Origin of the sequence: Enterococcus sp. LX10, from assembly GCF_023539285.1 — a bacterium.
Lineage (GTDB): Bacteria > Bacillota > Bacilli > Lactobacillales > Enterococcaceae > Enterococcus > Enterococcus faecalis.
The window spans coordinates 57,672-115,342 of the sequence record NZ_CP092784.1 but is presented as its reverse complement, the minus strand read 5'-3'; the positions used below and the strand labels follow the sequence as shown (position 1 = coordinate 115,342).

The window sequence follows — 57,671 nt, the reverse complement described above, 5'->3', positions numbered from 1 at the left end:
AAATCCTTGTAGCGCCCAGAAGATTGCAGTTTCGCCCAACCGCCTGTGTCGACATCATTTGCATACTCATCGCCACCAAAATTGAAAATTTCACTATGCGCGGAAAAATAAGCCACGTACTTACTGATAATCGCCTTTGTGAAATTCACTGCCTTTTGGTTTCCTAAATCTACTGTGCGTTTTGAGCCATCAAAAGTGGGATTTTTAATCGCTAGTTTTTCCATAGCCACTAACAACGCATCCATATGTCCTGGACTGTTAATCACGGGAATGATGTTGATGTTGCGCGCTTTCGCAAAAGCCAACAACCGATCCATTTCTTTTTGTGTTAACGCGTTGCCATTAGGATCATTGTAATACGCGTTGTTGCCTCGTTGGATTGCTTTTGAAACCCGGTTGTGGTTGTATTTTTTACCATTCACATTGACCGACATATCATCCAAGATAAACCGTAAGCCATCATTTCCTAAAATTAATTGGACATCTGTGTACCCATTTTGACTGGCTTTGGCCACTAATTCTTCCAGTTGTTCCACGGAAAAATATTTTCTTCCCGCATCAATGGAGAAGACACTTTTTAAAGGTTGTGTTTGTTTCTCTTTTAAATTATCCAAAGCTGTTTGGACCTCCGTTTGCCAAGTAGTCACTTGCGCGGCTGTATACGTTTTTCCCGCAAGTTCTGTTGCGACTGTCTCTTTTGTTGTTTGTAGTGCTTGAATCGTTTCTGGTGTATAGTTTTCTGCCTTTTCAATGGCTGTAACTGCTTGATCCAACGTACGATATAAAGTGGTTAAGTCAATGGCTAACAGGCCTTTTTCTAATTCAGCATCATAGGTATTTGAAATCCCTTGGCCATAATCGCCACCTAAAATAGCTTTATTCACATCATAAAGCGTTGTTGCTTGTGTCACTGCTTCTGCGGCTCTATTTTGTGCTTCAAGGTCTGTGTTGGCGTAGCTAATTCGTTTTAAATAGTGTTGCGCAGCCGCTTTCATCTCTGCAAGAGAAACGCCTTTACTCTCTGCAATGGCCGTTTTTGTCCAAAGTAAATTAGAAGGTTTTATCTGATTTAAATCGTCTTCATTATAGGTGCGACCATCGCGATCTAAGGCATAGAGGAACATGCCCCCTAAATTATTTTCATAAGAATAACGAGCTACTTTATACATGTTACTTTCCATATACGGCTCTTTTGTGTCATACCAGCGGTTGCGATCTTGCTCTTCTGGGAAAGTTAATCCTGGAACAAATCGTTCCCCATTGAGAACCGGACTTAAATTATTTAATGCTCGTTGCGTGCGTTGGTCATCGCTGCCATACTGTTGATACGCGAGAAAATCGAAACAGTCACTGACATCTTGTAAAGGTGGTAAATATTCTGCATTGGTATCATACAAAAATGGACGATCCGTTCCCGACTTCGGTCCAATGTATTTTGATAATGCACGAATGACACCATTAGATAAAACAATATCTTTTTCACTTGGACGAGTTTCCATGTCAATATCTAACCCATCAATTCCTAAATCATCAACAAATTTGGTTAGCAACTCTTTCGCATAAGCATCAAATTCTGCTTCTGTAGGCGTTGTTCCTGCATAAGGAACTTTTAATAGCTCGCTATAATCAATCCCTCGAACTAAACGAACACCTCGTGCATGTAATGCTGGCGCATACTCATTTTTTAACGTATCATAAAATGGCTGTGCAAGTGCTTCTTGTCCTTTTGGCACATAACTAAAGACATTCACAATGTCAATACCATAAGGAATATCGTGCATCGTTAGCCAATTTTCATCTGGCAATGTTGTATTAACCCCTTGCATCGTTTTGTCACGCCAGGCCCGATAATAAACCATAAAATGTTTTTCTTGGGTCGGCTCATTGGCTTGGCTGACCATTGGTTGATGTAACAGACTAAATAAGATAAACGTCAAGCCAACCAATAACAAAAGACCCAGCCAACTGACAATTGTTTCTCTGTTTTCTCCTCTTCCTGTCGATAAATCGTTCCCCACTTTGAACACCATTCCTTTCTGCACTCCATTCATTTTTGTGTATCCGCCTAAAAAGAAAGCGCATACACAGTCATCAATAGAATAACAAAAAATAACGAATTTGCAAAATAGAAACTGGAAAAATGAGGATTTTCTATAAAAATCTTTTCCCGCCTAAAATCACTTTCGTTAGGCGGCGTTTAAATGGTAAATTTTGAGACTTGCAAGAAAAACAGGCCTATTTTTCTTGCAAGTCTCCTTTACTTAGTCGTGATCAACATCGGCAATTTTCACAACAATTTTCCCTTGTGCTCGTCCTGTCAGTGAATAATCCACCGCTTCTTGAATTTGGCTAAAAGGAATGACTCGGTCAATAATCGGCTGTAATTTTCCCTGTTCAATGAACTCAGTGAGTAAAGCTAATTGCTCGCCATCGGGATGCATAAACAAAAAATGATAACTAACATCTGTGGCTTGCTCCAATCGATGAATCTTGCGAGTAGCTATTTTAAAGGCCCATTGTTTCCAAAGCGGCAAGCCATACTCTTTAGCAAAACGTTCGTTGGGAATGCCTGACAATGTAACGACTTTTCCCTGAGGTTTAACCACTGAAAAAGCTTTTTCTAAGATTGTGCCCCCCATTGTATCAAATACATAATCGTAGTCGGATAAAACTTCTTCAAAATTTTGTGTCCGATAGTCAATCACTTCATCTGCTCCCAACGCTTGAACCCATTCTTTATTTTTACTACTCGTTGTGGTGGCAACGTAAGCGCCCGCTAGTTTTGCTAATTGAATCGCAATGGTTCCAATCCCTCCTGAACCTGCTTGAATCAGGACTTTCTGGCCTGGCTGTACATTCATAATATCATGTAGCGCTTGATAACTTGTCAAACCGACTAACGGAATGGCCGCAGCTTCTTCAAACGTTAAATTTTTCGGCTTCATAGCTACAGCCGCTTGATCCACTGCAATATATTCAGCAAAAGTTCCCACGCGATTTTTGGGTACTCGTCCGTAAACTGCATCGCCCATCCTAAAATTTTGAACATTTTTTCCAACAGAAACAACAATCCCAGCAAAATCACTGCCTAAAATCAGTGGCATTTGATAATTTAAAAGCATCTTTACTTTGCCATCTTTTGTTTTTAAATCAATCGGGTTGATACTGGCAGCGATAATTTTGACCAAAACATCATTGTCATGAATGGTGGGTAAGGGCACCTCCTCGATTGATAATTCTTTTTGTCCGTATTTATGAATTAAAGCGGCTTTCATCATTGAATCTTTCCTCTCTTTCTATCCCTTTTATTGGTTTAAAAGTTTAAACCTTTAATCAATTAGTATCTTAACGAAAAATGGGATCCACGTCAAGTTTCAGCCCTCAGCGTATTTTATTGACAAAAAACACGAAAAATGGTTTAATCGTTTAAAAATACGAACCAAAGAGGCGAAAGAATATGAAAGAATTAGAAGGAATTCAAACAGAATTTACTGCGCTTAGTGATTTTTTAATCGCATTGGGTGATGAAAAACGCCAAGCAATTATTATTGCACTGTTAGAAGACCAGGCCTGTGTTGGCCGTCGTGTCACTGAGTTAACAGAGGCGACACAACTCTCACGTCCCGCTGTTTCTCACCACTTAAAAATTTTGAAACAAGCCAAATTAATTGATTGTCGCAGTGAAGGAACTAAAAATTATTACTCTCTTTCTCACGATACCACCAAAATTGAGCAACTCCAACAACTATTGACCCACATTACGTCGATTATGCCAGGGAGGAAGCAAGCATGAAAAAAATTCTCGTGGTCCTCACAAACGTTTCCCGTTATCACGGCACCGAAGAACCGACTGGCCTCTGGCTAGGTGAAGCCACGGAGTTCGTGGAAGAAGTAACCAAAGCAGAATTTTCAGTTGACTATGTTAGTCCCCAAGGAGGCTATGTCCCTTTGGATCCCCGGAGTATGAAATATGTAGATTCATCCATTATGGCGGTTTATGAAAGTGCCGATTTTCAAGAACGAGCGCTAGCGCATTCCCTCTCTCTTGAAGAAATTGAGCCAGATGAATACGCAGCAATTTACTTTACAGGAGGCCATGGCGTTATGTGGGACTTTCCTGATAACCCTCAGTTGCAAGCAATCACTCGTAGCCTTTACGAACAGGGCAAATACCTAACTTCTGTTTGTCACGGAATTGCTGGTCTTTTAAATGTCAAAGATGCGTCAGGAAATTATTTGATTGCAGATAAAACCATTACTGGCTTCACTACTGCAGAAGAAATTTTAGCCATGAAAAAAGCAGTTGTTCCTTTCTTAAACGAAACAATTGCCAAAGAACATGGTGCTACTTTTGCGAAAAAACGCCCCTATAAAGAATTTGCGTATCAAGATGGCCGTATAATCACTGGGCAAAACCCTTTTTCTGTCCGCGCTGTCGCAAAATTGTTAATTCAACAATTATCAAAATGAAACAACAGCGACTACTTTTAGGTAGTCGCTGTTGTTTCATTGCTTCTTCTTTTTTCCGAAAGCCGAAGCCCTAACATAAAAAATTTTTGATTAGCTAAAGAGTAACATCGCGCCAATTAAGATAATTAGGTTAATTAAGCCTAAGACAATCATTGGTTTGGCCATGAATTTTGTCCAAGTGGCATATTGAACTTTGGAAATTTCCAAACCACCCATTACAACACCAGATGTTGGCGTGATCAAATTAATCAAGCCACAACCTGAAGCAAAAATCATAACCATCACTTCTGGACTTAAACCAATGTTTTTAGCTAACGCACCCATTACAGGAATAGAAACGTACGCTAAACCAGAAGTTGAAGGAATTAGGAAAGATAAACCTAAGTATAAAACAAAGGCACCGATGACAAATAAAACTGGGGAGAGTCCTTGTAATAAGCCTGCCGCTTTATCAAGGATAAATGAATCTAAATACGTTTTAGACATCAAAACAGATGCCCCGCGAGCAACTACAATGATTAAAACAACGGATAACATATCTTTGGCACCGTCGATAAATGCTTCAATGGTTTCTTTTTCAGTAAAGCGACCAATCAAGGCAGCAATGATCCCTAAAAGGAAGAACCACATCGCTAAGTCGCCAAAGTACCAGTCACCGAAACTGTTGCCTGTTAAAACAGACGTCCAGCCTTTGAAAATCGTCACTCCAAAGTCGTTCCATGGAATTAAGGAAACAATCATAACGACAAAACAGAAAGCGAATACCATTAAGATTTTTTTATGACGATTCGTAAATGGCATTTCTTTCGACGCTGCTTGTCCATACGTTTTTTCCATATCCTCTTGTTCTTGTAAAGATAAAATTGTTGAACCTTTGTCAGCCTTCACTTTTTTCGCATAACGCATCACAATGAAAATAGAATAGCTGGTAGAGGCCGCCCACAAAATAGCACCGACAATTAAAATAATTCCTGTATTCGGCTGAATGCCAATACCTCGTAACGCATCCATCGCTACCCCTGTGGAGAAAGGGTTAACCGTTGAACCGATAACACCTGATCCTGCACCCAATAGCACAGTCCCCACTGCGACAAACGTATCAAAACCAGCGGCGACCATGGTGGCACTCAATAAACCATAAAAAGGAATTGTTTCTTCTGCCATTCCATAAGTCGACCCACCAATAGAAAATAAAATCATTAAAATCGGAATGATTTTCAATTCGTTCCCTTTTAACTTTTTAACGACTGATTGAATCCCTGCTTCAAGAGCCCCAGTTTGCGTCACAATATTTAAAAAGCCACCGAGTACTAAAATAAAAATATTAATTTCAATGGCATCTTTAAACCCATTGAATGGAGCCATGATAATATCCGATAATTTGGCCCCTACCACGTGGTCAACCATTTTGCCATCAATTTCTCTTGGGGTAAATGGCTGGCCATTTAGCAAGACCGTTACGATACCTAAAACAATTAAAATAATAAATAAAATACTAAAAGACGAAAGCTGTTTTTTGTTTTTCTTCTTTTTTTCTGCCATATCCTTTTATACAGGAACCTACTTTCCTGTATCTCCCTTCTCTATGATTAATTACTCAATCGATCAATAAAGAATGGTGTATCTAGAAAAGTTAAGAATTTATGACTGTAGCTAATACGGTTCATTTGGACTAATTTTTTCATAACACTGCTTGCTGTTTCCCGCGTAGTTCCACTCATCCGTGCAATGTCATTAATGGTAATTGGACAAGCAATTGCAACGCGTTCTCTGTTGTCAATTCGTTCTCCTAAATCATTTAATAACATCGCCAGTGATGTCACAATCCGTTCACATGCATCATTGGTTGTTCCTTTTTGGATTTTTATCATGCTTTCTTTTAAAAGGACCGATTGTTCTTGAATCCAATGAATCAATTGCTGGGGATTATTTTGGAGAAAACGCTCAAACAGTTTAACTGGCACAAATACAACCTCAATATCCGTATAGGCAATCGCGGAGTCGTAATGAACCTCATCTTGAAACAGTCCGATTCTCGGAAAAAGAGCCTGCTTTTTCATAAAATGCAGATAGGAAAAATTACCACTGCGATCATTTTTTTCAATTTTAATGACACCTGAAACCAATAAAATTAAATGATTTCTCGGATCACCTGGATAAAAAAGGACTTGGCCTTTTTTATAGGAGCGAACGAAACTCTCGTTACGCAATTCTGTTAGTTCTGATTCAGAAAAGTATTGAAAATCTTGATTATTTTTAGTGATTATTTTCTCTATCATCATCTTAATTCTCCTAAATACTATACTTTATTTTGTCACAACCGTTCCTACGATTTCATCGCCGCTCATACTTCCTAAGTTTTCCAAAGAAGTGATAATTGCTTGTTTATTGGGTTGGCTTTCTACAAACTGAATGGCGGCTTCAATTTTCGGTAACATACTACCTGGTGCAAAATGACCCGCTTGTTTGTATTCTTCCAACTCTGCTACAGTGACATTGGTTAATTGTTTTTCATCTGGTTTGCCATAATTAATGCACACATAATCCACGCCAGTTAAAATAACTAGTGCATCCGCATCCACTAATTCTGCTAGTTTTTCAGAAGCAAAATCTTTATCGATTACTGCTTCGACACCTTTTAATTCTTGTCCTACGACAGGGATGCCGCCACCACCACATGAAATGGTAATTATATCATTTTTTATTAAGGTATTAATAGTCTCAGCCTCGTGGATGTCAATTGGCTTAGGACTTGGAACGACTTTGCGCCAGCCACGTCCTGCATCTTCTTTAAAAATAGCACCTGCTTGCATTGCTTCTTTGGCTTCAGCTTCTGTTAAAAATGGACCGATCGGTTTTGTTGGATTTTTGAAAGCCTCATCTTCTGGATCCACCACCACCTGTGTTAAAACAGTAGCCACTTGTTTCTTGATTCCTGCTTTATTTAATTCTTGATTAAGCGCATTGGACAACCAGTAGCCGATACTTCCTTGTGTCATAGCAACACACGTATCTAGCGGCATTGCTGGATTTTTTTCAGAATCAGCTGCTTGTTGTTGCAATAATAGATTACCGACTTGTGGACCATTGCCATGTGAAACAATCAACCGATGCCCTTGTTTAATTAAATGAACTAAATAGGCAGATGTTTGAACTAATGCTTGCTGTTGTGCGTGTGCGCTAGCATCATTTGAAAGGATGGCATTTCCGCCTAGTGCAACGACCATTTTTTTCCCCATTACAAATCCTTCTTTCCTATCATAATAAAGAATAGGCCGCCCTTCAAAAGAAACTCTTAAAGGGCGAAACAACTATTCTTTTTTCAATGTTTTTTCAGTTGCTTCCTACACACGAGGAATGAATAAGTTGCCTAAAGTAGCTGCCATGATTGCTTTAATGGAATGCATTCTGTTTTCTGCTTCTTCAAATTGACGACCATATTTACTGCGGAAGACTTCATCCGTAATTTCCATTTCAGTAATGCCAAATTTTTCAGCAACCATTTCTCCGTATTGTGTTTTCGTATCATGAAAGGCTGGTAAACAGTGTAATACGATTAAATCGCCATCCATGTTTTCGGTTTTTTCTAACATAGCCATATTAATTTGATAAGGTTTCAACAGATTGACACGTTCTTCAAATTTATCTTCTTCACCCATGGACACCCAAACGTCTGTATATAACACGTTGGCTCCTTTAACGCCTTTAGCAACGTCGTCTGTAATCATTAATTCTGCACCAGATTCTTTCGCAAATTCTTTTGCGTAATTAACGACTTCATCAGAAGGGAACAATTCTTTTGGTGCACAAATGCGAACATTTACGCCTAAAATAGCACCTGTCACTAACAAGCTGTTTGCCATGTTGTTACGGCCATCGCCGACATATACTAAAGTGATTCCTTCTAAACGACCAAAGTTTTCTTTCACTGTCATAAAGTCCGCAATCATTTGTGTTGGATGCCATTGATCCGTTAAACCATTCCAAACAGGAACACCAGAATATTTCGCTAAATCTTCCACTACTTCTTGACTAAACCCACGGAACTCAATCCCGTCAAACATACTACCTAAAACAATCGCTGTATCTTCAACAGATTCTTTTTTACCTAATTGAATATCGTTGGCGCCTAAATACTCAGGATGTGCCCCTAAATCAATCGCTGCTGTAGTAAATGCAGAGCGTGTCCGTGTCGAAGTTTTTTCAAATAAAAGAGCGATATTTTTTCCTTCTAAATAGTGATGTGGAATCCCTTTTTTCTTCAATTCTTTTAAGTGAATACTGAAGTCTACCAAATACTCTAATTCTGCTCTTGTAAAATCTTTTTCTGCTAATAAACTACGTCCTTGAAATACTGAATTCATGATGATTCCTCCTATTTTTGGGTGTTTTTTAAAGATCTTCACGGTAAAGTGGCATACTCATACAACGAGGGCCACCACGGCCACGTACTAGTTCACTTCCTGGAATGTAATTCAATTTCACGCCTGCTTCTTCTAGCGCTTTATTCGTAATTGTATTCCGATCGTAAACAACAACTTCCCCAGGGGCAATTGCTAATGTATTTGAACCGTCGTTCCATTGTTCACGGGCTGCTGCGGTTAAATTCCCAGCGCCGCAACGGATTAATTGAACATTGTCTAAATGCAAGTATTTGCATAAAATGTTATCTAATGTATCTTTTTCTTTTGTAATTTGGATGTCTCCATCTGCCTTTTCAGTGATCGAGTAAACAACCAAACCACCTTCGATTTCTGGATGAATCGTAAATTTATCATAGTCAATCATGGTAAAAACGGTATCTAAATGCATGAATTTACGATGTTCACCGATATCAAAAGCCAAGATATTTTTGAATCCTAATTTTTGTTCAAAAATATTTCTCGCAATTTTTTCAATTGACGCGGCATCCGTTCTTTGAGAAATCCCAATGGCCACTACTTCTTTTGAAAGAATTAATTCATCGCCACCTTCAATTCTGGTTGATTCTGAACGATCATAAACTCTAGGAACCTCTTTTCCAGCAAAACGAGGATGATAATCAAAAATGTATTGCCCAAAAATGGTTTCCCGTTGTCGAGTTACTGAATACATATGATTTAAAGAAATCCCGTGGCCCATTGTCGCAAAGTTATCACGTGTGAAGTATAAGTTAGGCATTGGATCAATAATGAATGGATAATCCGCTTCAACCATATCTGTTAAAAATTCTTGCTCATATTTAGGTAATTCTTGTTTTTGAATGCCTGCAATCGCTTTTTGAATAAGTTCTTCGTTGTCGTCAATTTCTAACATTAACTCTCTAACTTTTTCTTTTGCTGATTCGCTGCGAATATTGGCTTCTTCTAAGAATTGGTCAATAAATTGTCGGCGGACCTCTTCATTAATCAACGCTTCAGCAGCTAAGTCCTCTAAATAGACCACTTCGATATCTTTTGATCGTAACAACTCTGCAAATGCATCATGTTCTGCTTGTGCTTTTTCTAAAAACGGAATATCATCAAACAACAATCTCTCCAGATAATCTGGCATTAAATTTTCTAATTCCTTACCTGGACGATGTAACATCACTGTTTTCAATTTCCCGATTTCAGAAAATACATTAATTGGATGACTCATGTGAAATAACCTCCTCAACTTAATTACAAACACAGAATAACAGACCTGATTAACCTAGGACGTGAGCCATTTGCCAAACAAAATACCAAATATACAACGGTATTCTTTCTTATGCATATTTCCAGCCTGAAAGAATGCGCTTTCATAGATATTCTAAAAAAATAATGCATAATTAAATAAAAAAAAATGCATTTATTCAAAAAAAAATATTTCTTCATGCACTTCATAAAGTTATAATCTTATATAGGTAAAAGGAAGGGAGTCAGCAGTCAAAACGACTTCTGGCTCCCTTCCATTTATGCGTTACTTTTTGACAAAGGTGTTGGCTGAATAAATTGTTGAAAATACTGCTCTAGTTCTTGTGCTTTTTCCTCGGATGATGAAACAATAATAACAGTGTCGAAGCCAGCGACAGAACATTTCTTTTCACACAAAGACACTTCATCAAGTACAGCTGAAAACAATGTTGCGTTGTCTGGTAATGTATGAACCACTAGTAAAAAGGCGACACGTTCAACTTTGGTCACTACCTCACGAATTGCTTGTATCAACTGTTCTTTTTTTCGTTCTTCTAAAGAAGTGAATTGTTCAAAAATCGTTAACCGCATCTCGCCAGACTCATCTAATGCTTTGACGACTTTTAATTCCCATAAATCCCGTGAAATCGTTGCTTGTGCGACATTTATCTCGCGCTTTTTTAATTCTCTTAACAACTCATTTTGACTATGAATTACGGTTGTTTGAATGATTTCTTTAATCAAACTTTGGCGTGTTTGCTTATTCACAAATAACACCCTTCCTCCAGACATTTACAAAGCAATACTAGCAGAATCTCTCTAATTAGAATAGAAAAAGGGTCGTTTAGCTAAAAGGTTCTCATTGATTTTGCCGGATATTTCGCATTTAAAAAAGTGAGACTTGCACAATTTAGTAAAACGTTGTACAGTGATTTTAGGGAATTACTGGCACCGTTTTAAATAACAGCAATGATGTTTTTCTGCATGATTAACTGAACTGGAGGAAAGTAATGAACCGATTAAAACGCCAAACGATGATTAAGCGATTGGTCACAGAAAATGAAATCCATACACAAAGTGAATTACTAGCATTATTGGAAAAAGAAAATATTCACACCACACAAGCAACTATTTCTCGTGACATTCGTGAGCTGAATTTAAACAAAGTAGACAATGGTCAAGGAGAAGCCTATTATCGTATCTTGAATAATTCTGCCCTTCGTCCAAAATATAAAACAGATGAAGAACGTCTTGTTGACATTATTATTGAAACTGGTGTTTCTTTAACACAAATAGAGTTCACAAATCTTTTAACCGTCTTACCTGGCAACGGGCAAGCCATCGGGGTTTTAATTGATCGCATACGTATCCACAACCCTCATATCTTGGGCTGCATCGCTGGGGATGATACTATCTTAATTCTTTCAAGAAATAAAGAAGATGCCCTTGAAGTTAACAACTATTTCCAGCAGTATTTGTACCACCCATAATTCGTCACTTAGTGAAATCGACTATTTTTTGACATCATTGCTATTTTATTAAAGATAAATAAAAGAAGGCGTCTCAGTGAAAGCTGAGGCGTTTTCTCATGAATTTTTCTTTTGAACACCGTCTTTTTTTTGTATAATAATCAAAAAGCAAAGAAAGGGTTTCTTATGACTGAACAATTCATACTCACTTCAAACGATCAACAAACTCAGCTCAATGTACGTCATTGGCCCTGTCCTTCACCCAAAGCCGTAGTTCAATTGATTCACGGCATGGCAGAGCATATCCAACGTTATGATGAATTTGCTCGTTTTTTAAATCAATTAGGGTTTGCCGTAATTGGGCATGATCATCTAGGTCATGGCGAATCTGTACAACCAAGCGCACCGATCTATGGTTTTTTTGGAGAACAAGGGCCTGAAAATGTCGTTACAGATATTCATCAAGTGAAACAATGGGCTATGAATCACTATCCACAATTGCCCTATTTTATGATGGGTCACAGCATGGGGTCTTTCGCCTTGCGCAACTATCTGCAAGACTATCCTGTGACTATGCAAGGAGTCATTTTCATGGGCACTGGAACAAGTCCGTTACCTTTAACCGCCGCATTGCCTTTTATTAAAAAAATGGCCGAGAAACAGCCGAAAAAACCAGCTCCGTTCATTGATAAGCTGGCATTTGGTTCTTTTAGCAAAAAATTTCCTGAAGCAAGTTCCTTTAATTGGCTCTCTAAAAATCAAGCCAATGTGGCTGACTATGAAAATGACCCATTAATGGGCTTCGTATTTACCAACAATGGTTTTGCTACCCTTTTTTCGCTTGTTAAACGAGCCAATCAAAGGAATTGGTACCAAGCGATCCCAAAAGAATTGCCTATTTTAATCATTAGTGGCGCTGAAGACCCAGTTGGTGATTTCAGCAAGGGACCAGCGAAAATTCAAAAGCAATTAAAGCATGCAGGTTTTCAGCACGTGACGTTACGGCTATTTCCCACTTTGCGTCATGAAATTTTATTAGAAACGGAAAAAGCAACAGTTTTTCAAGAAATTGGGCATTGGTTAACGGATTTAACGAAATAAAAAAGAAGGTTGATGTTGTGACATCAACCTTCTTTTTTAATCTATTTTCGTTAAACCGCCCATATAAGGACGTAGAACTTCTGGAATCGTTACCGTGCCATCTTCATTTTGATAATTTTCCAAAATGGCAGCCACTGTTCGACCAACAGCAAGTCCTGACCCATTAAGAGTATGAGCATATTGAACTTGACCCGTTTTATCACGATAACGAATCAACGCCCGACGTGCTTGGAAGTCTTCACAGTTTGAACAAGAACTAATTTCTCGATACGTTTTCTGTGCCGGAATCCAAACTTCTAAATCATAGGTTTTCGCTGCCGAGAAGCCCATATCACCTGTCGAAAGAGTAATCACTCGATAAGGGAGGCCCAATTTTTCTAAAATATCTCCAGCATTGTTGGTCATTTTTTCTAATTCTTCATAGGAGTGTTCTGCATCACTAAATTTAACCATTTCTACTTTATGGAACTGGTGTAAACGAATTAATCCTCGGGTATCACGGCCTGCGCTACCCGCTTCCGAGCGAAAAGAAGGACTTAAAGCAGTAAAATAAATCGGTAACTCTTGCGCCTCTAAAATTTCATTATTATAGTAGTTAGTTAATGGGACTTCCGCTGTGGGGATCAGCGTCAAATCACTTTCTGCAACTTGGAAAACATCTTCTTTGAACTTAGGAAACTGACCGGTGCCAAACATTGCTTTGCTATTGACCAAATAAGGAGGAATCACCTCGGTATAACCATGTTCATTAACATGTTGATCTAACATAAAATTATAGACCGCTCGTTCTAAACGAGCCCCTAAGCCTTTGTAATAAAGAAAACGGCTACCAGATACTTTCGCGCCTCTTTCAAAATCTAAAATTCCTAAGGCTTCACCGATTTCCCAATGTGGTTTCGGTTCAAATGAAAAAGTTTTCGGCGTACTCCACCGCCGAACTTCTACGTTGGCGGCTTCGTCTGCACCAACAGGCACGCTCTCATGAGGTAAGTTAGGCAGACGTTCTGCAATGGCTGTGCATTGTTCTTGCAAATGAACAACTTCTTGGTCTAAAACTTTAATTTGCTCGCTAACTTCTTGCATATTTAGCAATTGTTGTGAAGCATCTTTTTGTGCACGCTTTAATTGTGCAATTTCTCCTGATACCTGATTACGGTGTTTTTTCAATTCTTCAACTTTAACAAGTAACGCTCTCCGCTCTTCATCTAAAGCCAAAAAGCGTAATAAAACTTCCTCGTCCACACCACGTGTTTTTAACTTTTTCTGCACCACTTCTACATTTTGGCGAATTTTTTTCATATCCAGCATCTTATTTCCCTCTTCATGATTAAATTTTAAACAATGGTGAATTTTACTTTTTCAAAAATCTCATTCTTCATTCGTTGGCCAGTCGCTGTGCCAGCTAAGCCACCTAAACCCGTTTCTCTCAATTCTCGTGGTAATTGACGGCCGACTTTATTCATGGCTTCCACCACTTCATCTGCTGGTATTTTATTTACAATTCCAGCTAAAGCCATATCTGCAGCGATTAACGCATTGCCTGCACCTACTGTATTTCGTTTGACACAAGGAATTTCGACTAACCCAGCCACTGGGTCACAAACTAAACCTAATAGATTCCCTAAAGCCATAGCAAAAGCTTCAGAAGATTGGCGTGGTGTTCCGCCAGCCGCTTCAACAGCTGCGGCGGCGGCCATCGCTGAAGCACTGCCTACTTCGGCTTGACATCCACCAACTGCACCAGCAATCATCGCATTGTTGGCTGTGACCATCCCAAATAAAGAACTGGTAAACAAGAAACGAATTTGTTGATCACGCGTTAAATTCAAGGTATTTTTAATCGCTGTTAAAACCCCTGGTAAGGTGCCACTTGCACCAGCAGTTGGCGTTGCGCAAACAACGCCCATTGCTGCATTGACTTCATTAGTACCTAGTGCGGCTTGAACTGCAGACATCATTAAATCACCTGATAACGTTTTGCCAGCTGCGCGGTATTTTTTTAAACGTGCCGCATCACCGCCCGTTAACCCAGTAGGAGAAAAAACGCCTGCTCCTTCTTGCGAGCGTTTAACAGCTGCATCCATGACATCCAAATTTTGACCCATCTGTGTCCAAATTTCTTCATAGCTTTTTTGGCTACGCTCCATTTCTTGCTCAATCATCAAATCAGAGATTTTTTTTCCTGTTTTTTCAGCTTTATCGATAAATTCTTCAATCGAAAGGTACATATGTCAAACTCCTATCATAATAAGATTATTTTCGATGTGTCATCTAGTGAAAACAGTTGTTCTTTCACCGAGGAAATTGGTGCCGAATCTAAGTCAAAGATGAATAAAATTTGATCCCCTTCCACATAACGAGACACAGCATTCACTTGAATATTATTTTTTTGTAACGTATCTTTAAAAGCTTGCATCGCCTGCTCTTCTTGATTAATGACTAACAAAATAGGTAAAGGACCATGTAGTTGGACATTGAAACCGTCTAATTCAATGTATTTCACCTCGATAGTGCCGCCACCTACAGAAATTCCTGTTAAATGAATTTCGTGCGTTGCATCACTGAGTGTTACACATGCTGTATTAGCATGCTTCACTGGACTTTCTTCACTCATTTCTAAAAATTGAATCTCGATTCCTTGTTCTTCCGCAAGTTCAATGGATTGTGTTACGTTGGCATCATCTGCTGCTAGTCCAAGAATTCCACCAATAATTGCAAAATCAGTCCCATGTCCTTTATGCGTGTCTGCAAAAGATTCATAGTATTTAATCACAATTTTTTCTGGCGTTCCGCCGAATAACTTTCTTGCCGCTAAGCCAATCGCTAATGCTCCAGCTGTATGCGAACTAGATGGACCAATCATAATAGGACCGATAATGTCAAAACAACTTTTGTAGTTCATTACTTTGTTCACTTTTTTAGGTTTATTGATGGCCATAGCTGTGTTCATACGTAACTCCTCCTTTGGTTTTTACTGCTTCTTTTTCTTTCTCACTGGTTACTTCCGTCGTTCCTTCAAATTCTGGTGTATTATCCACCGCTTCAATTCTGTAACGTTTAAAGACCAGCGCACCTAAAAATCCAAACATCAGACTGACCACTGTGATAATCGCTACTGCTAGTAAAGTCGTTTGAATGGCATTGTTACCTAATGTCACAAGTAAACCAGCCCACGGCGTTGCCATTCCTGTCACAGGTACTTTTAAGCCAAAGAAAGTCACTACAATACCACTAACCATTCCAGAAAATAAATTCGTTGCGTAAATAGGAATTGGATTGGAACTGATGATATCGACTTGTGTTAGTGGCTCGATTGCTACAGCTAACGGGGTTGAAGCTGTGCCTAGTTTTAACTTTTTAAATAGCGCCGCATTGACAATGGAACTGCCGTAACAAGTCAACGCACCGACAGCCATTGGTACACCAGTCAAACCAATCAAGGCAGTTAAAACCATTGAACTTAACGGTGTCATACCAACAATCGGGATAATAGCACCTAAAATTGCGCCCATCACATATGGATTGCCATCTACTGCACTTAAAATCGTGCCCCCAATAACTTCTAGGACACCTAATACAACGGGTTGAATAAAACCAGCAACTAACGAAGCAGCGACTGGAATGACTAAAATAACGACTAATAAGTCAATCCCTTCTGGAATACGTTTTTGCATCTGCTCAACAACAAAAGATAAAAGATACGCGGTAATAAAAGCTGGTAACAAGCTGACTTTAATCAATGACAGACCTAAAATAATTGAAAAAACTGGACTAATCCCGAAAGCCAGCGGCACAAGAGCTCCAGCTGCTAAACCACCTAGACTACCCATAGTTTCACCAATTTGCGACACATAATCTAAATGAAAAACGCCGCCTACTGCATACCGCAAAAATGCCTCTGGTAGAAAGGTGGCACAAGCTGCACCAGACAAAGCACTTAAAGATTTTTTCCCTCGCGGTGCTTTAAAAGAGAATAGGGACATGCCACATAAAACTAAGACTAACATCAAGATTCCTGATAACGTTTTCATTTCTTTGCCTCCAACTATATTTTTTTATAACGGATGGTACTCCTGAATAAAATTTTTATTGCTCAACAAGTGAAAGAATGAGCGATCATTCTGATGAACTAAAGTACAATGAGTAATAAAAATTTCATTCCACATTCAGAGTATACGACTAAACAAAAGTTTAGTCAATGTATTTTTTTAACGTAAAGAATCTTATTGCTTTTCCATTAAAAAAGTATTACACTAAAATTAATTTCAGTGTAGGGGAGGATATCACTTGGAGTCATATTTACGTTTAAGTGAAGTAGATAAACAAATCTTACATTCACATGCCTTAATGCTTGATGGATTAGGGAACTTCTTTGGTAGTACCCATGAAGTCATTCTTCATAGTTTAGAAAATTTGGAAAGTTCAGCTATCAAAGTCATCAATGGCCATTTCAGTAACCGCAAGGAAGGTGCCCCCATTACTGATATGGCGTTAAAAATGTTAAGTCAAGTAGAGTCGGAACATGATTACGCTGTGAAACCCTACTACAATAAAAATCAAAAAGGGGTTATTTTAAAATCTTCCACCATTCCAGTTATCGGTGAAAATGATCGTATTATTGGATTAATCTGTATCAATATGCATTTAGAAATGCCATTAATTGACTACTTGCAAGACTTATTACCTTCAGGACAACAAAATGATATGTCCCAAGAGCTTAAAAATTCTGAACATTTTTCTGACAATATTGACGAATTAATCACTACTTCACTGACAAAAGTAAAACAAGCAGTAGAAAGCGATCCAAATGTATCACATTTGAATCAAAATAAAGAAATTGTTATTCGTTTATATGATCAAGGAATTTTCAATCTCAAAGATTCTGTCATAAAGATTGCCGATCGATTAGGTATTTCAAAAAATACCATCTATTTACATATCCGCAATCATAAAAAAGAAGAAGCTTAAACCATCAAAGCCACCAACGCTAGTTAGCGTTGGTGGCTTTAATCACTTCTCTTCTATTTTAATTTGGTAAATCAAACAAGTAAGGTGTCCCTATTTCTCCATTTAACGTAACATCTAAGCGATTTTTTGTGCCGGGAACTAAATTACTGGCTGTGAAATTCCCTTGGGCATCCGCAGTAAAACTTGCTAAAATCACCCGCGCATCATCTGCACGTGACACTAAAATAGTTGCATTAGGTGCTGTTTTACCAGAAATTGTCCCTTGTTTCGGATCAATCGTAATATTGCTAAAAGAAAGCGCTGCTTCTTGTCCTGAACTTGGAATGTCAATTTGGACAGGTGCACTATTCCGTTGATCAACGGTTGCGATTAATTGAGTAGTCGCTCCCGCTCTGGGACTAATTACTGTAAAATTGCCATTGGCATCCGCATAAAAAACACCTGCTTGTGCAGAAGCATCACCTACTACCGTTGCTGTAATGGTTGCATTAGGTAATGTAGTACCATTAATTTCATTTCTTTCAGGATTGAAAACAACATTGGTAATTGTAATGTTTGTATCAGGTGCTTGGTTTTGAGGGACTTCATTCGTTTCATCAGTTCCTGCAGAAGGCTGCGCGGCATTTTCTGACGGATTTTCCCCTGCCACATTAGAATTTTGACCCGTGACAGACGAATGACTATTTTTCATTTCTTGTTGGCTAGAGGATTTCTGCGTGGCTTTCTTTGTTTCTTGCTTTGGCTTAGAATCATTTGTGCTTGCTGTTTTTTTGTTTCCACATCCTGCTAAACTTAAAGACAATACACTGAACGTTAACATACTGAACAAAACAATTTTTTTCATTTTTCGTTACCTCCAGAAATCTTTTTGTAACATTAATGTAACATTGTTTTAAAAATCTAGCAATAATTTTTCAACCGTTTTCCTTTTTGTTTAAAAAGAAAAAACCTACACAAAGGCATTTAGCCTTTGTGTAGGTTTTTATCTGCTAAATGGATTTAATGTTTGCGATAGCTTAAATAGTAAAAGCCAGAAACAAAAATAGCGCCACCAATGATGTTACCTAAATAAACAAAAATAAAATTACGGAAAAAATCCCCCCACTGAACGCCGCCTTCAAAAATTGCGGCTGGAATGATGAATGCATTCGCCACACTATGCTGAAAGCCAATTGCAACAAAAATCATTACTGGAAACCAGATGCCTAATAGTTTCCCCGCTGCATCTTTCGCACCATAACAAAGCCATAAGGCCAGCCCTACAAACCAGTTACAGCCAATACCTGAAATAATTGCCTGAAGCCAAGTTGCTGCAACTTTATGTTCCGCAAGAGAAAGAACCTGATTTAAATAGGCGCCGCTACTGGTTAAACCTAAATAATGGCCAAAAAAATAGGCAACAAATAGGGCACCAACTATATTTGCCAATGTGATTGTGACCCAGTTCACGATTAATTCTCTGAAAGAAACCTTTTTAGCAAACCAAGCCGTACTCACCGCCATCATATTTCCTGTGATTAACTCACCACCAGCCATTAAAATAACAATTAGACCAATTGGGAAAACCGCAGCTCCCACTAAAGCTTGAACACTGGCTAAATCTGCTGGAATAGAGGCGGAAACACGCACATAAGCCAAATAGCCGAGGGAAATCATGGCACCGCCGATAAATCCTAAAATGAGTTTTGCTACCAAAGGCTTTTGAATTTTTTTCTGACCATTTTCAATACTGATACTTAAAATTTCATCTGGTGTATACAAATATTTCACTTCCTTTGTTTTTTGTCCTCCTTTACTTTACCCTTATATCACAGAAATTCAAGTACTTTTGTGTATTTTTTCACTAAAAACTGTAGTTCTTTTAATTTTATATAAAAACATCCTGAAACAAGTCCTATTTCTTGTTTCAGGATGTTTACTTATCCGTTTTTAAAGAGTTATCTTTTCACTTTAAAACAATAGGTTGCCATGGCTAACGATAACATGCTAAGACCTAGGAAGCTCCCAACTGCTGAAGATTGTTCCCCTGTTTTGGGGAATTTTTTCTTGGCAATTTTAGTCGTATTATCCGCTTTTTTGACTGTTCCTGACGAATCTTGTTTCGTTTGTATCTGTTTAGTTGCTTGGTTTTCTGCTGCGGATTCCTTTGTTTGACTAGCCTTGGCAGAGGTCTTTGAATTACTTTGAGAGGCATTAGGATCTTGATTAGACTCTTCCGCGTAAATGACAGAGTTTTCGCCTTTGTTTTGGCTGTTTGCGTTTACAGTGCTTGGGGTGCTACTCTCGCTTGTACTGTTGGTTGCGCTGGTCGTACTTGAAGTGTTACTTTCATTTGTATTGCTTGGTTCACTTGGCGTAATTGAAGCACTGCTTTCCCTTGTACTACTTGTTTCGCTAGTTGTGCTTGGCGTGCTGCTTTCCCTTGTACTACCGCTCTCACTTGACGTGCTTGGCGTGCTGCTTTCACTCGTGCTACCGCTCTCACTTATCGTACTTGAGGTGCTGCTTTCGCTTGTATTACTGGTTTCGCTGGTTGTGCCTGGAGTACTACTTTCGCTTGTACTACTGCTTTCACTTGTCGTGCCTGGAGTACTACTTTCGCTTGTACTACTGCTTTCACTTGTCGTGCCTGGAGTACTACTTTCGCTTGTACTACTGCTTTCACTTGTCGTGCCTGGAGTACTACTTTCGCTTGTATTACTGCTTTCACTTGTTGTGCCTGGAGTACTACTTTCGCTTGTATTACTGCTTTCACTTGTTGTGCCTGGAGTGTTGCTTTCGCTTGTGTTACTAGTTGTTTCTGTTGATTTTTCAACTAACAGAAGTAACGCCGTTTTTATGGTTTGTGTTAATTGATTAATACGCTTTTGCGCATCTACGGGTGTTTTAAAGCCACCAAGTGTTGGCTCTAATAATTCTTCATCTGACCAAGCAAGCAATTTTTGTAACTGTTTAGGACTTTCTTCCCCAGTTGTTGTATCTACTAAGGCTTCTTGCATGGCTTGCCAAGAATCTGTGGTATATACAGATTCGTCTAATTTGTGAACGCTCGCAAGTTCCTTTTCTGCTTCTGCACGCTCTAGCGTGATATCGGCTTTTTTGACTAATACTTTCATTGCAGATTGCAAATTACTTGTTAACTGATCCACTTGTTCTTGGGTTTTGTCCCCACTCACCTGACCTTCTGCTAACAATTGTGTCGCCTGCTGATAATAGGAAGGAACAATCGTTTTAGGCCCAATGGCAGTGAATAACTGCCAAGAGTAAACCGTATATTGGTTTGCTTCACCAATCGAAGCATAAACGGTTTGTAGTCGGGACAAATCAAGCTTTTTTACAGGGGCCTCTACCGTCACCGGTACGTTCACTGTTACCAATGAACCTGTTTCGTAAGTTAATTGAACAGTCACTTTTTGTTGGCCGATTTCATTTAAAACCTCTGGATTGACGATTTTAGCAGTTGGGACTGCTTCATCCGCATCATTTGTATTAGCAACCAGTTGCTGCGGATCGATTGATTGTCCTTGCACAATCGTCGTGGCCACAGGAGTTGCTAAAGTATTTCTAACCGGAATTGGCGTATTTTTATATTGCTCATAAAGTGTTGGTGAAATCAACGATTCCCATGTTGCTGGCATTAAGCGATAGTCCGCCTCTGTCCAATTTTCTACCAATAATTGGCCGTTTTTAAGGCCATCATCTCGAGTATTGTCTTTCACAAAACTCGTTTCTGGTCGGAAACCACCGCCACTAGCGATTAACAATTCCCGACGTCGGTTTTGCGGAATATTATGGTAGTTAACAAACTGATTGTTAATAAATACGCCATTGAACACATTGTTATTTCCCGTATGACGATTGTACTCCATTCCAATTGCATATTGATTGTCCCAATACTTCCAATCAAAAATGTTGTTAGCCACTAACCAGTTGGATAATTCTGAAATAGCTCCCTCTGCTTGCGTTTCTGCCAAACCAATCTCTGGTGTTCCATACATAATGAGACCTGTATTTCGCAAATAATTATTCATAATCGTAATATTACGACCTGATTTAAACTTAAATCCGCCAGCAGGACCATTTTGTAGTCCACGTAAATGATTCCCCACCACCGTGATATTTTGGGCACCACGGAAATAAATCGCATGATCGCCACCTAAGCCGTTTAAGTTTTCGTTGTCATAGGGTGAATAGAAAAAATTATGTTGAACAGTTACATCCTTCAACATACTATAAGAATTAACCCCTGTTGATAGATAATTTTGTTCATTAGGTACTGAAATAGCACCTGCTTCAATGGCTGTTTGTAAACGTGTAATAGTCGCTGCTAAGTCTGAACGACTGGTGCTTTTAATCGCATCTAATTCCGTCACTTTTAACCCAAATAAATTGTCCACGATGTCTACATCTGACATATACTGGAAGCGACTTGGTGTTGAATAGCCACCAATGTAAATCGCTCGGTTAAAATCAATCCCTGGCTGCATATGTGCTGTGTCACGCATGAAAATATTACCTGAAATTTTAACGCCAATATCTGCATTTAAATTGACTACGAATCCTTTTAATGGATTATAAAAAATATTGTTTGCTAGGATTAATTGATTCGTTAATTTCAAAGTCACATTAATTCCATCAAAGGCAATATTTTGAAGTCGTACATTAGTTTTCGTTCCATAAGTTGTATCTGTCAGCTGAATCGGGGCACCTGTAGCATTATGTAAGATAGTGGCTCCTGTTGTATCGCCAATTAATTGATAATTTGAAGAAATCGCAATATCTTTTGACAGAGCATAACTTCCCTGTGGTAAAAATAATGCCTGTCCTTCCTTTGCTGTCTGACTCAGCAATGCCTGTAACTTATCTGTTTGATCCTCCGCACTATTAGGCACCATTGCTTGTGCGCCAAAAATTGTTGCATCTGTTGCGTTAACTGGCTCAACCGCTTCGGTCACCATTGGTAGACCAGCCACTGTTAATAAACCAAATAGAAGAATGAGCATTGTTTTCTTCATGTGTTTCCCTCTTTTCATTCCGTTACTTCCAACGGCTTATTTTGTAAAAGTTGATACAGCGTAATGACACGACTGTCTTCGTATGCATAAATTTTTTTAAATCTTGGATTCATATGTAAAACACTTGTTACTTTTAACAAATTTTGATTCGTGACTTCCAATTCTAAAGCTTCAACCAATTCCTTTAATCGGACGCCTGCACTATTTTCTTCACAACCTAAAATTTCTTCAATTTGTTCCATCCGTTTTTTCATCTCATCCCGCCTTTCTTTGCTCCTTCTATTATATAGAAAAATCCTTGTGAGAAACCTCAATATTTTTTAACCACCTGTTAAAAAAAGTAACAGTTCCTTTACTATCAAGGGTTAATAACCTACTATTTACAATAAAAAAACAAAAAAAGTGCCTTTTCGATATGATTTCCAAAGGAACCTGTGCAGGATTTATTAAAAAATAGCAAGAAAACGTCAATAGATAGGTGTTAATCACCTATCTATTGACGTTTTCTCTTTGTCTTTTTTTACTTTTCAAAAAAAATTTTTTACAATTTATCGAACATATGCATCAAAAAAGCCCATTTTTTTGATTTTTTATTAAAGTGACCTAGTTCTTTTTTCGTTAATTTTTACTATTTTTTGGTTCAAACGATTATATTGCTCAAACGTTAACTCACTTGAAAGTAAAAAGATCTCTGGATGCCCTGTTTCCACATCTGTCAAAGAAGTCACTAATAGTAAATCAATATTTTGCCAGTCTTCTTTGCTTGCTTCACTGTATCGTAAAACTTCCAATGCATAAAATCGACGAAAATTATTTTCAATCGATAGTTTCACCCGTTCTTCTTCTAGCACTGGCAAGCCTGATTTTAACCCTAAAACAATTTTTTGTTCACGATGAATTAAATCATTGGAAAGCGCCAAAACACTAGAATAACGCAGAGCCAAAAATTCTTTATTTGTAAATAATTCATTGCCTGTTTGTTCGTAAAGTTGATTTAAGCCTTTGCTTAATTCTTCTAAAAGAACCGGATATTTTTCTTTGACTTTATTCCAAAAGACATTATACATTTTCACATTTTGGACATAGTAAAGTTCGGCAAATAAATGTGTAGCAAACAAATAATAAAAAATTTGCGGACGAATTTTTTCCAATTGCGGCGTCATTTGTATTTCTTCTAATAAGAAATGTTGGACTAAATGAGTCAACATATAAACAGGCGCTTCAGACTCATCAAAATGCGCTAAAATAGCTTGTGCAGTGGCTTCGTCTTGATAAAATTGGTCATTGGCTAACAAGAAAAAGTACACAAAAGTTAAATCGTTTTTATTAAGGAAAAGGGTAGTAGCTGTCATCTCTTCTATAAAGGCTTGGTAATGTTTATTTCCTTCTAAATAGGTTTCTTGCTCGGCTGAAGGTCGGTATTCAGCACCTTGCGCACTCCGGACTTTTGAGATCGCGACCATATACTTAACTCGGCGTAACACCGTTTCCGCAACTTCTACGTTGAAAAAAGCCATCACTTTTTGGACGGTTTGTGCGACTTCCGTTTCTTGTATATAGTCAAAAGGCCAAGTATCACGGATTAAGTCCATAAAAATAGTGTAAGCAAAATGGCGCAAATATGCTTCATTGCCTTCAATTTTCCAGGTGCTTTTATTAATCACTAACCCCAATGGCGCTAAAATTTCTGTAAACCCTTTGAGCAAGCGCCGAATCGTGGCATCACTGGTATGATATTTTGTTGTCGCTGGCACAATCCCATTAAATCGCCCCCAGAATAAATCTTCCATTACTTGATAAGTTAAACTATCTTGAAAAATTGCTGTATAAAGTTTCTGGAAGGCTTGGCTAGACGCCAAGTTCAAGCGATAGCCATGCCCCTTTTCAAAAGCCAAAGAAACATCATTATCTACGGCATAATACGTAATGTCATCTTTTAGAAGCTCTACGTATTTTTTGACTGATTTTTTGTTTAATTGTAATTCTTCTGCTAACTCATTGATGTCAATCCAACCTTCATTAATTGGCAAGTTTCTTAAAATAATAATTTTAGAAACGACATCTGTATCGAATATATCAACATATTCATCCCATTTCACTGTTCACTCAACTGCCTCTCTTCTGTTCTATTGTACACAAAATGAGAAATCTATTCCACGAAAAAATAACAGTTGTTTCTTTTATTCTTTCGTAGATGTGGACGTTTCAGGAACAAACACGTTGAGTCCCCCAGCTTCCACCGTTACTTTAATCGGTAAATCATCGGTAGGATCGCCATCTGTTCGTGTTTGGACTTTCTTGTCTTTTTCGCCCCTAATTTTAAATTGACTCCCAGAGAAATACACGACACCAGGAATTTCATTTAATTGTCCTCTGATAATTTTAGGTAAGTAATAGACAAACTTGTAAAAAACTAACTTAGGCAAAATGATAATGTGCACTTCGCCGTCATCTGGCGTGGCATTGGCATCGAAATTGGTAAAGCCACCAGCAGAATTTGTCATGGTCATCGTTAATAATTGGGCTTTGCCATGCCAACGTCTTTCATCGCCATCAATTTTTAGTTTGTACTTTTTCTTTTTCACTAATAAGCGGAAAAATTGCTTTGTAAAGGCTAACGGACCATATTTTTGTTTCTCCTGTTGGGTCACATTCGCTGCTGTGTCCGCTAATAAGCCAATCGTTAAGGTTGAAATCATTACATCTTGATTTACCATCCCAAAGTCAACTGGTGTTGTCTTACCTGCCAAAATGGTTTCAAAGGCATCTTCTTCTTTCAAAGGAATACTTAACACACGCGCAAAATTATTGACTGTTCCGCCTGGAATAATCCCTATTTGATAGTCACGAATGGTGTCTTTAAAATTTTGAACGGCATGATGAATGGTCCCGTCACCACCAATGACGACCAAGACACCCACTTGATTTTCTTTGGCATTTTTCCGCATTTCTTCAGGATCAATGTCTGGATTGGAAGGTTGCAAAATAACCGCTTCCCCTTTCGCTTCTGCAGCTTTTTTAAAGCGTTCTGCAATCTCTTTACTTTCACTACTTCCTGAAGTTTCGTTGTATAAAACCATCATCTTTTTCATCATTCTATCCTCATATCTCTAACTAAATTTCTTGCACATGTAAAGTGTACAATATTTTAGCCAAAATACCTAAAGATAGCATCGAAAAATAAAGGCTGAGGCACAAGCGGTTTGTTCCAAGAACTCAGTAAGTTCTGTTCAAAGGCTAAACTGCGATGAAGGCTTACATGAGAATGTCAATAAGAAGGAGCTACTTTTGTTCAGTTGATTAGCTTAAGATGGAAAAAAATAGGCCATCCGTCCTTTCGACGGATGACCCACTCTCTGTTTTTTTATGGCTTTAGCTTATTTCTTGCTCTTTTTATAAAAGAGCCAACTTGCCAAACCGACCAACAGGAGGCCGATAAAGACAAAGAAGTAATTGACTTGTGTGTTGGTTTTCGGTAAACCAAGCCAACCTGTCTCTCTAGCTGCTTGTTTCGTTGTTGGCTGATTTGGTTTTATTTTTTTGTATACAGGTTGTTTCTCGTTAACAAACGTGCCCGCATCCACGAGTTCAGGTTTGTCTTTCGCTGTTGCTGCAATAGTGAATGCGACAGCTTGCTTAGACAGTTGGTAACCATCCGGTGCTTTTGTTTCCACAAAGGTATATTTTCCTGGTTGTAAGTGGTTCACTTGAACTAACCCTTGGTTGTCAGAACGTAATGAACGAGCGACAGTTTGCCCTGTCTCTGCATCTGTCACTTTAAATTCAGCACCTGCTAAGGCATTCTTTTGCTGATCAATTTTCACTAGCTTGGCACCACCTTGGTAATTAATAAAAGGTGCTTTAAGTACCACAGTGGCTGGTTTGCCTTGGTTGTCTTTCGCAATCGTAAAGCTTGCGCTTGGCGTTTCATTAAGAAGATAGCCAGTTGGCGCTTGTGTCTCCACAAAACGATACGTTCCCGGTGCTAAGTTTTTCGCAATGACTTTGCCTTGCTTGTCAGACATCAGATTGGTTTGTCCATCTACGGTTTGCCCTGTTTCATCAATGACCTTAAACACCGCACCTGCCAATGCTTCACCTGTTTCGTTTTCTTTGGTTAATTGAGCAGTTCCTTGATAATTGATAAGATCGCCTAAAGCAATTGGCTGCTCTTTTCCTAATTGGGCGGTTACATCAAATGGATGTGGCGTTGTGTCTAACAGATAGCCTGTTGGTGCTTTCGTTTCCACTAAAACGTAATGCCCTTCATTCAGCCCTTTAGCGTAAATTTCGCCAGTCTTATCCGTTGTTATTTCAGAAACTTTTTCTCCTGCACGATTCAAGAATGTGATTGGTGAACCTTGGGCCTGATTCTGCTCATCGGCATTGTAAATTGCAAAAACTGCACCCGCTAAGGTTTGACCTTGCTCGTTGACTTTACGTCCCGTTACTTCCGCTTGATAATTTACAAACTCTAACTCATCTAGTGGTTGTTTATCATTTGAATTCTTCTTCACTACAAAATAAATGGGTTGTTTATTGACGATATAGCCATCCGTTGCATCTATTTCATCTAATTCATAGCTACCAGCGCCTAAATCGTCCATAGCCAATGAACCATCTTTTTCAGCAGTTACTTCTCTTTCAAAGATTTTTTCCCCATTTTCGATTCGATACAATTTAAAAATCGTTCCTGGAAGTGGGTTCGCATTGGCATCGATTTTCTTAAAGACAGCACGTCCTTTGAAATTGGCGAAGGCCCCTAATTGGAAGATCTCCGGATCACCTTTGAAATCACCACGAATTTCTACTTTTACTAATTCAGGATAAATAATATACTCTGAGCCATCTGGTAATTTTGGTGCTTTGATTTCTTTGTAATAATAGGTACCTGGCGCCAAGTCTCTAAAGATAATTTTGCCATCTTTGCCACTCGTTGCTGTAATCCCTAATGATTGTTTATTGTGATCATATAATTCAAAAACAGCGCCTGCTAATGGTTGGTCTGCGCTATTCGTTTTCACGATTTGGAAAGCCCCTTTGTAGTTCACAAAGTTGTCACTAGCAACCACGACCGCTGGTTCACCAGCATTTTTCTCAGCAATTTCAAATGGGACTGGCGTGGTATTTAACAAATAGCCTGTTGGCGCTTTGGTTTCTACAAAGCGATATTTACCTGGGGCTAAGTGCTCTGCAACAATTTCCCCTTGATTATTTGTCGTCAAGCCTGTTTGAATCGTTTGTCCCTTCGCATCGAGCACTTTAAATGTCGCACCACTTAACAAGTGTCCCTTCACATCTTTTTTGATTAATTTAGCTGCACCTTGATAGTTAACAAAGTTAGCCGTTGCTATAACTGTTGCTGGTTTGCCCCGATCGCTTGCTGCAATCGTGAAAGTACTTGGTTCAGTGTTTAAAAGGTACCCTACTGGCGCTTTGGTTTCCACAAATTGATATTTGCCTGGGGCTAAATCCGTCACTGTGACTTTTCCGTCTGCATCCGAAACTAAGTGTTCTCGAACCACTTGTCCTGTGGCATCAAGGACCGAAAATTCAGCACCTGCTAATGGATTGCCTGCTTGATCTTTTTTAATTAGTTCAGCAGAACCTTGGTAATTAAGCATTTTGACATGAACATCACGAATTTGTCCGCTCGTGTTTTGTGTCACGATGAATCGTTTTGGTGTAGTGTCTAAAAGATACCCTGTCGGTGCTTCGATTTCTGTGAACTGATAAAGCCCTGGTTTTAAACTATCCACCTCTAACTGGCCATTTGCGTTGGTTCGATCCGGCGCAAGGGGAACTTCTTCCCAATGAGTAAACGGCGTGGTTACGGCATGCTCTAATTTAAAGCGTGCATTGACTAATTTTTTGCCCTTCTCATCTGTTTTTTCTAAAATTACTTTATTGACATCGTTTTTAATAATAGTTGGTTGTGCACCATCTGCTGAAGTTTCTTCATCAATAGTAATGACTCGGCCTTTAGCTAATTCGTCCGAAACTGTATAACCTTCTGGTGCTTTCGTCTCCACCAAAATGTATTGCCCTTGCGGCAACCCACCAAATGTGATAACCCCAGTGGCGTCTACTGTACCTTCACGTAGGACTTGTGTTTTGGCTTGGTCCCAAATTTGGAAATGGGCGCCTGCTAAAATAGTCGTCCCATCCATGGCTGTTTTCTTCAGCTGAATTTTGCCTTTGGTCCCTGTGGCATGCCCGCCACTGTGATCGATGTCAACGACCACATCGCCATTGTCATCTCCATGAACGACTTCTGAACCATTTCCAGTAATTGACACTTGGTTGGATACCGTGTCTGTACTCCCCGCCGCTGAAGAAGTCACTAAACTACGATATTCCATGTAATAAGGTGCTTCAATATGGGCCATTTTAACGACAATTTTTTGTTGTCCTGTTTCATTATCGGTGGTAACTTCCAGTGTGTAATCTTTTCCTTCTTCTAAAATAACAGATTTATCTGGCGTAATCGTTCCGTCTTCTGTTACGTTGGTACCGTAAATCACCAATGACTCGGGATCTAACACTTGGTTTGGTGAGGGTGTATCAGTGATAACCACATCGTCTAAAACCGATTGGGCGCCATTGATCATTACATGCCAGTACACATGATCTGGATCATCTTTGTGGTATTCGCCACCTTTTTTCACTGATTCGCCACCATGTTGAATAGAAACTTTTCCTGTCACATCACGTGAAGAACCTTGGTTTGTATAAGATGCGGTATTGTCATAGCTAGCCGAACCTTCGATAACTTTTTCATCAACAGACGTCTTAAATTCAATCACATACGTACGACTATCATTAGGAAAGTCAACACGCCAAGTATTTTTGTTTTTCTCGCTTGGTTCTTCCATTTTGATATCCGTCAACGGTTGCGTTGGTTTCACTTTTTCAACCGAACCATCTGGCTTTGTATTGCCTTCATAGACTTTCAAGCTCCCAGCCAAATAGGTTTGATTGGCTAAAATTGGATCCGTCAAAAAGGCGTCGACTAAACGGTTATTACTTAAATTCACCGCAATCGTCCAAGTGATTTCTTTAGTGACGGCATTGTAAACACCACTTTTTTGCGCATTTAAATCAAAAGCAGGTAAAGGTTTAAACGGTTTATTATCCTCTGAGTGATGATTGTTTCCTGCTTCATCCATCCAATCAATGGCAGCGGTATTTCGGTAATGGTCCAATGCAGGGTTGTTAGCATCTAACTCGGTAACATCGAAAAAGGTATTGTAGGTTACGTAAAAGGCATCACTTGTTTTGGCATACGCCCCCATGAAACTTAACTTAAAGCCTGTTTCACCTTCTGCATTACGAGTTATTTCTACCATGTAATCTTTACCTAACGTCAACTGAGCACCAGTAGTTGTATCTTTAACAACCAACGAATTGGGTACCATGGTTAAGCCAGGAACTGGTTCGTATGTGTCCGTAATCACGGCATTTTCCATCAAATAATTATTTTGATTCACAGCTAACGTCCAACCAATCGTTGAATTTTGATAATCCACTGCACCAGTGTTTTTAATAATATTTTGTTGATTGGCTGTGCCATCACCTTCTGAATGCTGACCAGTGCCGACATCCACACGATTATTCACGGCAACATCGCCTTCGACAATTCCATCAACTTTGGTTTTATAATCAATCTTGACTGCGCCAGTCACATCATGCAAAAAGTCAATCACAAAGGAGCCATCATCGTTAATTACCACTTTGTAATCTTTTCCTTCCACAAGTTCTGCTCCAACGACTTTATTTCCTTTGTCATCAAACGTCACTGAATATAAATGTAAAGAATCTGGTTCAAACGTTAAATTATCCCCCATTGTGTCTGTAATGACTGCTTGGTCTTTTGGAATGGTTTGTTCGCCATAGTTGTAGTTAATTTCCCAAGTGAATTCTTGATTGGTTTCATCGTAATCTATATTGCGCTTGTCTAGCATTTTGCCATATGTGGCGGTAACGGTTGCTTCAGCATCTAACCCATTTGGATTATTATCACTTGTTAACGTCGCCTGATTTTTAAAAGGCACATCACCCCCGCCATCTGGAATAACCGCCTCGTCAATCGTCGTTTGGTACTCAAGACGATACGCTTTATTCGTGTCACCTTTAATTGTCACATTGCCATTTTTATCAACGGTATATTCATCTGGACTAAGTTCGCGACCCACTTCTTTAATTGTTCCATCAAGATTCATCACTAACTCATAGACTTTCACTGACTTAAAGGTATTCCCTGTTGGCCACGTTTCCGTCACAGTTGGATTTGTTTGATCTTTCATCGCTTGATTGATATCTACCGTCCAAGTAATCGCACTAGGATTGGGCGTTCGATCAAAATGGCCTTGTTTATCAATTTGTTGTTCGGTATCCGGGACAATCGGAATCACTACAGGCGGCAAATCTTCTTGCGTAGGAATATCAATCACCCAGTCTCCTGGGCCTCGACCATCTGAATCATTCAAATGAGTATCTAAAGAAAAGTCCCCGTGAATGTCACTTTCAGACGTGATGCGCTCATTAAAGGTAAAACGAACCGTACCATCTTCACTAATTGTGTAGGTTCCATAGACATTGCCTTCCGTATCAACTAAATCACCTGAACCTGGTTTATTAGGTTTCAAATTGCCAGGTAATTGAAACTCGAAGTAATCGCCTGCTTTCATTTGTTCCCGCACATCTTCTGGAATCGACCAGTTAAAGTTCCAATGGATGGTCACATCTTCTTTGTACGGTGGTGTTGCTGGTGTGCCATCAGGATTTAAATAAATCGGATCCTCAAAATTATCGATAATCGTTGTTTCATCACCTGTAAAATAGTCATTGATATCTGTTGGTCCTGCTACACGTGGTTTGACAGTTGTCGATTCAGTTGTTTTACTTTCTGTCGCTTTTGTCGTGCTGGCGACAGTTTCTTCGGACGAACGAGGAACAGAGGAGTTTGCAGATGCTTCTTCTGTTGAACCTTCATTCGCTGTTGTGACTGTAGAACTCGTGATTGTCGTTGATTCTGTCGGATCAGTACCAGTATTTAACGTCAACGCTCGTTGTTGTTGTCCATAAGAAAACGTCACATCTTCTGTAGCTGTGAGGTTCAACGTTAAGACTAACGTATCTGCTAACGCTTGCTGATTCAATTCAATTTGAATCTGTTTCTTCTGGTCATCCACTTGAATCTTGCGCGTATTATTGGGCGCTGCCCAATGTGCAGCTTTGATTGACACATTGGTACTGTAATGCACTACAACCTCTTGTGTTGCTGGTTGTGCTTTTCCTTGAAGCGCTAAGGTCATTTCTTGCTGACTGGTTTGCGTCACTTCTCCTAACGTTAGCTGGCCATCGCTGTTAACATCTTCCGCCAAAGCCATGAGTGGTGTGCCGTAATTTAAAACAAGTAACAAACACATCAACCCATAGAGCCAACGGTTTACCATTGGACCATTCTTTCTCATTTCTTTCATCCTTCCTCTACTAACGACACATAGAAGAGAACGTTCACTTCGTACCAATTTTTTATTTTAAGCCAAATAAGTGAGTGCTCTTCTGTTGTCTTTCTTCCTTGCTAAAACAGACAGCCAACACGCCTTTTCTTTTTATCTCCTCAAAACGCAGTCTTACTTCGAATGCGGATTCATTTTTTGCTTATTCCTATAGACTCTTCTATAAGAATAAGAAGAGTATAACGAGATTTTTCAGCAAAAATTATCAACAACTTCTCCTCCAAATAGAAAAAGTTGATGAAATGCTAAAAACCCTTTTCACCTTTATAAAAACACTCCCTTAATCCTTTCTTATTTGTACTAGTCCTTCTTCCACTATACCGTTTTTTTAAACTTTTTCACAAGAACTGCTTAGACAAAAAAGCCTATTTGTATAAGCTATTTAAGCTAAAAAAACAACAGACTTAAATTGTCATTTTTGTTATTTAAATGTTTTATATAAACCATTTGTTTTTCTTAATAATTTGTTTCTCTATCATTTTTTGTCCGCTTTTTCTTTTATTTGACACATTCAGTTCTTCTTGATTTTTAAGAATAGATACAGTAGCATAAGAACAACTAGTTCTTTCACTAACAATTATCGAATATTACTTAGAAAAGAATGTTCTATCTGTATTATCTGAAAAATCAAACAATCGTAACCAATTAGAAAGGTGGTTATTATGCATAACTTATTAACCAAGCAGGAAATTCAGTTGCTTTCCCTAATTGAATACTTGTATGACAGTAAAGAAAAAGTCCCCATGCAAGTACTCCGGCGAAAATATGAATTTTCCCATTACAATATCAATAATTTATTGAATCAATTAACTTTATTAATTTCTCGAGTCAATACACATGAAAATGTACATATTCGCATTATTAATAATCAACAGTCCATAGAATTAGTCGCCGATGAAAATATCCCGATTGAGTTAATGAAAGAAGCCGTGGTCCGCGGGTCGTTAACCTATATGTTAGCCTTAGATTTACTTTTAAAACGTTACACTTCAGCCAAAGATTTTTGTGAAGAGCATTTCATTAACTTTTCTATTTTTAAACAAGTTAGTGACCGTTTAAACAATTATCTAGCTAGATTTAATTGTTATTTAAACTTAAAAAGGCGAGAAAAAATTTGTGGTGCTGAAAAAGATTTTCGCAGTTTCTTTTACTCTCTATTTTTCATTTCAGGAACGTCTCTCGTTCCTTTTTTATCTAAAACCAATCAAGCGCAATTACAGAATTTTATTGAAATTATCAAAAACCGTTATCCTTACTTTACATATACCGATTTACGCAAATTAAAATTAATTATGTCCATAGGTTTACTCCGTTATCAATCTGATTTTACAATCAGCGATTATCCTGAAATTGCGGCAATCAATTTAGCCATTCCTTATTCAGAATTTCAATTATTAGTGAATGATTGTTTTATTAATGAACAACAAGAACCCGACACTTGGCGGGCTGAAATTCGTTTCTATTATGATTTTTTCAGTACATTAACGATGTACTCGCTTGAACAAATGGAAACCATTAACTTTGCTAACTTAGCAATCATGGGAATGGATAACAGTCCCCACGTCACTTGGATTTTTGAAAAATGTACGCAATTACAGTTGGATTTAAGCGCAATAGAAGTTGTCTTTTTGTTGGTTAATTTATCCAATGCCAGTGAGCGTCTCATCCATTTTCCTGTGGAAGAGGAGTTGAGTTACGAAATTGCTAATGTCTCTTTGTATGAAAAGCAATACCCAAACGTTTCACGAACAACTAACTATTTCTTAAAGCGTTTGCCTTTTGACAAAGAGCACCCACTAGATGCGTTATTTAAAGAAACCATTTTTTTAATTATTCGGAGTGTTTTATTAAACAAACAAATTCCGGTTAAAATTTTGCTTCATTCATCTATTAATCAAATACAAGAAAATTGGTTAGCAAAGGAAATCAATAATTATTGTGATGTTCCTTTGAAATTCGTCAATCATATTCAAGAAGTGCCTGACTTAGTCATTACCGACAAAAACAATCCACTTTTCCATGCCAGTAAAACCTTTTATTGGCATCCTGTTCCTTATTTAGACGAATACCATAACTTAAAACAAGTCGTCCGCAAAATTTATTTTGCCAAATTACGTGGGGAAAATAGTTTGGAGGGAATTGGATGTTAACAGAGTTACTTGATGTACCTTATCGTAAAAGTTTTGCTCTTTTAGAAGAGTTACTCGAACGTCGTGAAGCAGAAGAACAAACATTGGCGATTTCTACTTTAGCCACCCAATTAAAAATGCAACAAACTACCATTCTACAGTCCGTGGCTTTGCTCCAAACAGAAATTGAAGAAAACGGCTGGGAGAACTTATTTTCTTTATCAGCAACTGCCAAAGAAATCACATTTTGGTTTGCACCCTATTTCCAACTGTCGTTTTTGATGCCCTACTTTGTCAAAAAAAGTTTCGCGTATCAAGTGCTGACCTATGCCTTTAACCATAATGCAATTGATAGCAAACATTTTGAAAAAGTTTTAGAAATTTCTTCGTCAACCTTTACACGAAAAATTGGTCAACTAAACCAATGGCTCCAAAAATATCAGATTGAAATCAATTTAAAACGTACCAACGTGTTGGTGGGCAAAGAAAAAGATATTCGGATTTTCTTTATGATGCTTTTTTGGAACAATTACTCTGAAGAGGATTGGCCATTGCACACAATCACAAAAAAAGAAGTCCATAGTCTCTTTCGACGTTTAAAACATTCTGTTTCTTTCAATACAACACAAGATTTTACAAAAGACTTGATTTTTTCTGCGGTGATTTTAGCGCGTTGGAAAGAGGGCTTTTTTATCAAAGAAACTTTCGTAGAGGAAGAAGCGATTGTTAATCCCTTTGTTAATCTGAATGAATTTGAATTATTTTTTAAAGAAGAAGCCTTACACCAAGTTCCAACAAAATTTATCCAAAAAGAAGGCCTTTTTGCCTTTTTCTTATTGACGATTAGTGTCAGCTACGCCACACAAGATATCTTGGAAATTCCAGCAGCACGGATGCATATGGTCCAACTATTAGGCTCGCCCATTAAAGAGATCATTTATCAACTAACGTCTTTTTATCAAATTAAATTGACATTTCACGAGTATCTTTATCTGTATACTTCTATCCAAAATTTAAGTGTCTTTTTTAAAACCTTTGTCACGATTGCCAATCCATTTGTGCAAGAAAGCTTTTTAAAAGAAGCACTTCAAAAAAATCCGAGTCTCTACAAAGATGTGAAGCGACTTACAATTGAAATGCTTCCAACATTGATGGGCAATGAAAAATTGTTAGTTGACTGCTTGTTTATTCTTTTTTGTACACTGAAAACGAAATCTTTACCACCGATTCGTGTCTTAGTACGGACCAACCAAAGTAACTTAATTTTAGATACCCTTTACGAAAAGCTAAGTAAAGCCGTGGATAAAAAATTAATTTTTGTCGCTTCACCAGAAAAGCCTTTCGATGTAATTATTACAAATATCTTTTCAGAAATTAGTGTCAAATCAACGATTCCTACTTATTATGTTGATTTTTCCGCTAGCATTGGTGAACTAGCGCAGAGCTTAGAAAACTTAAATACACAAATTGTCACCAAACAAAGTCCACGCCACTTTTAAAAGTTTTCACGTGAAACATTTTAAGTGTTAAAAATAAGCAAGGGACATAAGTTAACATAGCTTATGTTTCTTGCTTATTTACTTTAAATTACAAAAAACGTCAAAAGGTAGCAGAAAAACTGCTACCTTTTGGCGTTTTTTCGAAAATTTTCAATGTTCCACTCCAGTGATAACGAAGCGTGGAACGTTCATTTACTAACTACTCATTTTACATGACGTTGTTATTTTCTGTCACCCATTCTAGCTCTTGCAAGTAATGATCCAAAGTCGCGTGATGTTGATCGACATCGGCTAACTCTGTTTCAATTTTAGCTAAACGCGTGTTCATGCGTTGAATTTCCGTTAGTGTTTGTTGTAAAACGTTTAAAATCCGTTCATCGTTAGGCATTGAAATCACTCCTTGTCCATTTATAGTTCTGAGCCGTGTTCAATCTCTTCAATCGTTTCAAGAGACAAATCTTTGGCATCATTTTTAGCTTTGTGGAAGACCATATATAAAATGGTACAAACGATTGGGATACAACCTGCTAAGAAGTACATTTGTTGGAATGACATAAAGTTACGTAACTCACCTAAAACGTACGGACCAACCCCTAATCCAAGGTCTAAACCGATGAAATAAGTCGATAAAGCAATCCCGATACGGTGAGGACTTGGGCTTTCTTGAAGACAAACCGCTTGGCCATTTGACATGAAGGTACCATAACCTAAGCCAATTAACCCACCTGAGACTAATAACATCCAACCAGACGTAGTCATACTTAATAAGAATAAGCCTAGTGTTAAGAAAATGTAGCTCGGATACATGACGTAGCGTTCACCTTTGACATCGAAAATCCGACCTGTTGAAGGACGTGTTAGGGTAATCACGACCGCATAGACGATAAAGAAGAAAGTGCTGACGTCAACTAAATCGATTACTTTGACATAAGAAGATAAGAAAGATAAGACACTTGAATAAGCAAGACCCATTAAAAAGGCGATAAATGTAATAAATAAAACTTTCTTTTCAACAAAACTATCAAAATTCCATTTAGATAAAGCTTCACGATGTTCAGGTGTTAACTCAATATTTTTCACTGGGAAAATGAAGCAAGCAATGGTTGTTAACAAAATTAAAATAATTGAAAAGTTAATAATGACATGGAAGTTGGAAACATTTAACAATAACATCCCAATAAATGGCCCAATGCCGGCTGCTAAACTAGTACTCAACCCATAATAATTGATCCCTTCCCCTTTTTTATTTTTAGGGATATAGGCGGTAACAATTGCGTTGGTCGCTGTCGAAACGGTTCCGTAACCAAACCCATTTAAAAAACGGACCAAATAAAGAATACCCATGCTTGGCATATACATATACGCAACAGTCGTTAAAAGATAAAACAAAGCCCCATAACGTAAGACTTGTTTGCGCCCAATCAGTTCAAGGAGTTTTCCCATGAAAAGTCGTGCAAGCAATGTCCCGATGATGTAAATTCCTGAGGCCAAACCCGCTTGACCTAAAGTAGCGTGTAAGCTATCTTGCGCAATCACCGCAATAATAACCATTAACAAATAATAAACAAGATAGACAATGAAATTAATCACTGTAATGCTGATAAAGCCTTTATTCAAAAGCTTTGTTGGTGTTTGTTCTGTCATAATTCTTTGAATTCCTCTCTCTTTTGTTCTGTTTATTTTGTGTTGCTATTTTTCAATAAAAGACCGCTATCCCCTCACTTTGATGACTTATCAAAAAATTTTCTGAAATTCATTTGCAGTTATTACTATACGAGATATCCGTTACAAAAAAATGTAAATTTGTGAATGATAAACGTTATCTACAAATAACTTCAACAAATGTTGTTGATTTTTGTTGAAAAGCCAAAATAACTAATGATTTTAATTAAAATAAGCTCTTGGCTACTTGCTCAAAATTTACTTTTCATATGATACTTCCTCATACATAGAAAAAGAAAAATAGGGCATAAGTCGAAACGACTTATGCCCTATTTTTTAAACTTTCTCTATTTTCGTCCTAAAATCCATGAAACGATGGCAACTAAAATCACTGCCCCGATAATCGATGGCACAATAGCCATCCCAGCTAAGCTTGGTCCCCATGTGCCTAAAATGGCTTGACCAATTGTTGAACCAACTAACCCTGCAATAATATTGGCAATAATGCCCATCGATGATCCTTTTTTAGTAATTGCTCCAGCGATTGCCCCAATGACACCACCGACAATTAATGCCCAAATAAAGCCCATGATTGTTTCCTCCCTTTAACCGTTTATTCTACACGTGGTTCCATATTTTCTTTGACTTGTTCTGTTCCTTTATTCACAGCTTTTTTTGCTTTTTCTGTTTGTTCAGAAGCAAATTCACCGGTACTTTTGGCAGCGCCTGTGACTTTATCTTGAACAGTTTCACTATCTTCTTCGTATTCTTCTTTTGATTTGATATCGACTACGTTAACATTCACTTCAATCACATCTAAGTGAGTCATTTTTTTCACTTCACGGCTGATTAATTCTTTCATTTTTTCGTAAATGTCTTGAATATCTTTGCCGTATTCTACCACGATATCCATATCAACAGCGACTTGTTTTTTACCAACTTCGGTATCAATACCAGCTGTGACGTTATCTGTGTTTACTAATTTTTCAGCAATATTTGAGAAAAAGCCGCCATCGACTGTCAATAGACCATCAACATTTTCTAAGGCTAAACCGATAATTTTTTGAACGACTTTATCTTCAAATGTTAATTCACCTTTGATTGCATGATTTTCTGGTGTGTGTGGTCCGTTTCCTGCTGGTTTTGGTACATTATTGAATTTTTCGTTACTCATGGTTCATTCCTCCTAGTTTCTTCTATTATTGCTTTATTTTTAATAAAATAATAACCCATTATTGAACACGAGGTGCCGTGTTTTCTTTGACTTTTGTCTTGCCTTTAGTTACCGCATGTTTGGCTTTATTGGTTTGTTTTGACATAAAACTACCTGTCGCTTCAGCGGCGTTGCCAAGTTTATCTTGGACTGTTTCACTTTCTTCTTGGTACTCTGCTTGTGTTTTGATATCTACTACGTTGACATTGACTTCGATTACTTCCAAGTGAGTCATTTGTTGGACTTCACGAGTAATAACCTCTTTCATTTGATCATAAATGGTCTCGATATCTTTCCCATATTCGGCTACAATGTCCATATCCACTGCGACTTGTTTTTTGCCGACCTCGGTGTGAATGCCTGTTGTAACATCTTCACTGTTAATCATTTTATCTCGTAAATTCGAGAAAAAACCACCGTCCACAGTTAACAAACCGTCGACTTCTTCCAAAGCAATGCCAATAATTTTTTGGATTACTTTATCCTCAAACGTCAACTCACCTTTAACAATCGATACATTTGCATTTTCCATAGCCAAAACCTCCTATTTATGATGAAAATAATTTTTGACAATGCCTGTCTGTTCCAAATACAAACCTAGCCAAATACCTAGTCCTGTCAGGAGTACCACTAACAATGTTTTAAAGAAGCCGATTGACAGAAACAAGATTGCAAAAACCAAACCGACTAGGCCACCAATTAACGGAACGGCATATTGTTTTATCCATTCAACCATTGTACATCCCTCCTACTCCACACGTGCTTGTGTTTGCTGTTGTTGTGGTCGTTTCATTGATTGAATATCTTCAAAATGAACATCAATCGTAATCTTGTGACCAGTTCCCACCAAACGAGCAAGCCGTTCTTCCATTGTTTTTGACCAAGCTTCTGTTTGTCCAATTAAATCCGCCGTTCGTTTCAGTGTGCCTTTGACATTGACCTTAATGCGCCGTTTTGTCGCCTTTACACGAATGGTTGGTGCTTCCAGAAAGTCACTGTCTTGCAAGCTAGAGCGTACAAATCCTTCGATGGCTTTACGGTGTAACACTAACTTTCCTTGCTCTTCTTTTAATTCAAACGTGCCTTTTCTTCTTGGGAATAAAAGAATGAATAAAAATAGAAAGAGCATAATTCCTAGTAAAACCAGCGCTACCCAAAAAATTGCTTGACGTGCGTACTCGTTGTCTTGCAAGAACCATTGGACATTATCTGGTGGTTGCCAAGCTGTATCGGCTGACCAAGTGGTAATGGCCACCGCGCCAAATAATGCCATTAAAATCAGTGAACCTAGAAGCAAAAGTATTTTAACAACTTTATTCACGGAACATCCCTCCTAAAGATTAATTGCTTCTCCACCAGTTACGCCATAAACTTGAGCCGTAACATAACTTGCATCATTGGACGCCAAGAAAACATAAACAGGGGCTAATTCAGCAGGCTGACCCGCACGTTCCAGTAAAGAATCTTGCCCAAATTCTGGCAACTCTTCAATTGGTTGTCCATGATCTAACTGTAACGGTGTCCAGATTGGTCCTGGAGCCACGCCATTTACCCGAATGCCTTTTGGTGCCAGTTGTTTTGCTAAACCAACGGTAAAGTTGGCAATTGATGCCTTCGTTGCTGCATAATCCAACAAATGCTCACTGGGATTAAAGGCTTGGACGGAAGTCGTTGTCACAATACTACTTCCGGCAGGCAAGTGAGGCACTGCTGCTTTGACAATGCCAAACATCGCAATAATATTGACATGGAAAGTGTCTATCACTTGTTCCATTGGTAATTCTTCAATAGCGGCACAGGAAATTTGTTGGGCAGCATTTAAAACAAGGGTATCCAAGCCGCCTAATGCTTCACGAGCTTGTGCAACCAATTCTTCAGGTGCCTGTTTATCTCTTAAATCTGCTGGCAAAAGAAAGACTTTTCGGCCAGCTTCTCGTATATAGTGCGCCACTTCTTCGGCGTCTTTTTCTTCACCTGGGAAAAAATGTAAGGCAATATCTGCACCTTCGCGAGCAAAAGCAATCGCCGCCGCTCGTCCAATCCCAGAATCACCGCCTGTAATTAATACCCGACGATTTTCTAATTTGTGATTTCCGACATAGCTGTCTTCCCCACAATCTGGTTTAGGAACCATTTTGTCCTGTAATGCGGGAGTTTCTTGATCTTGTTGCGGAAATCCATCACTATAAAATAACTTTCTTGGATCTTTTAAGTTTGGTTCTGTCATGAAATCTCCTCCCTTTCTACTATTACCTTAATACAATTTTTTCTTTTTGAAAAATATTTGAGCACATAAAATAAAAAAAATATTTTTAATACTCATTAAGCGAAATTTTTGGCAAAATTATCTAAAAGCTGATTTTATTTTTCAAAATAGCGTTTAATTGACTTTTTTTATCAACATTTGTTATTGACATATGATGTCCAATTCGCTTAAATAAGAAGGAAGCCCAACAGGCAAAAACAAAAATATTTAGAGATAATTGAGGAGTTACCGCCAATGAGAAATGTTTTACAAGACTACTTAGATGAACATTCTTTTCGAGTCGTTGTAAAAAAGAAGAAAAATTATTTAACTTATGAAGGACTGCAAGATCGTTATGCCTATATTTTAAAAAGTGGCATCATCAAAACTAGCGTTATTTCCAAAGACGGTCGTGAATTTAATTTACGTTATATCAACAATTTGGAAATTGTTTCATTGCTACGTGATGAATATTCAGAATTTATTGATGCACCTTTTAATATTCGCATCGAATCTCCACAAGCAGAACTTTATCAAATCGACCGTGTTCAATTTTGGCGGGATATCAATAATAGTAAAGACTTGCAAATGTATGTCAAAGAATACTATCGGGACCGTTTAATGCATTCCATGAAAAAGATGCAGCAAATGTTAATGAATGGCAAATTTGGGGCCGTTTGTACACAAATCTATGAAATGTACGATTCATTTGGCGTAGAAACAGAGGAAGGTATTTTAATTGATTTCGTGGTGACCAATGAAGAAATTGCGCATTTTTGTGGGATAACTTCTGCTAGTAGCGTTAACCGGATGATGCAGCAACTAAAAGAGTTAGGGGCAATCGAATTACGTAACCGCAAAATTTTGATTAAAGATTTAGATATGATTAGAGATAACATTATTGTTTAACATCAGCACCCCCCGCAAGTTTGACCTTGCGGGGGTGTTTTTTATTTTTCAGTGACAATATTCACAGGAAATTGTCCATAATCTAAATTAAATGTCCGCCCAGCCGTCAGCTGAAGCATTTCTTTTTTCATGCCTTCCGCCAAACGTACATCGCCAAAACTTTCAATCATATCAATAACGGCGATCACTTCTTTATAGTATCTCATTTTGCCAGTGTGCAGATAATACGTAAGGTTTTTTAAGTAACGTAAGTTAAAATGAATATAGTAAATTTCAGCAGGAATCGTGGTAACACTCATTAGCGCTAAATACTCCCGGGCTTTCGCATAATTTTTCTTATAAAGTTGCGCTGTAATGATATTTAGATAAAAACCATAGGCGACATTTAATGTTTGGGTATCACGTAATTCAGCATCTTTGACAGGAAACATCTGCTCAAGAATCTGAAGGACTTCGTTTTCAGAAAATAACGCTCCTGTATTAGTCACCATTTGATAATCGTAATATGTATAGTAGCTTTTGCTAGAGATAAGTGCGAGAATTGCCATTCGATCAGGTTCGTCAAATTCTGGAATTTCCTCCCAATCATTACTGAAAGTTAGCTTAATATCTGTATAAATAGACATCTCCACTGCGTTTTTGTGGGGATTGCGCTCTAATTGATAAAAGTAATGAATCAGGTTCTTTTTTTCACTTGTATTGTTCACTCCCATTTGACAACATTCAATTTGATGCATAATTTTAGATGAAGCCCTACTTCTTGTTTCAGAGACCATATGAAAAAATTCATTAAAGGTAATCCCCAGTGACTGTAATGCTGTCATTAAATCCTCGTAACTTAGCTTGGCTTCACCAATTTCGATTCTTCGATAGGTTTGTTTCCCTTTTTTTGGTAAAACATCTTTCTGAGCAATTTTTTTCTTTTTTCTAAAATACTTTAATGCCTCTAACACATCCATAATATGCTCCTTTCTATTAATAAGTTAATATTAAGTATTATTTTTTTATTAACTAAAATATAATATTTTATAAAAAATTATTTTTACGAACTTTAATATTACCAAATAATCAAATAATATATTTGTTTAAATTATTTTTTTGCACATTATAATTGTTAGACGTCAACAATTTTAAAAAAACTTTTCTAATTCGTTCTTGAAGAAACTAAGATATCTGTCTTATAATGAAATTCAATATAACTTAGAGCAGGAGGTGTCGCAATGTTTGGTTTCAATATTAGTTTATTTCTTATTACTCGGTTCCGTTAAACCCACTCTTCACTAATCATTGTACAATCAATTCCATCGAATATCTATTTCATTTTTATTAAATAACATTTTTAATAAAAGTACATATATTTTTATTTTTAGATATTTTCTTTAATTAAATGAAATATATTTATTAAAACAAATAAATTACATTCAATTAAATTCAGAAGGAAACAGATTGTAGCAAGTGAAGAAAAAAACAGCTCTTGAGTGATATTTCCTCAAGAGCTGTTTTTCTATTTTATCTCAAAAGCGGTTTGCGTTGTGGGGTTATTACTTAATAAGGTGTTTTTATACAGTAAATAGTACGCTGCTGCTGACCAACTAAAGTTTTTCGTACTTAAGCCCTTCCCTGTCAGTGGATCATAATTTTCATGAATAGGGCCTTCTCCCATCAATCCTTCGGCATGTAAGAAGAGTTTTTGTGTCATTTCTTTTGCTTCTTTTGTATAGTCATAGTTTTGAAGAGCTTCTACACCAAACAAGGCTTGATCAAGCCAAACTGGTCCTCGCCAGTATTTCGTTGCAGCAAATTTTTCATTGTCTTTGGATGCCGTTGGGAATGGCATAAAGGTATTAAACATTTCTTGATTCATCATGTTTTTCTTAACTGCCGCCGCCTGTTCTTTGGTCGCTACTTTTGCCCAAAGCGGCAACCAGCCTTCTGTTCCTTTGCCACGATTGACTAACAATTTTGTTTTCGAGCCGTCTTCATTTATTTGTAAGTCATAGAAGAAGCCCGTTTTTTCATCAAACATATTTTCTTGAATATATTTTTTTAGTTTCTTCGCTTCTTTTTGATAGTTCTTATAGTCCTCTTTTTTGCCTAGTTCTTCTGCTATCGAAGCTAAATAGCCCTTTTCAGCGTAGAGATACGCATTCAAATCCACTGATTCTTGATTAATCGAATACCCCACTACTTTTCCTTTATTTTTATTTTCAAAAACTTTAACTCCGTCATCGCCTTTGCCCACACCTTCTTTGTCAAACCGTGTAGCGTTATCCATACCACTTTCCCACGCGGCTGCTTCAATAACAGCATTATCGTCCACTTTAGGTTGGCCATTTTTATCTTTAATGATTTGATCCTTGTCGTCTTTTTGCCAGTGGGCATCACTGACCATGCTTCCATATTCTGCTATCCCATTTTTATTGTGGTCTCGGTTGGTATACCACCAATTGTGATAAGCTACAAGTTTGGGGTACATTTCTTTTAAAAATTCCTTATCTTTGGTTTCTTGATAAATATGCCAAACTGCCCATGCAGCCAATGGTGGTTTAGAATTTCGTTCATTCCAGTTGCCACCTTCACCACCACGCGCACTGTCTTGATTGTAAAAGACAGCATCAATGATCGCTCCTGCATCTTGTGGACGTACGGTATCATCTTTTTGAATTTGATAATCAAACAAGGCCCGCATATTATTTTTAGCTAACTCAGGATTAAAATCAGCCGTTGCTACATCCGCTTTCCACGAATCCCAAGCCCACATACCAATAAACCATTTATAAGACATGGACGGAACAATCCCGTCATGCTTAAAGGCACCTGCCGCACTTCGCCAATTGGTATTAATCGTTTCAATCGATTTGACTAGCGCATTTTGATATTCAGGAAATTCTGCTGTTTTCTTTTGATCGAACGTTTTATCTAGATACCCTTGCCACCTTTGCTTGTTCTCTTTGAAATAGCGTGCCGCATTTTTGGTATATTCGGGTGCTTGTTGTTGTTCCTTTGCCTCTTCCTCTTTTGTAAAAGTATAGCTTTCTGTCGTATAGGTGTTGTACGTTTGTTTAGGCTTCAATTCAATAGGTTCAGCGGTCGCTGTATAATTCCGATTATCAATTTTTGTTGAAACTTTATCCGCATGATGAATCGTATATTTTGTGTCTTTCGTAGCAAAATAATTCCACGTTTCTCTGACTTCACCAAAATTCACTTGAATGTCATTGTCTTTAGCAGTTAAACGAGTGCCAATATCTAAGGTTTCCGTTCCCTCTTGAATTTTGTCAAAGACCACACCTGTCCAGCTTGCTTCAAGTGACAAGGGCTCTTCACCAGTGTTTTCAAGTGTCGTTTGGATAAGCGCCGTTCGATTGCTGACAAAAATTAAAGCTAAATGAATCGTTAAATCGTCTAATTCATAGGTTTGCTCTAGGCGCCCAGGATAATAAGACAGGTCCATGCGGTTGCTTTGGCTTAAATCATAGGTTTCTCCCGTTTTTTTATTTTTGACCGTTAATTTGTTTAAACTTGCCGCCAAGTTTACTGGATATTCTTCCGCAATAATCAATGGCCCCGCAAAACCACCCAGTAGCTCTTTATTGCTTTGTTCAGGTAAATAGTAGCCATGCCATGCACCTAAATCAGAAAAATTATTAAAATAATTGGTATCGTATACGCCATTCGTCCGTTCGGTTGGTGATGCACTCACATCTAAAACATTTGCAAATTCATCAACTTTTGTTCTTTCAACACTTGCTTGCACTTCCCCGCTTAACGCAAAACAGCTGACTACGGTGATTCCTAACGCTAACCAAGTAGACACCCGTTTCTTTTTTGATAAACCCTTCATAAAACCCCTCCTATAAAATGATAGCGCTTTATACACTGATTTATTATCAGCAAGGACTATGCCAAATGGAGTGTATCCCTTTTTATTATTGAAAGATTCAACTTTCTCTAGAAAAAAAGCGATCGTATCGAAGTGTATTGATCAAAAAATAACGAGTGTATCGATAGTGTATTTAGTTTATGCTTGATTCTGTTTTATTTTCGTAGCTTCCACAAATTTTTCAGTAATTTTTTGCGGTCGTGTAATAACAGATCCCACCACCACGCTATAAGCACCTAGCTCCAGAACACGTTGGACTTTTGCTGGCGTATCAATCATTCCTTCTGCAATGATTGGTGTAGTAAAATGCTTCTTTGCTTCTCTTAACAGTTCAAAATCATTTTGTTCAATCCGCTGATTTTCACTTTGCGGCGTATAGCCGACTAACGTTGTGCCAATATAATCAAAGCCTAACTCCGCCGCTTCAATCATCTCTTCCAGCGTGGAACAATCCGCCATCCATTCTTGGTTAGGATACTTTTCTTTTATTCTTTTGAAAAATGTGGCTAACGTTTCGCCATTTGGTCGTTTCGAATGGGTTGCATCGAGAGCGATAATTTCTGGCTGAACAGCCATTAATTCATCTACCTCACGCATAGTTGCAGTAATATATACTTCTGCATCAGGATAATCTCGTTTAATAATCCCAATGATTGGTAAATCAACCTCTTTCCGGATTGCTCGAATGTCTACCACAGAATTTGCTCGAATACCTTTAGCCCCTCCTTGTTTAGCGGCCAAAGCCATCTTGGACATGATAAAAGAACTATGCAACGGTTCGTCTGCCAACGCTTGGCAAGAAACAATTAATGCCCCTTTGATTTCTTTATTCAACATTGATCCCTCCAATTTAAAAGCGATTACAAACACAGTATACCTACAACAGCTGAAATATGCCACTCTCCCAAATAAGAACAAACGTTTCACGTGAAACAAAAGAAAGCAAGCGGTTAAGGCTTGCTTTCTTTTGACTTATTTTTAATTTTTACGACCCTCTAAATAATCATACCCAAAATGTGCATACGCAAATGGCGTTGCAATTCGTCCTCGCGGTGTTCGTTTAATGAAACCTTTTTGAATAAGATAGGGTTCATACATATCTTCCACCGTTTCGGTTTCTTCACCGATGTTTACAGACAAGGTACTTAAGCCAACCGGACCGCCGCCGTATAAATCAATCATTGTTTTCAACAATTTTTGATCGACATAATCCAAGCCTTGATGGTCCACTTGCAGCAAGGTTAACGCTTTGTCTGCAATCGCTCGGTCGATTTTGCCATCTGATTGGACTTGGGCAAAATCACGGACACGTTTTAACAAACGATTAGCAATTCGGGGGGTTCCTCTTGAGCGGCGCGCAATTTCAAAGGCACCTTCCTCAAAAATCTCCGTTTGAAAAATATCTGCGGAACGGAGAACGATTTCTTTTAAATCCTGCTCTTGATAATACTCCATGTGAGAAATAATCCCAAAACGATCTCGTAATGGCGCTGAAAGCATCCCTGCCCGTGTGGTAGCGCCCACTAAAGTAAAAGGCGGTAATGGAAAATGAACGGGATGTGCCGTGGTTCCTTGACCAACCATGATATCAATGTAAAAATCTTCCATTGCGGAATACAGCATTTCTTCCACCACTCGCGGCAAACGATGAATTTCATCGATAAATAACACATCACCAGGCTCTAATTCGTTCAAAATAGCGACTAAATCTCCCGCCCGTTCGATGGCTGGTCCACTTGTGGTACGAATGTTCACATTCATTTCATTGGCGATGACCATCGCCATTGTCGTTTTCCCTAAACCTGGCGGACCATAAAGAAGGGTATGATCCAACGCTTCATTCCGATTTTTCGCCGCTTCAATATAAATCGTTAGTTCTTGTTTTACTTTGTCTTGACCAATATATTGTGCTAAAAATTGTGGACGTAACGATTTTTCAATTGAAGCTTCTGCTTCTTGACTTGCAGCTGAAAGCAACCGTTCTTCTTCTGTCATCGTTATTCCTCCTTAGCGTTTCATCATGAATTTTAACGCATTGCTTAAATAAACATCTGTCGTTGTCTCACCTAACGCTTCCAATTGCTTAGTGATACGCTTAATCTCTCGGTCACTGTAGCCTAGGGCACTTAATGCTTCTAACGCTTCTGCCAATGCTTGATTGCTTGTTGTCACCGCTTCGGTTGCGGTCATGGCCGCAACCGCTGCTTCGGAAGACTCTAATTCGCCTAATTTTCCTTTTAAATCTAAAATCATTTGTTGGGCTGTTTTCTTGCCAACACCTGGGAACTTCGTTAAATATGTAACATCTTCCCCTTCAATTGCATTGATTAAACCACCATGATCAGCCACAGAAGCCATGATAGCTAAGCCACTTTTAGGGCCAATTCCAGAGACACTGATTAATTTTAAGAACAATTGTTTTTCTTCTAAACTGCCAAAACCAAATAAAAGTTGTGCATCTTCCCGCACGACTTGGTGAAGATATAGTTTAATATCCGTATCCATTTTTCCTGAATAGCGATACGGGTTATCGACTGAAATCTGATAGCCAATGCCATTTGTTTCAACGACAATATAGTATGGGCTAACAAACGTTACTTTTCCAATAATATATTCGTACATGTTGTCACCTTTCCAATTGCTGATTGCGTACATATGTTCCATTTTAACACAAAGCATCAAAAAGCCATAGCGGAGAATTTTTTATCATCGACCTTTGCTACATCTATTTGTTACTTTTCGCTCACTAGGGAATTAAAAAGTGCGTACTATTTTTTTTGACATGTTTGCGTAATAATAGCGGTAGCTTCAAAAAAACAACCAAAAAGGAGACTACATACATGAAATTAAGTATCTTAGATCAATTAACGGTTCCTAAAAATCAATCAGCAAGCGACACATTACAAGAAGCCAAAGAACTCGCTCAATTAGCGGAAAAACTTGGTTACACAAGAATTTGGTATGCCGAACATCACGGTTCAGATGCCTTTGCCAGTGCAACGCCAGAAATTTTAGTTGCACATATTGCTAGCGCCACCGAAAAAATTCGTGTTGGCGCGGGTGGCATCATGACCATGCATTATGCGCCATTTAAAGTCGCAGAAACGTTTAAAACGTTAGCAGCTTTATATCCTGATCGAATCGATTTAGGCATGGGCCGTTCGCCTGGTGGTAGCCCTTTAACTACGTTGGCGTTAAATAATGGTCAGCCACCACAACTAGACCAATTTGATAAATTACCTGAAATTTTACTCTTTTTAAAAGAGGAATTTCCTGAAGATCATTTATATTCTAAAATTTCAGCTGTTCCGCGGGAAGTTCTATTACCACAACCTTGGTTACTAGGTGCTAGTAAAGAAAGCGCACGTTCAGCTGGTGAATATGGCATTAATTTTTCCTTTGCACAGTTTATTCATGGACATTTGCCCAAAGAAGTATTGTCAGCATATTACAAGCATTTCCGACCAGTAACTGAACAACAAGAGCCTCAAGTGAGCGCTGCGTATTTCACTTTTGCCGCCGACACGAAAGAAGAAGCAGAATACCATGCGGCTAGTTTCGAGCATTATATCTTTGCCACCGAACATGGGCTTCCTAATAAATTTTTATCGCCAGAAGAAGCCCTAGCTTTCCCTTACAGTGAAATGGACAAACTGGTTTTAGAACAGAATAAACAACGCTTTGTCATTGGTAGTAGCCAAGAAGTTGCGGAGTTTTTCCACCAACAAGAAGAACTAGGGTTGACAGAAGCAATGCTAATCACCCCAGGTTATGACAAACAAACGCGCTTTCAATCGTTTGAACGCCTAGCAAAAGAATTATTATAGAAAGGAAATGAGAAATGTTAGAGGTTTTAAAAAGAATTAATACGCTTGCACAAAAAGAGCGTGAACAAGGTTTAACATCTGAAGAACAAGCTCTTCGTGTCGATTTGCGACAAGAATATTTGCGAACCATTCGTGAACAATTCAATAAAACATTAATGGGCGTCACTATTTATGATCCTACTGGTGAAGATGTAACCCCAGAAAAATTAAAAGAAGAACAGCAGAAATATTTTGATTAAAAGAGACACAGAACAGTCGATTTGACTTGTTCTGTGTCTCTTTTTTAACTACTCTTCTGTTACATATGTCCACTTATAATCATATTGTGCACCAGCACCATGGGCAACGACACCTTTTACTTCTTTACTGCGTAGATGGGCAGTCGCCTTTTGATAAAGTGGGGCTAAAGCGGTCTCTTCACCAATCAATAACTTCTCAGCCTTAACCATGTCTTCCCAACGTTTTTCAGGATCTGAAGCATCTCTTGTGGCTGAAGTCTCGATCAACTCATCGTAGGCTTTACTTGAAAAACGCCCGCGATTATAGTTATTACCAGTAACAAAAAGGTCTAAGAAACTACTTGGATCTGCGTAATCCGCAGCCCAACCACCTAAGATTGTCTCAAAATCGCCGCGACTGCCTCGATCAATTCGAACTGAAAACGGCACTGGGCTCACTGTTACATCAATGCCCTCTAAAGTATCCTTTAACGTACCTTGAATATATTCCGCTAACTTTTTCGTAGAATCGACATCATCGGCAACAATATCCATTTTGAGTGTTGTTATGCCCAATTCTTTCTTAGCTTTTGCCCAATATTCTTTTGCTTTTTCTGGGCTATATTCAACAATTTTTTTATTTTCATCAGCAAAATCTTTGTCATCTGTCGGCGAATACGACATCCCTTCTGGAATTAAGCCGGTAGCGACTACTGAACCGTCGCCTAAAATTTTATCTACTAATGCGTTGCGATCAATCGCTGCTGAAATTGCTTTGCGTAAATTCACATTATTATACGGTGAATTTTTATCTCGCTGATTAAATTCCAAATAGCTGGTTCGTGCTTCTTTTTCGATAACCAATTCTGGATCCTTCGCCATTTGCTGGGCCAATTCGCCACTTAAAATAACATCGTCTGCTTGACCATCTTGGAATAAGTTCAAGGCAGTTGGCGCCTCCTTGACAACATCAAAATTGATTTTATCTAATTTGACATTGTCTTTATCCCAATAGTTTTCATTTTTTTCCAAAGTCCAATTGGTATCTGAGCCAGCCCCTTCAAAGTTAGCTAAGACAAACGGACCATTATAGACTGCTTTTTCACTGGAAGCAGCGTAATCTTTGCCATATTTCTCTACGGTTGCTTGATGTTGCGGGAAAAATAGTGGAAAGGCCAGTAAATAATCAAAATATGGTGTTGGTTTTGCCAGTTTAATTTCTAGCTCGTAATCTCCGTTTGCTTTAATGCCTAATTCAGAGACTGGTTTCTTACCAGCTACAATATCTGCGCCGTTTTCAATCATTTCTAGAAAATAAGCATACTCAGCGCCAGTCTGAGGATCTGCTGTACGTTGCCAACTAAAAACATAATCGGCAGCTGTGACAGGATCACCATTGGACCATTTTGCTTCTTCTCTTAGTTTCACTGTGTACGTCAGACCATCATCACTGACTTGCACTTTTTCTTTAGCTCCTGCTGGTTGCGGCTTGCTTTTATCATCTAAACGATAAATTCCTTCATACGCATTATTCAGTGCCGTAAAACTAATTGTATCTGTTCCTAAAGATAAATCTGCAGAAGGCATTTCTTGTTGAACCACTACTTTAAATTCTTGTTTAGCGGCAGTTTTCTCTGATCCGCCCTTTGCTTTTTCGGCGCCAGCTCCCCCATCACCACCACAAGCAGCTAAAACTAATAGCGTTGTTAAACTTAACCCGATAAGTCCTTTTATACGTTTACTTTTCATGCCTTTCTCCCTTCACAGAAAAAACTCTTCATTTTTTAATTTTTGGAATATTCTTATAATACTAAAATTAAAAACAAATGGCAAGCATTAAAATAAAAAAAGAACCAATCCCGAAGGACGGTTCTTAAAAAATGACTAACTAGCTTTGTTACATCGTTTATAAATATACCAGCCAGAAGAAGAAAGTCCAACGAACAGTAAACCATATAATGCAAGCGTTTCTGTTTCTGTACCCGTTTTAGGTAAAAAGCCGCCATACTTTTTCTTCTCTGTTACGGATGGATTGCTCTGTCTTGCTCCCGCTTTGTTTTGTTTATTGGTTGCTACTGGTGTTTCTGGTGTTGGTTTCGGGTCTGATTTTGGATCTGGTTTTGGATCTGGTTTCGGATCTGGTTTTGGATCTGGTTTCGGATCTGGTTTTGGATCTGGTTTTGGATCTGGTTTTGGATCTGGTTTTGGATCTGGTTTTGGATCTGGTTTTGGATCTGGTTTTGGATCTGGTTTTGGATCTGGTTTTGGATCTGGTTTTGGATCTGGTTTTGGATCTGGTTTTGGATCTGGTTTTGGATCTGGTTTTGGATCTGGTTTTGGATCTGGTTTTGGATCTGGTTTTGGATCTGGTTTTGGATCTGGTTTTGGATCTGGTTTTGGATCTGGTTTTGGATCTGGTTTTGGATCTGGTTTTGGATCTGGTTTTGGATCTGGTTTTGGCGTCTCTCCTCCACCGATTAACTCTTTGTAAGCTTCTTCCGAAATAGAAACAATTCGTTCGCCTGGGAATGGTTCTTTATATTGTGCTAAATCAATCGTCGTTGCTGCACGATACAACCGCAAGCTGGTTGCACTTTTCAAGTATTCAATTAAGACAGCATCTAGTGAAATCCCTTCTTCTCGTTCACCACCTAGCATATCGTAACCATCACCACCAGCAGCTAAGAAATCATTGGTAGCCATCCGGTATTGTTTCTTCTCATCCAATGGTTCAAACTTTTGTGTTTGCCGATTTTTAATTTCTATTCCTAATACGCGACTACCGACAATCGTTTGTCCTGTTTCATTGCCTTCGTCACTAGCCAAGCGAGTACCTGGTTTTGTGGAATCATAGTGGATACGAATGGAGCTTGAAACATGTAGGAAACCACCATTTGCGCCAAGTTTTGGTTGGCCAGCATCATCTAGTAAAATTGTGCCATTCTCATCTTTTTGTGGAATCGAACGAACAGACATTTCAAACATTTCTTTAACTTGAGCACCGGTTACTTGAATTTGCGCAATGCTATTGCCAAAAGGTAACACAGCAATGACATCCCCAACTTTAATCGGTCCTTGTTTAATATCAGCGCGAATGCCGCCACCATTAGTTACTGCAAAATCAGCAGGTTGGCTAAACGCGTCTTGGCCATATGACATAATCGCATCACCAATCAAATTCCCTAAGTTGGTCTCTCGTGTGCGCACATTTTCTCGTTGTCCATCCAATGTGAATGGAATATAATCGACAATTACTTTTTCATTTTCAGCGTTAAAATTCGTTCGTGCTTCATCAACGATGGCTTTAACTGCCGGGTTTTCTGGCAATCCTAGCAACTCTTCTGCTGGAATCAATTTTGCTGTTTTCTTAGTTGGTTCATTCTCTGATGCTGTGACAATTCCAACATTATTTAAATAATTACCTGTTTGAGCATAGATCACTTTGCCATAACGTTTGCCACTTTCGACGGCTGTATGCGAATGTCCATCAATCACATTAATATCTAACTCAGGATATGTTTGACTAAGGGTTTCTGCTAGCGTATCACCACGCCAGATATGCGGCGTCGTTTCATCTACGCCTAAATGCCCAGTAACCACGAAAGCTTGAATATCCGCGTACTTCTCTTTAATTTCATTAATCACCGCTTCTACTTCTGGAATCGGGTCTTTAAATGTCACCTTCTCCACGTTTTTCGGGTGTGTTTTCGTTGCTGTTTCTGGGGTCGTCACACCTACAATGGCAAACTTTTTCCCGGCTTTTTCTACGATTGTATACGGATCAAAAACCCGTCCACTGCCATCTCTGTAATACGTATTACTAGATAAAATCGGAAAATTCAGTTGGTCTTTATAACCTAGTGCAATCTCTAAACCAAAATCAAACTCGTGATTTCCCACCGCCATGGCATCATAACCAACTTCATTCATGGCTTTGGCCATATCCGCGCCTTTGGAGAAATTGGAGATTGGTAATCCTTGGAAAACATCCCCTGCATCCACCATCAAGGTTGGGTTTTCTTGGTCTTTAAAAGTTTTTAGACGCGCCATACCTAATTCGCCTTTCCCTGCTTCTAGTCGTCCATGAACGTCATTTGTATGCATAACGGTATATGCATTATCTAAATCAAAGCCCGCATTACGGACATCTTGTTTCGTAATAGCGGCGGCGTTTGGTGTACGTCCATCAGGAGAAGTCGGAATTTGAAGAGTGCTGTCATTCACTAATTCGATTGCTTTGGTACGCCATTTTTCATCAAAATTTGTCCCAATAATTGACCAATTTCGTTCGATTTCTTGTTCTGGATCAAGCGTTCCTTTTTTCTTAATATAATCAACAATCATTCCTCGTAAGGTTTCTGGATCAGAATTTTTAATAGGTTCCCCTACTTGAATCCCTTGGCTAGCTAAACCGCCGTAACGATAATTATTCATAGCAATCGTATATTCTTTGGCAGGATCCAACGGTTGGCCGTCAATTTTCGCATCTACAATTCGTTCACCCACTGGTTTTGAAATGTCAATCTTGTAGTCCACTCCAGAAATCATGTCATAGTTATATACACGAATGTTTGGATTAAAACTAATGGTCAAATCATCTGGCTGTGTTTGGTTATAGTACGCCCCTTGTTTTTCTAAATACTTCAGTAAGTTTTCACCGTTAATGGGAACACTCACTAAGGTATTCGGGTATTTGTAGATATCAAAAATCGTGGCATAGGAAATCTTCCCCGCAGGTAATTTACTGTCGTATTTAAACAGCGCTGCCGCACTTAATTGTGCACCTGTCACTTCTTTTTGAACGTTATTAATTAAAGAAATCATCGCTGTTGGTTGTAATTGTGCTTCGGGAATTCCTTTAATTTCTTGTTTTGGTAAAAAATCAGCTGTTGCTGTGCCGATCTCCTCCTGAATAAACGCTCGCGTTTGCTCATGGTATTCTTTTGTCGCTGCCTTAACTGCTTCATCTGCTGGAACATTCGTTGTTGGTACAATCGTTGCTGTACCTTCTTGCACTTCCCACTTATCGGCATTTTTAGCAACTGAAAGATCAATTTTGACAACCTCTGTCCCCGTATCTTTCGGTCCCCCTACCGGTACAGTTTTTCCATTCGGCGCTGCTCCTTGCTTGGTAAAAGAAAGGTGGTCATGACCCAGAATATACGCATCAATCCCCGCGACATTTTCAATTACTTGGTCGGCGCTGGCAGCCGGATCACTATTTTGTTGTCCCGCATGAATCGAGGCAACAATAATGTCAGCCTGATCGTTAGCTTTCAACTCAGTAACTGCTTTTTCTGCTTCTTCTTTCAAAGGTAAAAAATTAAGCGAAGTAACACGAGGGCCATCCCACAAAGGAATGTGCGGAATTGTTAAGCCGATAATCCCAACTTTTAAATCTGGCTGCCCATCTTGATTAAAATCAAGTTCCTTCGTGGTAGTCCCTTCAACAAAACGAAGACCATCTTCCTTATTGTAGGTATTCGCAGACAAGATTGGAAAAGTGGCTTCTTGTTGAATTTTTTTGATTAACGGTAAACCAAAATTAAACTCATGATTCCCCAAAACCATTGCATCATACTTCATCACATTCATGGCGGTAATCATTGGATGGGTCTTTTCATTCACTAAAGGCGCTTTATTATACAAGTCATCTGTTAAAATAGTGCCTTGAATATTGTCGCCATTATCAATTAAAACGGTGCCTGCTGGGTTTTGTGCCCGGACTTGGTTGACGACTGTACTTACTTGGGACAAACCAACTGGTAGTTCTTTATCATCTTCATAAGACCAATTCCATAATTGACCATGAACATCTGACGTACCTAAAATTGTTATTTTTTGCGGCGTGCTCGTTTCTTCTTTTTCAGCGGTTGACGTTTCTAAATTCGTCGTCTCTGTTGGTGCTGTGGTTTCTTGTGACTGCTTGACACTGTCACTCGTAGCCTGATTTGGTGCTTCTTGTTTGATGTCTGTTGTTTCCTGTGTAATGACTGGTTCTTGTTTTCTACTTGAATCGGTGGTACTTGTTACTGCTTCTGAACTTTGTTGACTCGTTGTTTCTACTGCATATGCCGTACTAGTAACGCTTGGCGCTATCAACGCAACAGCCATTAAAAAATGCATGCCCCACTTCACTTTTTTAAAGCTCAACTTTTTCACAAATTTCCTCCTTGTGTTTCAACCCATTTGCAACAAACAATTGTCAAAGTAACAAACAACAAAAAGAGCCTTCCCCCATCACGCTGCTCTTCTTTTCCTATCATAATATATCCGTTAAATAAAAAACAGTAAATTCCGTTAAAATAAGATGTTTTCCCTGTAAATTGTTTTTATTTTTGGACAATACAGCGGATTTGTTTGTGAAAAAAATAGTAATTTTGACCAAAACACGAACTTTATAAAAAAAGAAAGTCTTTTTATATTGGAAAAGCAGAACAAAAACTATTTTTTTGAAAAAAATAACTAAAAATACCGAATAAACAGCATTGGTCTAGTCTTTAAGGAGGAAAAAGAACGCTCTTTTGCTTAAGCAAAAGAGCGTTCTTTTTTATTTGAAGTTAATCCTTCATGTAAGGTAACTTTTTAGCATAGCCTTCTTTATTCACTTGACGTGCCCGGGCAATCGCCAAATCTTCTGAAGGGACATCTTCTGTGATAGTTGAACCAGCAGCAGTCACCGCATGATCACCAATCGTGACTGGCGCAACAATGTTCGTTGCAGAGCCAATAAACGCGTGATCACCCACGACTGTTTGGTGTTTATTTTTGCCATCATAATTAACAAAAACAACGCCGCAACCGACATTAATATCTTTGCCTAATGTTGCATCACCAACGTATGTTAAATGGCCCACTTTTGTTCCTTCATCGATTGTTGCATTTTTTACTTCCACGAAGTTACCAATGTGTACGTTTGCCCCCACATCTGCTTTAGGACGTAAATGTGCATACGGACCCACATCGGCCCCCTCGCGAACCACACTTTCTTCAATCACAGACTGTTTAACAACCACTTGATTGCCGATGTGACTATCAACGATTTCTGAATGTGCGCCAATCAAGCAATCTTCGCCAATCACTGTTTTTCCTTTGATAGTGACTCCCGCTTCAATGACTGTGTCTGAACCAATTACCACACCTTCATCAATATACGTTGTATCTGGATCAATAAATGTAACACCATTTCGCATATGCATTTCATTTAAACGACGATGCATAATTTTATTAGCAGTGGATAAAGCGACGCGATCATTTACACCCATTGCTTCGTCAAAGTCTGCCATTTGGTAAGCAGCGACAGCTTTGCCTTCTTTTTTCAAAATTTCAATGATATCTGTTAAATAGTATTCCCCTTGTGTATTGTTTGTATCTGTTTTCGCTAACGCTTCAAACAATGATTCATTATCAAAACAGAAGGTTCCTGTATTAATTTCTTGAACACGTGCTTCTTCTTCACTGGCATCTTTTTGTTCCACGATTCGTTCAACAATGCCCACATGGTCACGAATAATTCGACCATAGCCTGTTGGGTCTTCCGCATGCGCTGTTAAAATAGTCGCACTTGCATTCTTACCTTGATGGTAATCGAATAAATTTTTCAAGGTTTCCGCAGTTAATAACGGCGTATCCCCTGTAATAACTAATGTTGTTCCTTGTTTACCACCTAATAACTCTTGTGCTTGCATGACTGCATGCCCAGTTCCCAATTGTTCAGCTTGTAAGGCATATTGACTACGTTCGCCTAAATGGCTTTTAATCATTTCCGCCCCATGTCCAACGATTGTCACGATTTCTGTTGGTTCTGTTTGTTCTACCTGATCTAAAATATGTTCGACCATTGGTTTACCAGCAACTGGATGCAATACTTTATAAAGTTTAGATTTCATGCGTGTTCCTTTAC

At 38.4% G+C, this 57,671-nt stretch carries 44 protein-coding genes and 2 pseudogenes (2 of these 46 cut by a window edge); 10 read left to right on the top strand and 36 right to left on the bottom strand.

The features are described from left to right. A protein-coding gene (locus MKZ30_RS00485) for a bifunctional endo-beta-N-acetylglucosaminidase/beta-N-acetylhexosaminidase (RefSeq protein ID WP_129226068.1) crosses the window boundary here: on the bottom strand, nt 1-2,051 show its 5' portion. Its footprint begins 457 nt before the window's first position; 2,051 of the gene's 2,508 nt are visible here — the first part of the coding sequence; it begins with the start codon at nt 2,049-2,051; its stop codon lies off the left edge, out of view. Between the two features lie 210 nt (nt 2,052-2,261). Beyond that, a complete protein-coding gene (locus MKZ30_RS00480; RefSeq protein ID WP_033600569.1) occupies nt 2,262-3,278 on the bottom strand; it encodes an NADP-dependent oxidoreductase in 1,017 nt (338 codons plus the stop codon). A 179-nt stretch (nt 3,279-3,457) separates the two neighbouring features. Between MKZ30_RS00480 and MKZ30_RS00475 the strand changes: the two genes are divergently transcribed. Next, on the top strand, nt 3,458-3,793 hold the full coding sequence (locus tag MKZ30_RS00475) for an ArsR/SmtB family transcription factor (protein ID WP_002359261.1): 336 nt from the start codon (nt 3,458-3,460) through the stop codon (nt 3,791-3,793). Beyond that, the gene (locus tag MKZ30_RS00470; protein ID WP_033600570.1) at nt 3,790-4,470 is read left to right on the top strand and encodes a type 1 glutamine amidotransferase domain-containing protein; all 681 of its coding nucleotides are present in this window, start codon (nt 3,790-3,792) and stop codon (nt 4,468-4,470) included. The genes MKZ30_RS00475 and MKZ30_RS00470 overlap by 4 nt, the downstream gene beginning before the upstream one ends. Nucleotides 4,471-4,560: 90 nt before the next feature. On the opposite strand, the gene MKZ30_RS00465 is transcribed toward MKZ30_RS00470, so the two are convergent. The 6 genes from MKZ30_RS00465 to MKZ30_RS00440 all read right to left on the bottom strand — a co-directional run bounded on the left by MKZ30_RS00465 (nt 4,561) and on the right by MKZ30_RS00440 (nt 10,898). Beyond that, the gene (locus tag MKZ30_RS00465) at nt 4,561-6,012 is read right to left on the bottom strand and encodes a YfcC family protein (RefSeq protein WP_002383451.1); all 1,452 of its coding nucleotides are present in this window, start codon (nt 6,010-6,012) and stop codon (nt 4,561-4,563) included. Nucleotides 6,013-6,059: 47 nt separating this feature from the next. After that, the gene (locus MKZ30_RS00460; protein WP_002363490.1) at nt 6,060-6,752 is read right to left on the bottom strand and encodes a Crp/Fnr family transcriptional regulator; all 693 of its coding nucleotides are present in this window, start codon (nt 6,750-6,752) and stop codon (nt 6,060-6,062) included. A 24-nt stretch (nt 6,753-6,776) separates the two neighbouring features. Next, complete coding sequence (gene arcC / locus MKZ30_RS00455; protein WP_010822022.1) at nt 6,777-7,709, bottom strand: carbamate kinase; 933 nt, start codon at nt 7,707-7,709, stop codon at nt 6,777-6,779. A 105-nt stretch (nt 7,710-7,814) separates the two neighbouring features. Further along, the gene (argF, locus tag MKZ30_RS00450) at nt 7,815-8,837 is read right to left on the bottom strand and encodes an ornithine carbamoyltransferase (RefSeq protein WP_160747730.1); all 1,023 of its coding nucleotides are present in this window, start codon (nt 8,835-8,837) and stop codon (nt 7,815-7,817) included. 25 nt (nt 8,838-8,862) lie between these two features. Next, nucleotides 8,863-10,089 (bottom strand): arginine deiminase, encoded by a 1,227-nt coding sequence (gene arcA, locus MKZ30_RS00445; RefSeq protein ID WP_002356129.1) that lies wholly within the window; start codon nt 10,087-10,089, stop codon nt 8,863-8,865. A 296-nt stretch (nt 10,090-10,385) separates the two neighbouring features. Next, on the bottom strand, nt 10,386-10,898 hold the full coding sequence (locus MKZ30_RS00440; protein ID WP_002387472.1) for an arginine repressor: 513 nt from the start codon (nt 10,896-10,898) through the stop codon (nt 10,386-10,388). Nucleotides 10,899-11,116: 218 nt separating this feature from the next. Between MKZ30_RS00440 and MKZ30_RS00435 the strand changes: the two genes are divergently transcribed. Together MKZ30_RS00435 and MKZ30_RS00430 are read left to right on the top strand one after the other, a co-directional pair. Continuing rightward, nucleotides 11,117-11,596 (top strand): arginine repressor, encoded by a 480-nt coding sequence (locus MKZ30_RS00435; protein ID WP_080279940.1) that lies wholly within the window; start codon nt 11,117-11,119, stop codon nt 11,594-11,596. A 129-nt stretch (nt 11,597-11,725) separates the two neighbouring features. Continuing rightward, nucleotides 11,726-12,676 carry an alpha/beta hydrolase gene (locus MKZ30_RS00430; RefSeq protein WP_016616694.1) on the top strand — a complete coding sequence of 317 codons (951 nt, stop codon included), beginning with the start codon at nt 11,726-11,728 and terminating at the stop codon, nt 12,674-12,676. Between the two features lie 36 nt (nt 12,677-12,712). Here the strand turns inward: MKZ30_RS00430 and serS are convergent, their stop codons facing one another. Genes serS through MKZ30_RS00410 form a run of 4 tightly spaced genes read right to left on the bottom strand, consistent with a single transcriptional unit; the run spans nt 12,713 to nt 16,707 of the window. Then, nucleotides 12,713-13,984 (bottom strand): serine--tRNA ligase, encoded by a 1,272-nt coding sequence (serS, locus tag MKZ30_RS00425; RefSeq protein ID WP_002383464.1) that lies wholly within the window; start codon nt 13,982-13,984, stop codon nt 12,713-12,715. Nucleotides 13,985-14,010: 26 nt separating this feature from the next. Continuing rightward, nucleotides 14,011-14,904: an L-serine ammonia-lyase, iron-sulfur-dependent, subunit alpha gene (gene sdaAA / locus MKZ30_RS00420; protein ID WP_002356122.1), complete on the bottom strand. Its 894-nt coding sequence runs from the start codon at nt 14,902-14,904 to the stop codon at nt 14,011-14,013. A gap of 14 nt (nt 14,905-14,918) precedes the next feature. Beyond that, entirely contained in the window at nt 14,919-15,614 is a 696-nt protein-coding gene (gene sdaAB, locus MKZ30_RS00415) for an L-serine ammonia-lyase, iron-sulfur-dependent subunit beta (RefSeq protein WP_002392236.1), read from the bottom strand. Further along, entirely contained in the window at nt 15,601-16,707 is a 1,107-nt protein-coding gene (locus MKZ30_RS00410) for a PTS sugar transporter subunit IIC (RefSeq protein WP_002383466.1), read from the bottom strand. Before MKZ30_RS00410 ends, sdaAB begins: the two co-directional genes overlap by 14 nt. A gap of 316 nt (nt 16,708-17,023) precedes the next feature. On the opposite strand from MKZ30_RS00410, the gene MKZ30_RS00405 reads away from it, so the two are divergent. Then, nucleotides 17,024-17,644 (top strand): helix-turn-helix transcriptional regulator, encoded by a 621-nt coding sequence (locus MKZ30_RS00405; RefSeq protein ID WP_002383467.1) that lies wholly within the window; start codon nt 17,024-17,026, stop codon nt 17,642-17,644. A 58-nt stretch (nt 17,645-17,702) separates the two neighbouring features. On the opposite strand, the gene MKZ30_RS00400 is transcribed toward MKZ30_RS00405, so the two are convergent. The 7 genes from MKZ30_RS00400 to fss1 all read right to left on the bottom strand — a co-directional run bounded on the left by MKZ30_RS00400 (nt 17,703) and on the right by fss1 (nt 32,135). Then, nucleotides 17,703-18,488 (bottom strand): hypothetical protein, encoded by a 786-nt coding sequence (locus tag MKZ30_RS00400; protein WP_002416129.1) that lies wholly within the window; start codon nt 18,486-18,488, stop codon nt 17,703-17,705. 155 nt (nt 18,489-18,643) lie between these two features. Next, the gene (locus tag MKZ30_RS00395; RefSeq protein WP_010714980.1) at nt 18,644-19,405 is read right to left on the bottom strand and encodes a formate/nitrite transporter family protein; all 762 of its coding nucleotides are present in this window, start codon (nt 19,403-19,405) and stop codon (nt 18,644-18,646) included. Between the two features lie 176 nt (nt 19,406-19,581). After that, on the bottom strand, nt 19,582-22,677 hold the full coding sequence (locus tag MKZ30_RS00390; RefSeq protein WP_160747729.1) for a glycosyl hydrolase family 28-related protein: 3,096 nt from the start codon (nt 22,675-22,677) through the stop codon (nt 19,582-19,584). Continuing rightward, nucleotides 22,674-22,913, bottom strand: a complete 240-nt coding sequence (locus MKZ30_RS00385) for a hypothetical protein (protein WP_002383474.1) — start codon at nt 22,911-22,913, stop codon at nt 22,674-22,676. Before MKZ30_RS00385 ends, MKZ30_RS00390 begins: the two co-directional genes overlap by 4 nt. Before the next feature lie 339 nt (nt 22,914-23,252). Beyond that, on the bottom strand, nt 23,253-24,758 hold the full coding sequence (locus MKZ30_RS00380) for an AcpB/EbpR/MafR family transcriptional regulator (protein ID WP_002419422.1): 1,506 nt from the start codon (nt 24,756-24,758) through the stop codon (nt 23,253-23,255). Between the two features lie 81 nt (nt 24,759-24,839). Next, a complete protein-coding gene (locus MKZ30_RS00375) occupies nt 24,840-25,754 on the bottom strand; it encodes a diacylglycerol/lipid kinase family protein (RefSeq protein ID WP_002419423.1) in 915 nt (304 codons plus the stop codon). 282 nt (nt 25,755-26,036) lie between these two features. After that, nucleotides 26,037-32,135 carry a fibrinogen-binding MSCRAMM adhesin Fss1 gene (gene fss1 / locus MKZ30_RS00370; RefSeq protein WP_154230834.1) on the bottom strand — a complete coding sequence of 2,033 codons (6,099 nt, stop codon included), beginning with the start codon at nt 32,133-32,135 and terminating at the stop codon, nt 26,037-26,039. Nucleotides 32,136-32,845: 710 nt separating this feature from the next. On the opposite strand from fss1, the gene MKZ30_RS00365 reads away from it, so the two are divergent. Together MKZ30_RS00365 and MKZ30_RS00360 are read left to right on the top strand one after the other, a co-directional pair. Beyond that, on the top strand, nt 32,846-34,333 hold the full coding sequence (locus MKZ30_RS00365; RefSeq protein WP_002419425.1) for a helix-turn-helix domain-containing protein: 1,488 nt from the start codon (nt 32,846-32,848) through the stop codon (nt 34,331-34,333). Beyond that, nucleotides 34,327-35,811, top strand: coding sequence for a helix-turn-helix domain-containing protein (locus tag MKZ30_RS00360; protein WP_002383479.1), 1,485 nt, complete (start codon nt 34,327-34,329; stop codon nt 35,809-35,811). The genes MKZ30_RS00365 and MKZ30_RS00360 overlap by 7 nt, the downstream gene beginning before the upstream one ends. Before the next feature lie 208 nt (nt 35,812-36,019). Here the strand turns inward: MKZ30_RS00360 and MKZ30_RS00355 are convergent, their stop codons facing one another. The 8 genes from MKZ30_RS00355 to MKZ30_RS00320 form a co-directional block, all read right to left on the bottom strand. Beyond that, nucleotides 36,020-36,199 carry a hypothetical protein gene (locus tag MKZ30_RS00355; RefSeq protein WP_033600572.1) on the bottom strand — a complete coding sequence of 60 codons (180 nt, stop codon included), beginning with the start codon at nt 36,197-36,199 and terminating at the stop codon, nt 36,020-36,022. A gap of 20 nt (nt 36,200-36,219) precedes the next feature. Continuing rightward, nucleotides 36,220-37,455 (bottom strand): MFS transporter, encoded by a 1,236-nt coding sequence (locus MKZ30_RS00350; RefSeq protein WP_002356101.1) that lies wholly within the window; start codon nt 37,453-37,455, stop codon nt 36,220-36,222. Between the two features lie 365 nt (nt 37,456-37,820). Beyond that, nucleotides 37,821-38,063 carry a GlsB/YeaQ/YmgE family stress response membrane protein gene (locus MKZ30_RS00345; protein ID WP_002356092.1) on the bottom strand — a complete coding sequence of 81 codons (243 nt, stop codon included), beginning with the start codon at nt 38,061-38,063 and terminating at the stop codon, nt 37,821-37,823. A gap of 23 nt (nt 38,064-38,086) precedes the next feature. Next, on the bottom strand, nt 38,087-38,647 hold the full coding sequence (locus tag MKZ30_RS00340; RefSeq protein ID WP_002383482.1) for an Asp23/Gls24 family envelope stress response protein: 561 nt from the start codon (nt 38,645-38,647) through the stop codon (nt 38,087-38,089). Between the two features lie 58 nt (nt 38,648-38,705). After that, entirely contained in the window at nt 38,706-39,218 is a 513-nt protein-coding gene (locus MKZ30_RS00335) for an Asp23/Gls24 family envelope stress response protein (RefSeq protein WP_002383483.1), read from the bottom strand. Between the two features lie 12 nt (nt 39,219-39,230). After that, a complete protein-coding gene (locus tag MKZ30_RS00330) occupies nt 39,231-39,422 on the bottom strand; it encodes a DUF2273 domain-containing protein (protein WP_002356087.1) in 192 nt (63 codons plus the stop codon). A gap of 12 nt (nt 39,423-39,434) precedes the next feature. After that, nucleotides 39,435-40,007, bottom strand: coding sequence for an alkaline shock response membrane anchor protein AmaP (gene amaP, locus MKZ30_RS00325; protein WP_002381343.1), 573 nt, complete (start codon nt 40,005-40,007; stop codon nt 39,435-39,437). Nucleotides 40,008-40,019: 12 nt separating this feature from the next. Next, nucleotides 40,020-40,913: an SDR family oxidoreductase gene (locus MKZ30_RS00320; protein ID WP_033600574.1), complete on the bottom strand. Its 894-nt coding sequence runs from the start codon at nt 40,911-40,913 to the stop codon at nt 40,020-40,022. A 273-nt stretch (nt 40,914-41,186) separates the two neighbouring features. Between MKZ30_RS00320 and MKZ30_RS00315 the strand changes: the two genes are divergently transcribed. Then, nucleotides 41,187-41,840: a Crp/Fnr family transcriptional regulator gene (locus MKZ30_RS00315; RefSeq protein WP_002356081.1), complete on the top strand. Its 654-nt coding sequence runs from the start codon at nt 41,187-41,189 to the stop codon at nt 41,838-41,840. Nucleotides 41,841-41,881: 41 nt separating this feature from the next. Here the strand turns inward: MKZ30_RS00315 and MKZ30_RS00310 are convergent, their stop codons facing one another. The 5 genes from MKZ30_RS00310 to ruvA form a co-directional block, all read right to left on the bottom strand. Beyond that, nucleotides 41,882-42,799 carry a helix-turn-helix domain-containing protein gene (locus MKZ30_RS00310; protein ID WP_033600576.1) on the bottom strand — a complete coding sequence of 306 codons (918 nt, stop codon included), beginning with the start codon at nt 42,797-42,799 and terminating at the stop codon, nt 41,882-41,884. A gap of 545 nt (nt 42,800-43,344) precedes the next feature. Next, nucleotides 43,345-45,684 (bottom strand): alpha-glucosidase, encoded by a 2,340-nt coding sequence (gene ygjK / locus MKZ30_RS00305; RefSeq protein WP_033600577.1) that lies wholly within the window; start codon nt 45,682-45,684, stop codon nt 43,345-43,347. Between the two features lie 177 nt (nt 45,685-45,861). Further along, nucleotides 45,862-46,560, bottom strand: coding sequence for an N-acetylmannosamine-6-phosphate 2-epimerase (locus MKZ30_RS00300; protein ID WP_002370615.1), 699 nt, complete (start codon nt 46,558-46,560; stop codon nt 45,862-45,864). A gap of 141 nt (nt 46,561-46,701) precedes the next feature. Continuing rightward, nucleotides 46,702-47,718: a Holliday junction branch migration DNA helicase RuvB gene (gene ruvB, locus MKZ30_RS00295; RefSeq protein ID WP_002381340.1), complete on the bottom strand. Its 1,017-nt coding sequence runs from the start codon at nt 47,716-47,718 to the stop codon at nt 46,702-46,704. A 12-nt stretch (nt 47,719-47,730) separates the two neighbouring features. Then, complete coding sequence (gene ruvA, locus MKZ30_RS00290; RefSeq protein WP_002359241.1) at nt 47,731-48,345, bottom strand: Holliday junction branch migration protein RuvA; 615 nt, start codon at nt 48,343-48,345, stop codon at nt 47,731-47,733. Between the two features lie 218 nt (nt 48,346-48,563). On the opposite strand from ruvA, the gene MKZ30_RS00285 reads away from it, so the two are divergent. Both MKZ30_RS00285 and MKZ30_RS00280 read left to right on the top strand, forming a co-directional pair. Next, nucleotides 48,564-49,550, top strand: coding sequence for an LLM class flavin-dependent oxidoreductase (locus MKZ30_RS00285; RefSeq protein WP_033600579.1), 987 nt, complete (start codon nt 48,564-48,566; stop codon nt 49,548-49,550). Nucleotides 49,551-49,564: 14 nt separating this feature from the next. Next, nucleotides 49,565-49,789 carry a DUF896 domain-containing protein gene (locus MKZ30_RS00280; protein WP_002356070.1) on the top strand — a complete coding sequence of 75 codons (225 nt, stop codon included), beginning with the start codon at nt 49,565-49,567 and terminating at the stop codon, nt 49,787-49,789. A gap of 48 nt (nt 49,790-49,837) precedes the next feature. Here the strand turns inward: MKZ30_RS00280 and MKZ30_RS00275 are convergent, their stop codons facing one another. The 4 genes and pseudogenes from MKZ30_RS00275 to glmU form a co-directional block, all read right to left on the bottom strand. Further along, nucleotides 49,838-51,517 carry a peptide ABC transporter substrate-binding protein gene (locus MKZ30_RS00275; protein WP_249958773.1) on the bottom strand — a complete coding sequence of 560 codons (1,680 nt, stop codon included), beginning with the start codon at nt 51,515-51,517 and terminating at the stop codon, nt 49,838-49,840. 135 nt (nt 51,518-51,652) lie between these two features. Beyond that, a pseudogene (locus MKZ30_RS13385) lies at nt 51,653-51,871 on the bottom strand (LPXTG cell wall anchor domain-containing protein); the annotation flags it as partial. A 267-nt stretch (nt 51,872-52,138) separates the two neighbouring features. Next, nucleotides 52,139-55,930 (bottom strand): annotated as a pseudogene (locus tag MKZ30_RS00270) (5'-nucleotidase C-terminal domain-containing protein); the annotation flags it as partial. 398 nt (nt 55,931-56,328) lie between these two features. Further along, nucleotides 56,329-57,671 carry the 3' portion of a bifunctional UDP-N-acetylglucosamine diphosphorylase/glucosamine-1-phosphate N-acetyltransferase GlmU gene (glmU, locus tag MKZ30_RS00265; protein ID WP_002381338.1) on the bottom strand. 34 nt of this gene lie beyond the right edge of the window, so the window shows 1,343 of its 1,377 coding nt (coding positions 35-1,377); the start codon falls outside the window, past its right edge; it ends in the stop codon at nt 56,329-56,331.

Bases quoted from the DNA above. Each gene is read 5' to 3' on its own strand.
- MKZ30_RS00480 (WP_033600569.1), bottom strand. From the start codon at position 3,278: ATGATGAAAGCCGCTTTAATTCATAAATACGGACAAAAAGAATTATCA.
- MKZ30_RS00475 (WP_002359261.1), top strand. From the start codon at position 3,458: ATGAAAGAATTAGAAGGAATTCAAACAGAATTTACTGCGCTTAGTGAT.
- MKZ30_RS00470 (WP_033600570.1), top strand. From the start codon at position 3,790: ATGAAAAAAATTCTCGTGGTCCTCACAAACGTTTCCCGTTATCACGGC.
- MKZ30_RS00465 (WP_002383451.1), bottom strand. From the start codon at position 6,012: ATGGCAGAAAAAAAGAAGAAAAACAAAAAACAGCTTTCGTCTTTTAGT.
- MKZ30_RS00460 (WP_002363490.1), bottom strand. From the start codon at position 6,752: ATGATGATAGAGAAAATAATCACTAAAAATAATCAAGATTTTCAATAC.
- arcC (WP_010822022.1), bottom strand. From the start codon at position 7,709: ATGGGGAAAAAAATGGTCGTTGCACTAGGCGGAAATGCCATCCTTTCA.
- arcA (WP_002356129.1), bottom strand. From the start codon at position 10,089: ATGAGTCATCCAATTAATGTATTTTCTGAAATCGGGAAATTGAAAACA.
- MKZ30_RS00440 (WP_002387472.1), bottom strand. From the start codon at position 10,898: ATGTCTGGAGGAAGGGTGTTATTTGTGAATAAGCAAACACGCCAAAGT.
- MKZ30_RS00435 (WP_080279940.1), top strand. From the start codon at position 11,117: ATGAACCGATTAAAACGCCAAACGATGATTAAGCGATTGGTCACAGAA.
- serS (WP_002383464.1), bottom strand. From the start codon at position 13,984: ATGCTGGATATGAAAAAAATTCGCCAAAATGTAGAAGTGGTGCAGAAA.
- sdaAA (WP_002356122.1), bottom strand. From the start codon at position 14,904: ATGTACCTTTCGATTGAAGAATTTATCGATAAAGCTGAAAAAACAGGA.
- sdaAB (WP_002392236.1), bottom strand. From the start codon at position 15,614: ATGGCCATCAATAAACCTAAAAAAGTGAACAAAGTAATGAACTACAAA.
- MKZ30_RS00410 (WP_002383466.1), bottom strand. From the start codon at position 16,707: ATGAAAACGTTATCAGGAATCTTGATGTTAGTCTTAGTTTTATGTGGC.
- MKZ30_RS00405 (WP_002383467.1), top strand. From the start codon at position 17,024: ATGCTTGATGGATTAGGGAACTTCTTTGGTAGTACCCATGAAGTCATT.
- MKZ30_RS00400 (WP_002416129.1), bottom strand. From the start codon at position 18,488: ATGAAAAAAATTGTTTTGTTCAGTATGTTAACGTTCAGTGTATTGTCT.
- MKZ30_RS00390 (WP_160747729.1), bottom strand. From the start codon at position 22,677: ATGAAAAGAGGGAAACACATGAAGAAAACAATGCTCATTCTTCTATTT.
- MKZ30_RS00385 (WP_002383474.1), bottom strand. From the start codon at position 22,913: ATGAAAAAACGGATGGAACAAATTGAAGAAATTTTAGGTTGTGAAGAA.
- MKZ30_RS00375 (WP_002419423.1), bottom strand. From the start codon at position 25,754: ATGATGAAAAAGATGATGGTTTTATACAACGAAACTTCAGGAAGTAGT.
- fss1 (WP_154230834.1), bottom strand. From the start codon at position 32,135: ATGAGAAAGAATGGTCCAATGGTAAACCGTTGGCTCTATGGGTTGATG.
- MKZ30_RS00365 (WP_002419425.1), top strand. From the start codon at position 32,846: ATGCATAACTTATTAACCAAGCAGGAAATTCAGTTGCTTTCCCTAATT.
- MKZ30_RS00360 (WP_002383479.1), top strand. From the start codon at position 34,327: ATGTTAACAGAGTTACTTGATGTACCTTATCGTAAAAGTTTTGCTCTT.
- MKZ30_RS00355 (WP_033600572.1), bottom strand. From the start codon at position 36,199: ATGCCTAACGATGAACGGATTTTAAACGTTTTACAACAAACACTAACG.
- MKZ30_RS00350 (WP_002356101.1), bottom strand. From the start codon at position 37,455: ATGACAGAACAAACACCAACAAAGCTTTTGAATAAAGGCTTTATCAGC.
- MKZ30_RS00345 (WP_002356092.1), bottom strand. From the start codon at position 38,063: ATGGGCTTTATTTGGGCATTAATTGTCGGTGGTGTCATTGGGGCAATC.
- MKZ30_RS00340 (WP_002383482.1), bottom strand. From the start codon at position 38,647: ATGAGTAACGAAAAATTCAATAATGTACCAAAACCAGCAGGAAACGGA.
- MKZ30_RS00335 (WP_002383483.1), bottom strand. From the start codon at position 39,218: ATGGAAAATGCAAATGTATCGATTGTTAAAGGTGAGTTGACGTTTGAG.
- MKZ30_RS00330 (WP_002356087.1), bottom strand. From the start codon at position 39,422: ATGGTTGAATGGATAAAACAATATGCCGTTCCGTTAATTGGTGGCCTA.
- MKZ30_RS00320 (WP_033600574.1), bottom strand. From the start codon at position 40,913: ATGACAGAACCAAACTTAAAAGATCCAAGAAAGTTATTTTATAGTGAT.
- MKZ30_RS00315 (WP_002356081.1), top strand. From the start codon at position 41,187: ATGAGAAATGTTTTACAAGACTACTTAGATGAACATTCTTTTCGAGTC.
- MKZ30_RS00310 (WP_033600576.1), bottom strand. From the start codon at position 42,799: ATGGATGTGTTAGAGGCATTAAAGTATTTTAGAAAAAAGAAAAAAATT.
- ygjK (WP_033600577.1), bottom strand. From the start codon at position 45,684: ATGAAGGGTTTATCAAAAAAGAAACGGGTGTCTACTTGGTTAGCGTTA.
- MKZ30_RS00300 (WP_002370615.1), bottom strand. From the start codon at position 46,560: ATGTTGAATAAAGAAATCAAAGGGGCATTAATTGTTTCTTGCCAAGCG.
- ruvB (WP_002381340.1), bottom strand. From the start codon at position 47,718: ATGACAGAAGAAGAACGGTTGCTTTCAGCTGCAAGTCAAGAAGCAGAA.
- ruvA (WP_002359241.1), bottom strand. From the start codon at position 48,345: ATGTACGAATATATTATTGGAAAAGTAACGTTTGTTAGCCCATACTAT.
- MKZ30_RS00285 (WP_033600579.1), top strand. From the start codon at position 48,564: ATGAAATTAAGTATCTTAGATCAATTAACGGTTCCTAAAAATCAATCA.
- MKZ30_RS00280 (WP_002356070.1), top strand. From the start codon at position 49,565: ATGTTAGAGGTTTTAAAAAGAATTAATACGCTTGCACAAAAAGAGCGT.
- MKZ30_RS00275 (WP_249958773.1), bottom strand. From the start codon at position 51,517: ATGAAAAGTAAACGTATAAAAGGACTTATCGGGTTAAGTTTAACAACG.